This is a genomic window from Bacteroides bouchesdurhonensis, from assembly GCF_900155865.1.
GTDB lineage: Bacteria > Bacteroidota > Bacteroidia > Bacteroidales > Bacteroidaceae > Bacteroides > Bacteroides bouchesdurhonensis.
On the sequence record NZ_LT707006.1, the window covers coordinates 4,406,098 to 4,447,677 of the forward strand.

Annotated in this window: 37 protein-coding genes, 2 tRNA genes and 2 pseudogenes; 25 read left to right on the forward strand and 16 right to left on the reverse strand. The window is 40.1% G+C overall.

Translation table 11 applies throughout. From position 1 onward, the window contains the following. Positions 1-12 precede the first annotated feature (12 nt). The 3 genes from CZ225_RS19295 to guaA form a co-directional block, all read right to left on the reverse strand. Entirely contained in the window at positions 13-333 is a 321-nt protein-coding gene (locus tag CZ225_RS19295; protein ID WP_077155095.1) for a hypothetical protein, read from the reverse strand. Between the two features lie 279 nt (positions 334-612). Beyond that, positions 613-1,653, reverse strand: a complete 1,041-nt coding sequence (locus CZ225_RS19300) for a Gfo/Idh/MocA family protein (protein WP_077155096.1) — start codon at positions 1,651-1,653, stop codon at positions 613-615. Positions 1,654-1,847: 194 nt separating this feature from the next. Continuing rightward, positions 1,848-3,371: a glutamine-hydrolyzing GMP synthase gene (gene guaA / locus CZ225_RS19305; protein ID WP_077155097.1), complete on the reverse strand. Its 1,524-nt coding sequence runs from the start codon at positions 3,369-3,371 to the stop codon at positions 1,848-1,850. A 268-nt stretch (positions 3,372-3,639) separates the two neighbouring features. Here guaA and CZ225_RS19310 point away from each other — a divergent pair, with 268 nt between their 5' ends. Next, the gene (locus tag CZ225_RS19310; RefSeq protein WP_077155098.1) at positions 3,640-3,954 is read left to right on the forward strand and encodes a hypothetical protein; all 315 of its coding nucleotides are present in this window, start codon (positions 3,640-3,642) and stop codon (positions 3,952-3,954) included. A 506-nt stretch (positions 3,955-4,460) separates the two neighbouring features. Then, positions 4,461-5,171 (forward strand): hypothetical protein, encoded by a 711-nt coding sequence (locus tag CZ225_RS19315; protein ID WP_077155099.1) that lies wholly within the window; start codon positions 4,461-4,463, stop codon positions 5,169-5,171. Between the two features lie 114 nt (positions 5,172-5,285). Here CZ225_RS19315 and mscL read toward each other — a convergent pair whose 3' ends face one another. Further along, complete coding sequence (mscL, locus tag CZ225_RS19320; protein WP_077155100.1) at positions 5,286-5,729, reverse strand: large-conductance mechanosensitive channel protein MscL; 444 nt, start codon at positions 5,727-5,729, stop codon at positions 5,286-5,288. 141 nt (positions 5,730-5,870) lie between these two features. Between mscL and gap the strand changes: the two genes are divergently transcribed. The 7 genes from gap (at position 5,871) to CZ225_RS19355 (ending at position 13,100) form a co-directional block, all read left to right on the forward strand. Further along, positions 5,871-6,881 carry a type I glyceraldehyde-3-phosphate dehydrogenase gene (gap, locus tag CZ225_RS19325; RefSeq protein WP_008759940.1) on the forward strand — a complete coding sequence of 337 codons (1,011 nt, stop codon included), beginning with the start codon at positions 5,871-5,873 and terminating at the stop codon, positions 6,879-6,881. A gap of 170 nt (positions 6,882-7,051) precedes the next feature. Next, on the forward strand, positions 7,052-9,109 hold the full coding sequence (locus tag CZ225_RS19330) for a M3 family metallopeptidase (protein ID WP_077155101.1): 2,058 nt from the start codon (positions 7,052-7,054) through the stop codon (positions 9,107-9,109). Between the two features lie 15 nt (positions 9,110-9,124). Next, positions 9,125-9,613: a DUF4847 family protein gene (locus CZ225_RS19335; protein WP_077155102.1), complete on the forward strand. Its 489-nt coding sequence runs from the start codon at positions 9,125-9,127 to the stop codon at positions 9,611-9,613. 19 nt (positions 9,614-9,632) lie between these two features. After that, complete coding sequence (locus tag CZ225_RS19340) at positions 9,633-10,082, forward strand: dCMP deaminase family protein (RefSeq protein WP_077155103.1); 450 nt, start codon at positions 9,633-9,635, stop codon at positions 10,080-10,082. Between the two features lie 31 nt (positions 10,083-10,113). Then, on the forward strand, positions 10,114-11,862 hold the full coding sequence (locus CZ225_RS19345) for a S41 family peptidase (RefSeq protein WP_077155104.1): 1,749 nt from the start codon (positions 10,114-10,116) through the stop codon (positions 11,860-11,862). Then, positions 11,840-12,361 carry a 5-formyltetrahydrofolate cyclo-ligase gene (locus CZ225_RS19350; protein ID WP_234983080.1) on the forward strand — a complete coding sequence of 174 codons (522 nt, stop codon included), beginning with the start codon at positions 11,840-11,842 and terminating at the stop codon, positions 12,359-12,361. Before CZ225_RS19345 ends, CZ225_RS19350 begins: the two co-directional genes overlap by 23 nt. Further along, a complete protein-coding gene (locus CZ225_RS19355; protein ID WP_077155106.1) occupies positions 12,309-13,100 on the forward strand; it encodes a histidinol-phosphatase in 792 nt (263 codons plus the stop codon). The genes CZ225_RS19350 and CZ225_RS19355 overlap by 53 nt, the downstream gene beginning before the upstream one ends. Here the strand turns inward: CZ225_RS19355 and CZ225_RS19360 are convergent. Together CZ225_RS19360 and recF are read right to left on the reverse strand one after the other, a co-directional pair. Further along, positions 13,087-13,374, reverse strand: a complete 288-nt coding sequence (locus CZ225_RS19360; RefSeq protein ID WP_077155107.1) for a DciA family protein — start codon at positions 13,372-13,374, stop codon at positions 13,087-13,089. The genes CZ225_RS19355 and CZ225_RS19360 overlap by 14 nt on opposite strands. Then, positions 13,371-14,480: a DNA replication/repair protein RecF gene (recF, locus tag CZ225_RS19365; RefSeq protein ID WP_077155108.1), complete on the reverse strand. Its 1,110-nt coding sequence runs from the start codon at positions 14,478-14,480 to the stop codon at positions 13,371-13,373. The genes CZ225_RS19360 and recF overlap by 4 nt, the downstream gene beginning before the upstream one ends. 161 nt (positions 14,481-14,641) lie before the next feature. On the opposite strand from recF, the gene CZ225_RS19370 reads away from it, so the two are divergent. From CZ225_RS19370 to CZ225_RS19400, 7 genes are all read left to right on the forward strand, one after another. Then, positions 14,642-15,325 (forward strand): tetratricopeptide repeat protein, encoded by a 684-nt coding sequence (locus tag CZ225_RS19370; protein ID WP_077155109.1) that lies wholly within the window; start codon positions 14,642-14,644, stop codon positions 15,323-15,325. Between the two features lie 129 nt (positions 15,326-15,454). Next, positions 15,455-15,949: a 6,7-dimethyl-8-ribityllumazine synthase gene (gene ribH / locus CZ225_RS19375; RefSeq protein ID WP_077155110.1), complete on the forward strand. Its 495-nt coding sequence runs from the start codon at positions 15,455-15,457 to the stop codon at positions 15,947-15,949. Between the two features lie 49 nt (positions 15,950-15,998). Beyond that, positions 15,999-16,081 (forward strand) — tRNA-Tyr (locus CZ225_RS19380). 8 nt (positions 16,082-16,089) lie between these two features. Further along, positions 16,090-16,162 (forward strand) — tRNA-Gly (locus CZ225_RS19385). Between the two features lie 162 nt (positions 16,163-16,324). Next, a complete protein-coding gene (locus tag CZ225_RS19390) occupies positions 16,325-17,734 on the forward strand; it encodes a Gfo/Idh/MocA family protein (protein WP_077155111.1) in 1,410 nt (469 codons plus the stop codon). Between the two features lie 191 nt (positions 17,735-17,925). Beyond that, complete coding sequence (locus tag CZ225_RS19395) at positions 17,926-18,816, forward strand: YitT family protein (protein WP_077155112.1); 891 nt, start codon at positions 17,926-17,928, stop codon at positions 18,814-18,816. A 51-nt stretch (positions 18,817-18,867) separates the two neighbouring features. Next, a complete protein-coding gene (locus CZ225_RS19400) occupies positions 18,868-19,956 on the forward strand; it encodes a phosphotransferase enzyme family protein (protein ID WP_077155113.1) in 1,089 nt (362 codons plus the stop codon). 33 nt (positions 19,957-19,989) lie between these two features. On the opposite strand, the gene CZ225_RS19405 is transcribed toward CZ225_RS19400, so the two are convergent. The 4 genes and pseudogenes from CZ225_RS19405 to CZ225_RS24970 all read right to left on the reverse strand — a co-directional run. Continuing rightward, positions 19,990-20,640: a DUF3256 family protein gene (locus CZ225_RS19405; RefSeq protein WP_077155114.1), complete on the reverse strand. Its 651-nt coding sequence runs from the start codon at positions 20,638-20,640 to the stop codon at positions 19,990-19,992. Between the two features lie 78 nt (positions 20,641-20,718). Then, on the reverse strand, positions 20,719-21,621 hold the full coding sequence (locus tag CZ225_RS19410; RefSeq protein WP_077155115.1) for a DMT family transporter: 903 nt from the start codon (positions 21,619-21,621) through the stop codon (positions 20,719-20,721). 73 nt (positions 21,622-21,694) lie between these two features. Beyond that, positions 21,695-22,444: a tRNA pseudouridine(38-40) synthase TruA gene (truA, locus tag CZ225_RS19415; RefSeq protein WP_077155897.1), complete on the reverse strand. Its 750-nt coding sequence runs from the start codon at positions 22,442-22,444 to the stop codon at positions 21,695-21,697. Between the two features lie 47 nt (positions 22,445-22,491). Next, positions 22,492-24,347 (reverse strand): annotated as a pseudogene (locus CZ225_RS24970) (response regulator); the annotation flags it as partial. A gap of 174 nt (positions 24,348-24,521) precedes the next feature. Here CZ225_RS24970 and CZ225_RS19425 point away from each other — a divergent pair. Together CZ225_RS19425 and CZ225_RS19430 are read left to right on the forward strand one after the other, a co-directional pair. Then, positions 24,522-25,754: a site-specific integrase gene (locus CZ225_RS19425; protein ID WP_004307706.1), complete on the forward strand. Its 1,233-nt coding sequence runs from the start codon at positions 24,522-24,524 to the stop codon at positions 25,752-25,754. Positions 25,755-25,778: 24 nt separating this feature from the next. Then, the gene (locus tag CZ225_RS19430) at positions 25,779-26,153 is read left to right on the forward strand and encodes a virulence RhuM family protein (protein ID WP_004307705.1); all 375 of its coding nucleotides are present in this window, start codon (positions 25,779-25,781) and stop codon (positions 26,151-26,153) included. Between the two features lie 252 nt (positions 26,154-26,405). Here CZ225_RS19430 and CZ225_RS23505 read toward each other — a convergent pair whose 3' ends face one another. Then, positions 26,406-26,717 (reverse strand): hypothetical protein, encoded by a 312-nt coding sequence (locus CZ225_RS23505; protein WP_128857356.1) that lies wholly within the window; start codon positions 26,715-26,717, stop codon positions 26,406-26,408. 286 nt (positions 26,718-27,003) lie between these two features. Between CZ225_RS23505 and mobV the strand changes: the two genes are divergently transcribed. The 4 genes from mobV to CZ225_RS19460 all read left to right on the forward strand — a co-directional run bounded on the left by mobV (position 27,004) and on the right by CZ225_RS19460 (position 32,443). Beyond that, positions 27,004-28,308, forward strand: a complete 1,305-nt coding sequence (gene mobV / locus CZ225_RS19440) for a MobV family relaxase (protein ID WP_004307704.1) — start codon at positions 27,004-27,006, stop codon at positions 28,306-28,308. Between the two features lie 312 nt (positions 28,309-28,620). Continuing rightward, the gene (locus CZ225_RS19450; protein WP_013611433.1) at positions 28,621-29,118 is read left to right on the forward strand and encodes a hypothetical protein; all 498 of its coding nucleotides are present in this window, start codon (positions 28,621-28,623) and stop codon (positions 29,116-29,118) included. Between the two features lie 31 nt (positions 29,119-29,149). Further along, positions 29,150-29,809: a hypothetical protein gene (locus CZ225_RS19455; RefSeq protein ID WP_004307699.1), complete on the forward strand. Its 660-nt coding sequence runs from the start codon at positions 29,150-29,152 to the stop codon at positions 29,807-29,809. Between the two features lie 15 nt (positions 29,810-29,824). Continuing rightward, a complete protein-coding gene (locus CZ225_RS19460) occupies positions 29,825-32,443 on the forward strand; it encodes a UvrD-helicase domain-containing protein (protein ID WP_004307697.1) in 2,619 nt (872 codons plus the stop codon). A gap of 46 nt (positions 32,444-32,489) precedes the next feature. Here CZ225_RS19460 and CZ225_RS19465 read toward each other — a convergent pair whose 3' ends face one another. Then, entirely contained in the window at positions 32,490-34,943 is a 2,454-nt protein-coding gene (locus CZ225_RS19465) for a ligand-binding sensor domain-containing protein (RefSeq protein WP_159441791.1), read from the reverse strand. Positions 34,944-35,373: 430 nt separating this feature from the next. Further along, positions 35,374-36,009, reverse strand: coding sequence for a DUF5033 domain-containing protein (locus tag CZ225_RS19470; protein ID WP_077155117.1), 636 nt, complete (start codon positions 36,007-36,009; stop codon positions 35,374-35,376). A 496-nt stretch (positions 36,010-36,505) separates the two neighbouring features. On the opposite strand from CZ225_RS19470, the gene CZ225_RS19475 reads away from it, so the two are divergent. The 3 genes and pseudogenes from CZ225_RS19475 to CZ225_RS19485 all read left to right on the forward strand — a co-directional run. After that, the gene (locus CZ225_RS19475; protein ID WP_077155118.1) at positions 36,506-37,075 is read left to right on the forward strand and encodes a DUF3575 domain-containing protein; all 570 of its coding nucleotides are present in this window, start codon (positions 36,506-36,508) and stop codon (positions 37,073-37,075) included. Between the two features lie 13 nt (positions 37,076-37,088). After that, positions 37,089-38,537, forward strand: coding sequence for a DUF3868 domain-containing protein (locus tag CZ225_RS19480; RefSeq protein ID WP_077155119.1), 1,449 nt, complete (start codon positions 37,089-37,091; stop codon positions 38,535-38,537). A gap of 184 nt (positions 38,538-38,721) precedes the next feature. Next, positions 38,722-38,844: pseudogene (locus CZ225_RS19485) on the forward strand (PD-(D/E)XK nuclease family transposase); the annotation flags it as partial. 362 nt (positions 38,845-39,206) lie between these two features. On the opposite strand, the gene tnpC reads toward CZ225_RS19485, so the two are convergent. From tnpC to CZ225_RS19500, 3 genes are all read right to left on the reverse strand, one after another. Then, a complete protein-coding gene (gene tnpC, locus CZ225_RS19490; protein WP_077153017.1) occupies positions 39,207-40,802 on the reverse strand; it encodes an IS66 family transposase in 1,596 nt (531 codons plus the stop codon). Between the two features lie 88 nt (positions 40,803-40,890). Continuing rightward, the gene (gene tnpB / locus CZ225_RS19495) at positions 40,891-41,232 is read right to left on the reverse strand and encodes an IS66 family insertion sequence element accessory protein TnpB (protein WP_234982990.1); all 342 of its coding nucleotides are present in this window, start codon (positions 41,230-41,232) and stop codon (positions 40,891-40,893) included. A gap of 4 nt (positions 41,233-41,236) precedes the next feature. After that, on the reverse strand, positions 41,237-41,580 hold a 344-nt coding region (locus CZ225_RS19500), incomplete at its 5' end, for a hypothetical protein (protein WP_077155120.1).

Sequence of the window (41,580 nt, forward strand, 5' to 3'; positions counted from 1 at the left end):
AATACTTGCTTTTCATTTTGATTCATTTAAATTTTCTACTAATTCAACATAAACATTATATAGGCTATCCGGAATATTTAAATCTGCTGCTTCTTCCGCATTAAGATTTAATATGTACATAGAATCCCGATAAATAACCTGATCCATTAGCATGTTTCCAAAGTCAGACTGCGCTTGATGTTTGGACTCATCTGAAATAGTATTAACATTCCTTATTGTTGTCGTTGGTGTTTCAGCAACAGGTTGTTCTTCTACGATATCTACATCCTTGCAAGAAAATAGCATTAATAAAAGAAATGAAGGAAATAGTTTTAATTTAGTTTCTGTTTTCATAAAGAATTTGATTTTATATGGTTAAACAATATTCTATTTTAGTAACCGGAAACTTAATCTAATCAACACCTTTAGATATATATAGAAAATGGTATCAACTGAAATATAATATGAAAGTAAATAAAAATATCGACTATTACAAATATTTTGGAAAATATTTGTAATAAGAAGACAATAATCAAGTTTTACTATTGATTAAAATTGAAAAAGAAAAAAATGAATAAAGAAAAAATATATCTGTTCAGACACAATTCGGACTGCATTGAATTTAATGAGCAGTCACCCGATATCATATTTCGGTTCTTTGTCTGCCGGGTAAACTACCCCAATTTGTCTGCGTATCTCATCGATGATCTCCAATGAGATCAGTGAATGGTTGTGACTGTTTATTTCAGATTCAAGCTTGCCTTGCTCTATCAAATTTATAAACTCTTCCACTTCATAGAAATATTTATCTTTATCCAATTGAACACCGATCGATTCAGAGGCTATAGCTGTTCCTCTGTCCAATATAGCAGTTTGGCGCGGAAAATATGTAACTTCTTGTATCGTCTGGATTTTATCTAGAAGTAAATTGCCTTCTTCACCTTCAATTTCCGTAGGGAGGAAAGAGTTTACTATCTTTGAGTAAAGCACAGTCGCATTCATGCCCTCATATTGAAAATTGACAGCTCCCTGTCCGTCTACCCCTGTCGAAAGTAGAATACCACTCGCATCAATCTTATGAGGACGCCCGAAGAATGCTACCATTGGATAGATAGTATAAATCCCAATATCCATTACTGCACCATTTGACAATTCAGGCTTGAACGCATTCAAAACAATTCCTTCTTTGAATTTATCATAGCGGGAAGAATACTGGCAATAACATGCTAAATAACGGCGAATAGTTCCTATTTTTTCCAAATACTCTTTTACGATACGAAAATTCGGATTCAAGGTTGCTATCATGGCTTCCATTAAAGCCACACCGTATTTATGCGAGGTCTCAATCATAGCTTTAGCCTCCACCGCATTCGAAGCAAGAGGTTTTTCACATAGCACATGCTTTCCATGACGCATGCACAACATGCTTTGAGAAGCGTGCAAATAGGTTGGAGTCGCTATATATACGGCATCGATCAGCGGACTCCGTGCCATATCCTCCAATGAAGTAAAAGTGTATGGAATATGGTGTTTTGCAGCAAACAAATTCGCTCTTTCTTGTGTGCGTGAGCATACAGCCACTAACTCAAACCGGCTATCTTGCCGGGCACCGGCAATTACCTTATCAGTAATAGTATTTGTACCGATTACTCCAAAACGTATTTTCTTTTCCATAATCTTATTGATTGCCGTTTAAGCCCCGTAACGCTAATCGTATATTTTAGTGATATAAATGAATCTTAAAAAAAATGTGTTGTAGATAAAATATCCGCAACACATTTAGTATGATTTCTGCAACACCCATAAACTACTTTATATCAGATTGTCAATGAGCATTTACGGTAATTGCATAATAAAAACATCCGGATTTATTCCCACTCAATTGTTGCCGGTGGTTTGGAACTGATATCATAGGTAACACGGTTCACACCTTTCACCTTATTAATAATATCATTCGAAACTTTACCAAGGAATTCGTAAGGCAAATGTGCCCAATCAGCAGTCATCGCATCAGTAGAAGTAACAGCACGCAATGCTACCGCTCTTTCGTAAGTACGCTCATCTCCCATAACACCGACAGATTGAACCGGAAGCAGAATCACACCGGCTTGCCATACCTGGTCATACAATCCCCAGTCACGCAATCCCTGAATATAGATATCATCAGCATCTTGCAGAATACGAACTTTTTCAGGAGTGATATCTCCCAAAATACGCACAGCCAAACCCGGTCCGGGGAACGGATGACGAGTAATCAGATGTTCCGGCATACCCAATTCACGACCTACCCGACGAACTTCATCTTTAAACAACAAACGAAGTGGTTCACAAAGCTTCAAGTGCATCTTTTCCGGCAAGCCACCTACATTGTGATGACTTTTAATAACCGTTCCTGTAATAGATAATGATTCGATGCAATCCGGATAGATAGTACCTTGAGCCAGCCATTTCACATCTTTTATTTTGTGGGCTTCTTCATCAAATACATCGATAAAGCCCTTACCTATAATCTTACGCTTCTTTTCGGGTTCTGTCACACCGGCCAGTTCAGCAAAAAACTTTTTGCTAGCATCCACACCGATCACATTCAAGCCTAGACATTCATAGTCATTCATCACATTCTTGAACTCATTCTTACGTAGCATTCCATGATCTACGAAGATACAAGTCAAGTTCTTACCAATCGCACGGTTCAGTAATACGGCAGCAACTGAAGAATCAACTCCGCCACTCAAGCCAAGCACTACTTTATCATCCCCCAACTGCTCCTTCAACTCGACAACTGTGCTTTCAATAAACGAAGCCGGAGACCAATCTTGTTTACAACCGCAAACATCAACAACGAAATTCTTCAAAATCTGAGTACCATCTTCACTATGGAATACTTCCGGGTGGAATTGTACCCCCCATACATTTTCTCCCTCAACCTGATAAGCAGCAATGTCCACCTTATCAGTAGAAGCTATCTTCTTAAAATTATCAGGGATCGCTGTAATCGTATCTCCATGACTCATCCATACCTGCGTATTCTCACGTACTCCTTTAAAAAGGACATTATCTTTGCAGAAAGAAGCCAGATGTGCACGACCATATTCACGTGTACCTGCCGGCTCAACCTTTCCATTATTAGTATAAGCCATAAACTGCGCACCGTAGCAGATACCTAAAATCGGATATTTACCACGGATCTCGCTCAAATCAATTTTGAAAGCATCTTTATCGTATACCGAGAAAGGGCTTCCGGAGAGAATAACTCCTTTGATGGTCGGATCATCATGAGGGAATTTGTTATAAGGAATAATCTCGCAATACGTGTCCAATTCGCGTACACGACGGCCGATGAGCTGTGTCGTTTGCGAACCGAAATCAAGAATTATTATCTTTTCCTGCATATAATTATGGTTGGATTTTAAATAAATGATTTGCAAAAGTAGAAAAAAGTACGCAAACAGACAGAATAATATAAAAAAAAGTATATATCATTAGTTATATTAAGAAACATTGATTATATTTGTAAGGTACAAAAAACCATAGCCTATGTATAAATAAAAGATGTAGGATAAGTAATAGGCATACTCAAGACATTAGCAAACCGTTAATATACCTACAATACTCAGCAAAAACAGCCTGATTAAGCATTACTTCTAATTATTAAGCATCATGAAAGAAATTAATCATATTGAAGAAGCTTATTTCTACAATATTACCTCGATAATAAGTCTTATTATTTGTTGGTTTATCATAGGAGGATGCCAAGAAGAAGAGAACACCAATAGATTTAGTAGCTTTCCTTTTTTATCCTCAGAATCCGATTTCATATCAACATCAATTTCTGAACTATCAGAAAATGATCTAATAGTTATAAATGAAGCATTTCAACGCCTCAGCATTGATTCTAAGGACGGTTTACTTTACATAAACGAAAATTCCGGTTGCCAAATTAACATATCAGAAAAGCTATTCACTTTTTTTTAAAAGAATTGAAAGCACAACGAACGCAAGAATTAAATTATCAAAAAATCAGTTCGTAAAGCCTATAGTCGAATCCAGAAAAAAGGAAAGAAGTGATACCCTTAAAAATGACTGTGTAGCAAGAACTACAATAGCAATAGCTAAAGATTTAGGAGAGTCTCTTCCTCTTTTACAAGTAATAGATTGGATTGAACGTCAATTCGGCAAGGAAGGAGTCCCTGGAAGCGCACTTTCTTTAGTATTAGACCATTTTTTTACGAAACAACGAATAATTGTCCTACCTACCTCATACACATGTGGAGATGCACCAACTAGAATATTTGGTGTTCTAAAATTAGGTTCTAATGCAGGACATGCCATAACTATAATAAATATTAGTAATGGCTTTGCACTTTACCGAGATGATCAAAACAATAATATGAATGCATGTATGATTTCTGAGATCAAAGATGCATATATCATAAGCGGAGTTAATTCAGACATCAATTATAATTTATAACATCAAGATTATGAAAAGACGAAGAAGCATACATTTATTCATTCTTTCTCTCATTGCATTGTCGCTATCTGCACAAAACGAGAAAAATACATTTGACTCATATGCAAAGTTCATATCCAAAAATCTGGATATTACATGGAAAAAGCCCAAAAAATTCATCGACCTGAAGACTTTTACAGTATGGGGACCCGAATCTCAAAATCATAAATCAGCTTTTTTCTATCATACTGTGCTACAATCAAAAGATAGCAATTGCCTTATCATGTATCCGGATATTGTATCTTTAGTAGGCATTAACCTGCATTTAGATGAAACATTAACCCGAAACCAAATGATAAATGATATAAATGCCGCCCTAGGTTTAACTAACAAAGGAGGTATAATCTCTAAAAATCCGGACACCGATATTAAAAAGAGCATAAAAACATTCACCGGTAAAGATGCAAAAAAACTTTTCAATGCAGATACTGTTTTTATTGCACCAATACCAATATCAAATGCTTATCAGGGTAAATACACTTATTGCACGGGAGTTTACATCTACAAAGCAAAAAGACCACCTATGTTTATTAAATGCTTTTTCAACGAGAAGGGGAAAAATAACGAAAGAAAATACCTAGATATACTTTATAAAACAATAAGATATCGTAATGACAATTGGACATTAAACGAATATAACTATCCAAAAGAGTTAAAGGAGTTTTATCCTCAAACTGAATAGACTTTTTCCTACTTTTAGCTCCAAAGTAACTTGGATAGAATACATAAACAAAAAAATTAAGGTCAAACTTACTGAAAACATACAGTAAATTCGACCTTATTTTTTGTTAGTCTTTTATCGTTTCTCTTTCAGCAAATCACGAATTTCCGTCAGCAGCACCTCTTCTTTGGTGGGTTCCGGCGGCACCGGAGGAGCAGCCGGAGTTTCCTCCCGTTTCTTTGCCATCAAGTTGGAAATCAAACGTATAAACAAGAATATAGAGAAAGCGATAATCAGGAAATCAAAAGTTGCCTGTAAAAATTGCCCGTAATCCAAAGTTACAGCAGGAGCAATCTCTTTCCCATCGGCTCCGACTTCCGCTGCTTTCAATACCCATTTCAGGTCCGTAAAGTTCACACCACCAACTAGTAAGCCAATTGGAGGCATGATAATATTAGCCACCAACGACGACACAATTTTCCCAAAAGCACCACCGATAATGATACCGACAGCCATGTCAATCACGTTTCCTTTCATGGCAAACGCTTTAAAGTCTTGCAAAAATTTACTCTTTCCCATCTTTTTCAATATTTAATGTGAATTTAATATGCGAATATAAAAACATTTTTGTAATTTTGCACCGCATTTGAGAATAAAACAAATGCGGAGACCGAGAGATATTAGAACAAATATTATAAAACCCTTAAAAGTTTAAACAAAATGATTAAAGTAGGTATTAATGGATTCGGACGTATCGGACGTTTCGTTTTCCGCGCTGCAATGAAGAGAAACGATATTCAAATCGTAGGTATCAACGACCTTTGCCCGGTTGATTACTTAGCTTATATGTTGAAGTATGATACAATGCATGGTCAATTTGACGGTACTATCGAAGCAGATGTTGAAAACAGCAAACTGATCGTAAACGGTCAAGCAATCCGCATTACTGCAGAAAGAAACCCGGCTGATTTGAAATGGGACGCTGTAGGTGCTGAATACGTTGTTGAATCTACAGGTTTGTTCTTGAGCAAAGACAAAGCTCAGGCTCACATCGAAGCTGGTGCAAAATATGTTGTAATGTCAGCTCCTTCTAAAGATGATACTCCGATGTTTGTTTGCGGTGTAAACGAAAAAACATACGTTAAAGGTACTCAATTCGTATCTAACGCTTCTTGTACTACTAACTGTTTGGCTCCTATCGCTAAAGTATTGAACGACAAGTTCGGTATCCTTGACGGTTTGATGACTACAGTTCACTCTACAACTGCTACTCAGAAAACAGTTGACGGTCCTTCTATGAAAGACTGGAGAGGTGGTCGTGCTGCTTCTGGTAACATTATCCCTTCTTCTACCGGTGCTGCTAAAGCAGTAGGTAAAGTAATTCCTGCTTTGAACGGTAAATTGACTGGTATGTCTATGCGTGTTCCTACTCTGGACGTTTCTGTAGTAGACTTGACAGTTAACTTGGCTAAACCGGCTACTTACGCTGAAATCTGCGCTGCCATGAAAGAAGCTTCTGAAGGCGAATTGAAAGGTATCCTGGGTTACACTGAAGATGCAGTCGTTTCTTCTGACTTCTTGGGTGACACTCGCACTTCTATCTTTGATGCTAAAGCTGGTATCGCTTTGACTGATACTTTCGTTAAAGTTGTATCTTGGTATGACAACGAAATCGGTTACTCTAACAAAGTTCTTGACTTGATCGCTCACATGGCATCAGTAAACGCTTAATTAGAAGCCTGAACATATACGAAACCGCTGCGGGAAACCGTAGCGGTTTTTTTTATTTTCACTTTATATATTGTTAAAAAGCAAGAGATTATCAGTTGAATAACCCACAAAATTAGTAATTTTGTGTTTTTATGGAGAGAATATTAATAACATTGATACTAGTTTACACCATGAACAATATATTGAGTGCTCAAAATCCATTCTTTGAACAATATCAGACCCCGCACGAAACAGTGCCGTTCGATCGTATCCAAACGGAACATTACGAACCTGCTATTCTTGAAGGGATCAATCAGCAAAAGGCGGAAATAGAAGCTATTATCCAGAATCCGGAGAAAGCAACTTTTGCCAACACTGTGGAAGCTTTCGAACAATCCGGAAAGTTGCTGGATAAAGTTACCACTGTTTTCAGTAATATGCTCAGCGCAGAAACGAATGATGAACTGCAAGCGTTGGCACAAAAAATGATGCCGTTACTCAGTGAGCACAGCAATAATATCACGCTAAACGAAAAGCTATTCGACCGCTTGAAAGAAGTCTATAACCAAAAAGAAGACTTGCAACTGACACAGGAACAAAGCCGTTTATTGGATGATATATACGACAGTTTTGTACGCCACGGTGCCAATCTCGAAGGTGAAGCCCGCGAACAATACCGTCAACTAACTAATGAATTGAGTATGCTGACACTTTCTTTCAGCGAAAACAATCTGAAAGAAACCAATCATTACCTAATGTTACTGACGGACAAAGCCGATCTTGCCGGATTACCGGAGATCGTCATGGAAACTGCTGCCGAAACTGCAAAAACTGAAGGAAAGGAAGGATGGGCATTCACTCTTCATGCCCCGAGCTATGTTCCTTTCATGACTTATGCCGACAATCGCGAATTACGTCAAAAACTTTATTTAGCATACAATACCAAATGTACTCACGATAACGAATATAACAATATCGATATCGTAAGAAAGATAGCCAATACCCGTATGAAAATAGCCCAGTTATTGGGATATAATAATTATGCAGATTACACGTTAAAGAAGCGAATGGCAGAAAACAGTAATGCTGTATACAAATTATTGAATCAACTATTGGAAGCTTATACCCCTACTGCGCAACAAGAATACCAGGAGGTACAGGATCTGGCACGTCAGGAACAAGGCGATGACTTTGTTGTAATGCCATGGGATTGGAGTTACTATTCAAACAAACTAAAAAACAAGAAATTCAATCTCAACGAAGAGATGCTCCGTCCCTATTTTGAACTGGAACAGGTAAAAAAGGGAATATTCGGTTTAGCTGAGAGGCTATATGGAATCACTTTTAAAAAGAATCCGGACATCCCGGTTTATCACGAGGAAGTGGAAGCTTACGAAGTATTTGATAAAGATGGAAAATACCTGGCAGTTCTTTATACGGATTTTCATCCACGCGCAGGAAAACGTGCCGGAGCCTGGATGACAAGTTACAAGGAACAATGGATCGACCGGGAAACAGGTGAAAACAGCCGTCCACACGTCTCTGTCGTAATGAATTTTACCAAACCGACAGCAAACAAGCCAGCTTTACTTACTTTTAATGAAGTGGAAACATTTCTGCATGAGTTTGGCCATAGTTTGCATGGTATGTTTGCCAACTCTACTTACCAGAATCTGAGCGGCACCAATGTATATTGGGATTTTGTGGAACTTCCTTCCCAGATTATGGAAAACTTTGCCATTGAAAAAGAGTTTCTCCATACATTTGCCAAGCACTATCAGACAGGTGAGTTAATTCCTGATGAACTGATACAACGCATCGTAAACTCTTCTAATTTTAATGCAGCGTATGCTTGTCTCAGACAAGTCAGTTTCGGATTGCTCGATATGGCATGGTATACCCGCAATACCCCTTTCGAAGGTGATGTCAGAGCGTACGAACAAGAAGCTTGGAAGGAAGCACAGATACTGCCGGTTGTGAACGACGCCTGCATGAGTACTCAGTTCTCACATATTTTTGCCGGAGGGTATTCAGCCGGATACTACAGCTATAAATGGGCGGAAGTCCTGGATGCAGACGCCTTCTCACTATTCAAACAGAAAGGCATATTCAACCGGGAAGTAGCAGACTCGTTCCGCAACAACATTCTTTCTAAGGGGGGTACTGAACATCCGATGGTACTTTATAAACGTTTCCGCGGACAAGCACCAACCATAGATGCCCTATTAAAAAGAAACGGAATCAAATAAATAAAAACAGTAAATATGAAAGTGATATATAAAATAGTATGCCTGTTTATGCTTCTACCTCTGTTTGCTGGTTGTAATGACACGGATGACGTAGCCGCTATCTTTACAGGAAAAACCTGGAAACTGTCCTTTATAGCCAGAGATGGGGAAACTAGAATGTACGAACCATTTTGGGGAATCTCAAAAGAAGAGACTATCAAAAAACTGAGTCAGGCCAATACCTATACAATCAAATTTGAAGGGATAGTAGAAGGGGATGCCATTCAAGGAAAAATAAATGGAACAACAGTCACCAGCAATCTGAGCGGTACCTGGAGTGCCAATGCTAAAAACAACGGATTCAATGCTACTATCAAAGGACAAAGCGACAATGATAAGCTTGCTGAAAACTTTCTGGAAGGAATAAATGCTGCTGCTTCTTATCAAGGGGATGAGAACAATCTATATCTTATTTACAAAAATTCAAAGGGAAAATTCCGCATGTTTTTCCGTGTGGTAAAGTAAGCAGAAAGGAATCGACAAGATGGACACAGAAAAGAAACAATCAGAACTTGACAAACGTTACATACGTATGGCCAGTATATGGGCAGAAAACTCATATTGCCAGCGTCGTAAAGTAGGAGCATTGATCGTAAAAGATAAGATGATTATCTCCGACGGATACAACGGAACACCTTCGGGATTCGAAAATGTATGCGAAGACGAAAATAATCTCACAAAACCGTATGTTCTTCACGCTGAAGCAAATGCCATCACCAAAATAGCCCGTTCCAACAATAGTAGTGACGGGGCTACGATGTATGTAACTGCCTCACCATGTATCGAATGTGCGAAACTCATCATTCAGGCAGGAATCAAACGAGTAGTTTACTCAGAGCACTACCGTCTGGAAGATGGAATAGAACTATTAAAACGAGCAGGAATTGACATTGTCTATACAGAACCGGACGATCATTCCTCACCTAACAAATAATAAAGAAGAACGTTAAAAAAAAGGAATAGACATGAGTACAAAAAACTCTTCACGTTTTACACCTGTCATCATAGCTATCAGCGTGGTTATCGGGATTCTTATCGGTACTTTTTATGCCAAACACTTTGCCGGCAACCGTCTGGGTATTATCAACGGCTCATCCAATAAGTTGAATGCCTTGTTACGGATTGTAGATGACCAATACGTAGATACCGTAAACATGGCTGACCTTGTGGAAAAAGCAATGCCACAAATCCTTGCGGAGCTCGATCCGCATTCAACCTACATTCCTGCTCAAAATCTGGAAGAAGTCAATTCTGAACTTGAAGGAAGTTTTAGTGGAATCGGTATTCAATTTACCATACAGAATGACACGATCCATGTAAATGCTGTGATCCAAGGTGGACCTTCCGAGAAAGTAGGGTTGATGGCAGGTGACCGTATCATCATGGTTGACAATAGTTTATTTGTTGGCAAACAGGTGACCAATGAACGCGCTATACGTACATTGAAAGGTCCGAAAGGTTCTCAAGTAAAATTGGGCGTGAAACGTATGGGTGAGAAAAACTTATTGGATTTCTCCATCACACGTGGGGATATTCCTCAAAATACGGTTGATGCAGCTTATATGCTAAACGATAGTATCGGTTATGTGAAAGTCAGCAAATTCGGACGTACTACCCATGTTGAATTACTCAATGCACTGGCTCAACTGAACCACAAAAACAGCAAAGGTCTGATTATTGACCTTCGTGGCAATACTGGAGGATATATGGAAGCTGCCATCCGCATGGTGAATGAATTCTTACCCGAAGGCAAACTGATTGTATATACTCAGGGTAGAAAATATCCTCGTGCAGAAGAATTTGCCAATGGCACAGGAAGTTGCCAGAAAATACCTCTGATCGTTTTAACTGACGAAGGTTCTGCATCTGCCAGTGAAATTTTCACCGGAGCTATACAGGACAATGATCGCGGAACAGTTGTAGGACGTCGTTCATTCGGAAAGGGTCTTGTACAACAACCGATTGACTTTAGTGACGGCTCTGCCATCCGCTTAACTATTGCACGATATTATACGCCATCCGGAAGATGTATTCAACGTCCTTATGAAAGCGGCAAAGACCGGAACTATGAATTAGATATCTACAACCGTTACGAACATGGCGAATTCTTCTCTCGTGATAGTATCAAGCAAAATGAAAATGAGCTCTATTACACCAGTTTAGGACGTCCAGTATATGGTGGTGGAGGTATCATGCCGGATATATTCGTACCTCAAGATACAACAGGAGTTACGACTTATCTGTCTACGGTTATCAGCCGAGGACTGACTAATCAGTTCACTTTCCAATATACAGACAATAATCGTCAGAAACTCAGTCAATACGAGACTGAAGAAGAATTATTGGATTACTTGCGCCGCCAAGGTTTGATAGAACAGTTTATCCATTATGCAGAAAGCAAAGGAGTAAAGAGAAGAAATATCTTAATCCAGAAATCACATAAGTTACTCGAAAGAAATATCTATGGTAACATTATCTATAATATGTTAGGTCTGGAATCCTATATCAAATACTTCAATCAGACAGATGCTACTGTCAATAAAGGAATAGAGATTCTTCAAAAAGGGGAAGCTTTTCCTAAAGCTCCCGAAACAACGGAAGAAGAAGCAATAGAGGATAAAAACGATGGAAAAGAAAAAAGAACTGCGAATGCATATATCATCCATGAAAATCCAACTGAGATCTTCAGATATGCAGAAGCAATATTCAGCTAAAATACTTGCCGCTCTTGAAGCTCATCCGGCTTTCAGAGCGGCAAACACCGTATTGCTCTATCATTCACTGAAGGATGAGGTAGATACACATGACTTTATCCGAAAATGGAGTAATAAAAAACAGATATTGCTACCAGTAGTCGTGGGTAATGAGTTGGAACTGCGGTTATATACCGGACCTGAAGACATGCAAATCAGTAATTACGGCATAGAAGAACCAATGGGTGAAGCATACACAGACTATGAATCTATAGACTTTATTGTCGTTCCCGGCGTAGCCTTTGATCAGAAAGGGAATCGGTTAGGACGAGGAAAAGGTTATTATGACCGTCTTTTGCCACATATTCCGTCAGCTTACAAAGCCGGCATCTGTTTTCCATTTCAACTAGTTGAAGAAGTGCCGGCAGAGCCACATGACATCCGAATGGATATTATTATAACTATCAATGAGAACAAACTACCATACTCACACCACCCGCTGCCATCATGCGACAGGTAGTGATGAAGACTTTGTTTTAAGTGCCATCAAAGGTGGTTACGAGGAACTTGGTTTTTCTGATCACACCCCTTGGAAGTACCATACAAATTATGTATCCGATATTCGCATGCTTCCCGAAGAATTACCGGAATACATTGATAGTCTCCGCTCGTTGCGAGAGAAATATAAGAACCAGATTAGTATCAAAATCGGATTGGAATGTGAATACTTTCCTAACTACCTGCATTGGTTAAAAGGTATAATCAAGGAATACCAATTAGACTATATCATCTTTGGAAATCATCATTTCCATACAGACGAGAAATTCCCCTATTTTGGTCGACATACCGATACGGTAGAGATGCTCGAGCTTTATGAAGAAAGTGCCATTGAAGGAATGGAAAGCGGTTTATTTGCCTACCTGGCTCATCCAGATCTTTTCATGCGTTCTTATTCCGAATTCGACCATCACTGCAAATTAGTCAGTAGACACATTTGCCGGGTGGCTAAACGAATAAATCTGCCGTTGGAATATAACATTGGCTACGAAGATTACAATGAGGCAAACGGCATCACAAATATCCCTCATCCTGAATTCTGGAAAATAGCAGCGCATGAAGGCTGCACTGCCATTGTAGGAGTAGACGCCCATCATTATCGATATTTAGAAACTCCTGTTTACTACGACCGAGCCCGTCAAACACTTCAATATCTGGGAATGAAAGTGATTGACAACATTCCTTTTCTTAACGAAAAATAATGTTGGTAATCACTGTTGCTCCGACTTTCTTATTCAGAGTGCGTATCAATACTTCACGCCCCATCAATAACTCTTGGCGAAGAGCAGCAGAAGTCAAATGTACATATAACGTTTGATTACGAATATAAAGATTGCTGGTATAGCTTGCCGCAGGTCCTAACACCTGAGGCCAAGCATCCATCAATCGTTGTTCATTCAACGGTGACTCAAGGCTCTCCTGACGAAGATATTGTTGAATCAATTTCCCTATTTGTTCCGCATTATTCCTTTTCATGATTCCATCTCCATTTCACGAATAGCTCCTTGCTCTACACAGAACATTTTATAATCACTGCCTACCTTATATAAAATACAGTCCAAATGCTCTCTGTTAGTATCCGTAATAAAGATCTGACCGAAATTATCTCCTCCTACCAGTTTCACAATCTGTTCTACACGAGAAGCATCCAACTTATCAAAGATATCATCCAATAATAAAAGAGGTATAGTCCTCCCCGTACGCTTCAAGAAATCAAACTGTGCCAGTTTCAGAGCAACCAGATACGTCTTATTCTGTCCCTGCGATCCTTCTTTCTTAATAGGGAACTCACCCAGAAGCATATTTAATTCATCTTTATGAATGCCACGCAATGAAAATCCCATAATCTTATCCCGTTCCCGACTCTGCTTCAGCACTTCGAGCAATGAGGCATCCCTTGCATGAGATTCATAAGACAGTCCCACCTGCTCCTTATCCTGAGATATAAAAGAATAAAAGGACTGGAAAATAGGAATAAACTCCCGGATAAAAGCTTCACGTTTACGAAATACGATATCACCGGCCTGTGCCATCATTTCTTCCCACACTAGAAAGAGTTCCTCCTCTACCGGAAACTCACTTTTCAACAAGGTATTACGCTGCACCAACGCTTTATTATATCTAATTAAAGCGTCCAAATACTCTTTATCATATTGAGAAATCACAACATCCATAAAACGGCGGCGTTCGTCACTTCCTCCTGAGATTAATTCCGAGTCAGCAGGTGAAACCATCACCAATGGAAGAAAACCAATATGATCGGAGAAACGACTATATTCTTTTTTATTACGCTTGAACTGTTTCTTCGAACGACGTTTCATTCCGCAATAAATTTCTTCCGGTGTTCCATCCTCCACTTCATAAAAACCCTGAATCACAAAAAAATCCTGTCCGTGACGAATATTCTGAGAATCAACCGGATTGCCCGAACTTTTACAGAAAGACAAGAAGTAGACAGCATCCAGCAAATTCGTCTTCCCCATCCCATTCTGCCCGAAGAAACAATTCAGTTTAGCAGAAAAATCCAACTCTACTTGTTCCAGGTTCTTATAATTTAATATGGATATCCGTTTCAGTATCATTGTACACACATTAATTTGTTCACAAAAGTAGCAAGATTTTCGTGGTTTTCGAGTGTTATATAAAAAAAGATGCTTCTAAATTTCGTTAGTAGATATAAAAAAACTAATTTTGCGAGTCGAATTATCGAACAAGGAATAATAACAAAAAGAATCATATAAAAATGGCAGAACAAAAGAATCAGAACGAACATCTGAACGTAGAAGATGCACTGACACAATCGGAAGCATTTCTCATTAAGTACAAAAATGCAATCATCGGTGGTGTTGCAGCTATAGTCATCATCGTAGCAGGGATTATCATGTACAAGCACCTCTATGCAGAACCACGTGAAGAGAAAGCTCAGGCAGCACTTTTCAAAGGACAGGAATACTTTGAACAAGATGCATTTGAACAAGCTTTAAACGGTGACAGCATCGGTTTTACAGGCTTCCTGAAAGTAGCAGATGAATACAGCGGAACAAAAGCTGCCAATCTGGCCAAAGCTTATGCAGGTATTTGTTACGCACAACTCGGTAAATACGAAGATGCAGTTAAAATGTTGGATAGCTTCAGCAGTGATGACCAAATGGTAGCTCCTGCTATTTTGGGTGCAACAGGAAACTGTTATGCACAACTCGGACAGTTGGATAAGGCTGCTTCTACGTTGTTATCGGCAGCAGCCAAAGCTGACAATAACACATTGAGCCCTATTTTCCTGATGCAAGCAGGCGAGATCTTGGTGAAACAAGGAAAATTCGATGATGCTGTAGAGGCTTATACGAAAATCAAAGATAAATATTTCCAGTCATACCAGGCTATCGATATCGACAAGTATATCGAACAGGCTAAATTAATGAAAAAATAATATACCTTATTATATAGAGAAACTTGAGCACGGATTACACGGATTAAGCGGGTTATATTCAGAACCGTGATATCCGTATAATCCGTGTTCTTTTTAAATCATTTATTAACCCCCTTTAATATACACATTATGGCAACTGCATATCATAACCTGTCCGAATACGATTTTAATTCTGTTCCTAATGCTGAAAACATGAAATTCGGGATTGTTGTATCAGAATGGAATTTCAATATTACCGGTGCTCTATTAAACGGTGCAATCAATACACTGAAAAAACATGGAGCCAAAGAAGAGAACATTTTGGTTAAAACTGTTCCGGGAAGTTTTGAACTGACTTTTGGTGCTAACCAAATAATGGAAAATTGTGAGATTGATGCAATCATTGCAATTGGTTGCGTTATTAAAGGAGATACTCCACATTTTGACTATGTTTGTATGGGAGCAACTCAAGGGATTACCGAATTAAACGCAACTGGCGATATACCAGTGATTTACGGATTAATTACTACCAATACAATGGAACAAGCAGAGGATAGAGCCGGTGGTAAACTAGGTAACAAAGGAGACGAATGTGCAATTACTGCAATAAAAATGATCGATTTTGTTTGGAGTTTAAATAAATAGTCGTATCTTTGCACCGCAATTGAGAAACAAACCTCCTCAAAAGCAAAAAGGGCAAATACCAGAGTGGCCAAATGGGGCAGACTGTAAATCTGCTGTCTTTCGACTTCGGTGGTTCGAATCCATCTTTGCCCACTAAAATTGCGGAAGTAGCTCAGTTGATAGAGCATTAGCCTTCCAAGCTGAGGGTCGCGGGTTTGAGCCCCGTCTTCCGCTCTAAAGAGAATCTGAATTTCAGATTCTCTTTTTATTTCCCCCCTTTTCTCTTCCTTTTATTTGAAATATTCCGAAATAAAAGCAATTAATTTATGATTAATTACTATTTTTGGCTTTTGAAAGAAAACACACTAATTAACCCTTTAACCCCCTAAAAAAATCATGAAAGAACTGCTAATTTCATTGGCAATCGGTTTTACCTTATTAACCTGTCAAACCAGTTGCTGCACACAAAAAGAAAAAGAAGCATTCAAACCTCTTCAAGTAGAAACGCCCGAACGTCCTTCCGGACAAGAAGATGTCATTCAGTTAGTAACCCCCAAACTGGAGACAGTCCGCGTTGGTTTCATTGGTTTAGGCATGAGAGGTCCCGGAGCAGTAGAACGTTTTGCCTACATTCCCGGAACTAAAATAGTTGCTCTTTGTGACATCCGTCCTGAATGCGTAGAAAAATCACAAAACATCTTGAAGAAAGCCGGTCTGCCAGAAGCTGCTTCCTATACTGGCACAGAAGATGCTTGGAAACAATTGTGTGAACGCGATGATATTGATCTTGTGTATATTGCCACAGATTGGAAGCATCATGCTGAAATGGGTGTATATGCTATGGAACATGGTAAGCATGTAGCTATCGAAGTTCCAGCCGCTATGACATTGGATGAAATATGGAAGCTCATCAATACATCTGAAAAGACCCGCAAACACTGTATGCAATTAGAGAATTGTGTATACGATTTCTTCGAAATGACAACTTTGAATATGGCACAACAAGGAGTATTCGGTGAGGTTCTCCATGTGGAAGGTTCATACATCCATAATCTGGAGGATTTCTGGCCATACTACTGGAATAATTGGCGTATGGACTACAACCGTTTACATCGTGGAGATGTTTATGCTACTCATGGCATAGGTCCTGCTTGCCAAGTTCTCAATATCCATCGCGGAGACCGTATGAAAACTTTAGTTGCTATGGACACAAAGGCTGTAAATGGTCCGGCATTTATTAAAAAACAAACTGGAGAAGATGTGAAAGACTTCCAGAACGGTGACCAGACTACGACTATTATTCGTACAGAAAATGAACGTACTATGCTTATCCAACATAATGTAATGACACCACGCCCTTATAGTCGTATGTATCAGGTAGTCGGAACCGATGGATATGCCAGCAAATATCCGATTGAGGAATACTGTCTGAGACCTTCACAGGTGAAAGCCGACGAGATACCCAACCATGAAAATCTAAATGCACACGGTTCTGTTCCGGCAGATGTTAAACAGGCATTGATGGCCAAGTATAGAAGTCCTATTCTGGATCAAGAACTGGAAGAGACTGCCAAAAAAGTAGGTGGTCACGGTGGTATGGACTATATCATGGATTATCGCTTGATATACTGCCTACGTAACGGTTTGCCATTGGATATGGATGTATATGACCTCGCGGAATGGTGCTGTATGGCCGAACTTACCAGACTTTCTATCGAAAACAATTCTGCTCCTGTAGAAATCCCCGATTTTACTCGGGGTGGATGGAACAAAGTAAAAGGTTTCCAATACGCCTTTGCTAAATAAATAGTGATATACTTGAAAGCAAAGTCAGAAATGTACACTTTGCATTTTTAGACGCGGATGACGAAGATACTACGGATTTATTTTAATTAAATCCGTAGTATTCGTTGAATTCGCGTCCGGCAAATTATACAATGACAGACAATCAACCTTCTGAATAAGATATTCACTCGATAATTACACATTATCTTTATATGAAAACAGTAGTTTTAAAACCCTCTAGACAGACTATCCTTCGGGAAGCAAAAGACTACGTAATGATTGCTATCGGCATGATTCTCTACGGTATCGGATGGACTGTTTTTCTCCTTCCCAATGATATTACTACCGGAGGAGTGCCAGGTATTGCATCTATCGTATATTGGGCTACAGGATTTCCCGTACAATATACCTATTTCAGCATTAACTTCTTCCTGCTGCTATTGGCTCTAAAACTATTGGGATTGAAATTCTGTATTAAAACAATTTTTGGAGTTTTTACCCTGACTTTCTTTCTATCTGTAATTCAGAAAGTATCATCAGGTATCACTCTTCTTCACGACCAACCTTTTATGGCATGCGTTATCGGTGCATCATTCTGCGGAAGCGGTATCGGAATTGCTTTTTCAGCCAATGGCAGTACCGGCGGTACGGATATCATTGCAGCTATCATCAATAAATACAGGGATATCACTTTGGGAAGAGTCATGTTAATCTGTGATCTTATCATCATCTCTTCCAGCTATTTTGTCTTGAAGGATTGGGAAAAAGTAGTATATGGATTCGTGACACTCTATATCTGTAGTTTTGTTCTCGACCAAGTGGTGAATAGCGCACGCCAATCGGTTCAATTCTTTATCATATCCAGTAAATATAAAGAAATAGGACGACATATTAACGAATATCCCCATCGTGGAGTAACGATTATCAATGCCACAGGCTTTTATACCGGCAAAGAAGTAAAAATGATGTTTGTATTGGCAAAGAAACGCGAATCAACCATCATTTTCCGACTCATAAAGGATATTGACCCAAATGCTTTTGTTTCACAAAGTGCAGTCATTGGGGTATACGGAGAAGGCTTCGACCATATTAAAGTAAAATGAAAAATCAAGATTTAGAATAACCTTAGTACAAATTATTTAAATAAAAGACTCATGAAAGACCTATCAAACATTGTATCAAAGTTCAAAATCCAAGGTACAGTAGAAAATATCAAACCTTTGGGAACAGGACTTATCAACGATACTTACAAGGTAAATACAAAAGAGGCAGATGCACCCGATTATGTTCTTCAACGAATCAATCATGCTATCTTTCAGAATGTAGAGATGCTTCAATCCAATATAGCTGCTGTCACTAGACATATTCGCAAGAAACTAACGGAAGCAGGCGAATCAGACATAGAACGTAAAGTCCTGAACTTCTTGGAGACAGAAGAGGGGAAAACTTTCTGGTTCGATGGTGACAGTTATTGGCGTGTTATGGTATTCATACCACGTGCCCAGACATTTGAAACGGTCAATCCGGAATATTCCTGTTATGCCGGACAGGCGTTTGGCAACTTTCAGGCAATGTTAGCTGACATCCCGGAAACGTTAGGTGAAACGATTCCGGATTTCCACAACATGGAATTCCGTCTTCAACAACTTCGTGAGGCTGTTGCTACCAATGCTGCCGGACGAGTAACGGAAATGCAATATTATCTGGACGAAATAGAAAAACGAGCTGATGAAATGTGCAAAGCTGAACGTTTGTATCGTGAAGGCAAGCTCCCCAAACGTGTGTGTCACTGCGATACAAAAGTGAATAATATGATGTTCGATGAAGATGGAAAAGTATTATGTGTAATCGATCTGGATACGGTAATGCCTAGTTTTATCTTCTCCGACTACGGTGACTTCCTACGTACAGGTGCTAACACTGGCGATGAAGACGACAAGGATCTTGACCGGGTAAACTTCGACATGGATATCTTTAAGGCATTTACCAAAGGCTATTTGGAAGGTGCTAAATCATTCCTCACTCCTATTGAAATCGAGAACTTACCTTATGCAGCAGCATTATTCCCATATATGCAATGCGTACGTTTCCTTGCCGACTATATCAATGGAGACACTTATTATAAGATCAAATATCCCGACCATAATCTGATCCGCACTAAAGCACAATTCAAATTACTTCTGAGCGTAGAAGCACACACTCCGGAAATGATACAATTTATCGAAGAGTGTCTGAGCAAATAGTGAATGGAAAATGAATAATGGGAATGAACGATGTTATTTTGAAAATTTACCGTTCTTCCATTGATAAACAATAGGACGGCGGAGAAATGGTTTCAGTTTTTCCGCTGTTTCTTTTGACATATAGTCCTGAGTAGTTAAAGCAAGAGTCAGTTCAGTATTATCTTTGTTAAGATCAGCTTTTACCAACAAGATATCAGCTGTGCGGCGTGCTTCGTCATAATCGTATATTTCCATAGAATCAGGAGCAACAAAAAAATCATCCATCACCGGAAGAGTAATAAACTGAGATGCCGGGAGAGGTTCCCAAGCTGTTGTATAAAAACTTATATTACTATCACAAGCGGGTGCGCAAGCTGTAGTAACTACACAAACCACATTCGTTGAATCATTCAATGCCAACAATTTCATCTGCCAGGTAGTTTGTGGAGACATTTGCATACGGATATAGTCTTTGCTCAAAGCAGTCATTTCCGATTTTTTACCAAATCGGTTCTCAACCTCTGCTTTCATTTTACTTTCCAGAAAATCAATGCAATCTTCCCGATTCACCTTCGTCAAGATAAGATTTAGTGAGTCGGGCATATTTATGAACAATGTTTTGGCTTCCTGAGCCTGCAAGGAGGTGAGTGAGAATACTCCTAGAATAAAAAAAGTGATGTTAGAAACCAATTTATTTACTTTCATATTATTTCAAAATTACTTTATATAAAATCATAAATTACAAAAGAGTTATCCCTCTATAACCTTATAATTTTAAACATTTCACGATTTCGATCCCAAATATAAAAAAATCATTCCAATTAACACTAGTATAAGGTCAATCGCCTTGCTTTTTAAATTCTTTTCACGGAAGAAGAGGGCTCCGAAAGTAAAAGAAACAATGACACTTCCCCGACGCACCATAGAAACAATAGAGATCATGGAGTCATCATAACTCAATGCATAGAAATAAACAAAATCTGCAGCCGAAAGAAAGATAGAAATTAAAATAATAGTCCACTGCCAACGAAACGGAGTTGTAGATTTACGTTTAGGCCACCAAAGCAACAATAAGATAGGACACATGATAAACACTTGATAGACATTATACCAGGACTGTACCAGCATCGGATTCAATTGTTTCATCAGATATTTATCATAAAGTCCACTGATAGCTCCCATGATGGCAGCAAGAACAATAAAAAAGATCCATTTGTTGTGCTTAAAGTCAATTCCTTCTTTCTTTCCTGAACGGCTTAACATAAAAAAGGAGACCACAGCTAGCAATACACCTATCCACTGATAGAGATTCAACCGTTCACCAAATATTAACATTGCTCCGACCAGTACCATCACCGGACGGGTAGCATTGATCGGTCCCACGATCGTAATAGGCAAATGCTTCATTCCAAAATACCCGAATATCCAGGAAGACAATACGATAAACGACTTAATGATGATGTATTTATGTTGCTCCCATCCGGCTAGAGGAACATTAAATATGGTTCCTCCCAATAAATTCGGTTCATACGCAGATATAAGAATAAAAGGCAGAAATATAAGACTGGAAAAAAGCGTATTTAGAAACAACACCGGTAATACTGCATTATCTTTCAATGATTGCTTCTTGAATACATCATAAAAACCCAGCAAAGTAGCCGAGAGAAAAGCCAATAATAACCACATATTTTAATGAAGTATGAAAAATTACATATAGGTTAGTTAAATTCCTTTTATTATTTAGTCCGTTATTTACATACTAAAGAAAGATCTCTCTCGGATATTCTACATTTACCAAAAACAAAGCATGTCCGGGAGCCGATGATCCGGCTTGGCAGCGATCTTTCTGTTCAATGATTCGCCGAAAACCCTCTAAAGACAGTTTTCCACGACCGACTTCAAGTAATGTACCGACAATGGCACGCACCATATTCCTCAGAAACCGATCGGCACGAATGGTAAACACCCAAGTATTATCTTCCTCCCGTGTCCATTCGGCATGAGTAATATGACAGATATTAGTCTTTACATCCGTATGAAGTTTGCTGAAACTTGTAAAATCACTATATTCAAAAAGCAAAAGTGCAGCTTCATTCATACGTTTATAATCCAACGAGTTATAGATTCTGCAACGGTATTGCCGATTGAAGGGATATTTAGCTGTTGTTACGTAGTATTTGTATGTCCGAGCCATTGCATCAAAGCGTGCGTGTGCATTTGGCTTTACAAGACAAACTTTATAGATAGAAATGTCAGGCGGTAATAACCGATTCAATTTGTCCGTAACGGAAGTGATATCAAGCAATTCTTCGTAATCAAAATGTGCCACCATCAGAGAAGCATGTACTCCTGCATCCGTGCGACCGGCACCTATTACCTCAATATCACGTCGCAAGAAAGTAGATAACGCCTTCATCAGGCATTCCTGCACACTAATACCATTAGGTTGAATCTGCCAACCATGATAGTTGGTTCCATCATAAGCCAAATAAATAAAATACCTTTGCACGTTGATTCCTATTTTTAGGGTTTTCGCATACAAAAGTAGTCATTTTTTCATTCATAAGTAGAAGGAGTGGTACCAAAAGCATCCACAAAATGCTTTCTAAAAGTTGGAATATCATTATATCCCACCATTTCAGCAACTTCCTGCACTCCATATTTCTTCGTTTTCAATAAAACTGCCGCCCGGCGCATACGTACTCCACGAATAAGTTCAATAATCGTATAATCCGTACTTTGTTTCACTTTACGATACAAAGTAGGCTGACTCATATTCATTTCTGCAGCGAGTTTCTTCACGCTGAAATCTGCTTCACAGATATTCTCTTCAACAATTTTAATCACAGAACTGATAAAGGGATCTTCTACTTCCACATCATCCTTTGCGGTAGCCACTTCATTCTTTTCCGTTACGCTATCCGTACCCGGCAAAGTAAATAATCTGGTATACGTCTGCTTCAAAGCAATCCGCCCATTTATAAGGTTATGTATCTTTGCCTTCAATATACCGGGAGTAAACGGTTTCAAAATATAATCATCTGCCCCCATCTCCAAGCCATGAATAATATCTTCATCTTCCACCTTCGCAGTCAGCATAATAAAAGGAATATTGCATGTTTCCAATCCCTCTTTCACTTCCCGACAACATTCAAATCCATCTTTCACCGGCATCATCACATCACAAATGATTAAATCCGGGAGCTCCTTTGTAGCAATATCCACCCCTTCCTGACCATTTGTTGCCATCAGCAAGTGTATTCCTTACCCAATAATACTTTCAGATAAAGACGGATATCTTTATGATCTTCCACAATCAGCAATGTCTTCTTAGGTCCTGCTACGGAAGCAACCTTTGTTTCTTCAAGCATAGGTATCTCAGTAGGCACCACAGCTTTCTGTTCCAAGATATCATTTGTTACCACATCTACCAACGGCTGTTCCTGCAGCGATTCCGGCATGTCACTTTTCGACATATCCGGATTAATAAAGACAACATTCGGATCATTTTCAAAGACCGTCTTTCCTAATGGCAAACTCACAACAACCTTCGTTCCTTTTCCTTCTATACTTTCTAATGAGATTATACCATGATGCATTTCCACAATATGCTGCATGAAAGTAAATCCTAGCTGTACCGAAGGTATATCATTATCTTGTACCTTATCATTCATCAATTGTTCAGTAGTCTTGACCAATTCTTTTCCATCATCTTCGACTATCACCGTAACATAACGCATCTGCCTTTCCATTGTCTCGCAAATAGTCAGTGACACAGTTCCGGTATAATTTATATGCGTAAAGGCATTTGACAACAAATTATGCAAAATTGTTTCAAACTTCTTTTTATCCACATAACATTCCAAATCCTTCTTAATTCGTTTTTCAAACTGAAAAGTAATCGGATGCGCTTTTAATAACTCCCTGTAGTCAAACAAATTGCTATCAATCAGCTTTTCTATCTGATAAGATGCAACTTCCAGTTTTTCATTCTGGTTTCCTTGTTCGTAAATGGCCAACAGCTGGTTGCAGACATCGAGCATTCGAAGTGAATTTCTGTAAGCCATTTGCGCACGGGAAGCAAAATGCGGAATAAGAGACTGTTCTTCCAGCAAATCTTTCAACGGTGCAATTATCAAAGAGAGAGGAGTCCGCAATTCCTGGACAAACAATGTCAGCAACCGATTCCTCATGGCATCTATTTCCAATTTCTGTTCATGTTTCATCTTTTCCAAATTCAAATTTTCTTTCAATATCATTTCCCGGTCACGATGTACTTGCCTACGAATATCTCTGACTCTGAAACGATGAAATATAAAATAAACACATGGCGAGAAGACAAATTTGAGCGAAGCGTAGCGAATGGCACTGAAACAGTGTTCGTTACGCTTCGTTTTTGTGTGGTAAGGAAGCAACTGAAAGCCACTTTGAAGCCAAATGCGGCAGGAGTTCAGTTACCACCCCATTACTACCGTAACGGATGAAAGTTTTCGGTTAAACGCTTCTATTTCTGCGATTTGCGCAGGTTTGCATATCTGTTGGTAACTCACTGTAACTTAATTTTGTAACCAAAAAAAGTGTGAGTTATGCGAAGTACATTCAAAGTCTTATTCTACGTGAAGAAAGGCAGCGCAAAGCCCAACGGCAACCTGCCCCTGATGTGCCGTCTTACAGTAGACGGCGAGATTAAACAGTTCAGCTGCAAGCTGGACGTTCCCCCACGCTTGTGGGACGTGAAAAACAGCCGTGCCTCGGGCAAGAGCGTCGAGGCGCAGCGAATCAACCGTACCGTCGATAAAATCCGTGTGGACGTGAACCGCCGCTATCAGGAGCTTATGCAGACGGACGGGTATGTAACCGCCGCCAAGCTCAAAGACACCTATCTCGGTATCGGTGTCAAGCAGGAGACCTTGTTGAAGCTGTTTGAGCAGCACAACGCCGAGTTCGCCAAGAAAGTGGGGCACAGCAGGGCGCAGGGAACATACCAACGTTATGCGACCGTCTGCAAGCACATTCGGGAGTTCCTGCCTCATACCTACAAGCGTGAGGATATTCCTCTCAAGGAATTGAACCTCTCTTTCATCAACGATTTCGAGTATTTCCTACGCACGGAGAAGAAATGCCGTACCAATACCGTGTGGGGCTACATGATTGTGCTGAAACATATCATCTCGATAGCGAGGAATGACGGGCGGTTGCCGTTCAACCCCTTTGCCGGGTATATCAACTCTCCCGAAAGCGTGGATAGGGGCTACCTTACCCAAGCGGAGATACAGACGCTTATAGATACACCGATGAAGAACGGGCAGCATGAACTCGTAAGGGACTTGTTCGTCTTTTCGGTGTTCACGGGGCTGGCGTACTCCGATGTGAGGAACCTCACCGCCGACTGCCTGCAAACCTTCTTCGACGGTAATCTATGGATTATTACCCGGCGGAAGAAGACGAACACGGAATCGAACATCCGTCTGTTGGACGTTCCGCAAAGGATAATAGAGAAATACAAGGGAATGACACGGGACGGTCATGTTTTCCCCATGCCGAGCAATACCACCTGCAACAAGATACTAAAAGAGATAGGCAGGCAGTGCGGTTTCAAGGTGCGCTTGACCTATCATGTTGCGAGGCATACGAACGCCACGACCGTGCTTTTATCCAACGGTGTACCCATTGAAACCGTGAGCCGACTGTTGGGGCACACGAACATCAAGACCACGCAGATATACGCCAAAATCACCGCCCAAAAGATAAGCCGGGACATGGAAGCCTTGTCGCACAAGTTGGAGGATATGGAGAAGAACATCTGCCGTGCCATTTAATAACGACCTTAAAAGCGAATACCGATGAAAGAAAAAAGAAATACCATCACGATGGACGAACACGGCAATATCATCATGCCGACCGATACAGCCAATGTGTGGATGTCCGAGCCGGAACTTGTCGGGCTGTTCGGGGTAATTGCCCCGACAGTCCGTGCAGGAATCAGAGCTGTTTACAAAAGCGGAGTTCTGAAAGAGTACGACACGAAGCGTTGTCTGCGTTTGGAGAACGGTTACGGGCTGGACGTTTACAGTTTTGAAATGCTTGTCGCACTCGCATTCCGTATCGTCTCATGCGGTGCGGAGAGGCTGCGCAATGCCTTGTTAAAGAGGATGTACCGGCAAAAAGAGAAAATATGTCTGTTCCTGCCATCATTCGGGGGTGCGTATTGCTGTTAGTACGTACCCATACACGAAACATGTGCGACTGTTTCCGTCGGAAGATACACCGTTATTCTGATGAAATGATGAATACATATAGTAAATATATGATTATAAGATATATATGTGTTCATCAAATTCTCATCAACGGATATTTGTCGATGAACGGAAAGTATGCCTTACCGTGTCGTTTCTCTTTTGGCGAGTATTCTGATGAGAAGTTGATGAGCATACATACCGCTAATATACAGATGTTTATATGCCGTTTCATCAAATTATCGGATTTTCATCCGTCATCAACCCGGCTGGGAAATGGGATAGGGAGAGTTCCCATTTGCTGCAACTGGAGCAGCCATTTCCGTTTTCAGAGGCAAAGGTAGCATGGGGCTTTACGTCGGCTTCAAGGTCAGGCGGCTGCGCCGTCATGGGAACAATCTCCACCCTCATGCTTCGGGTAGTATTCTTCCCATGAACCTTGCATCCGACAGCCCCACGCAAAAGAGCCTCCGTAAACGGAAACGACCGCCCCGGCAACCGACGACGAAAGGAAAAAACAACAAGGGGAGTTTGTGACGGCTGCAATGCTGACGGACTACCGACACTCTGTTCACATTGTCATGTATGCAAAGTTGGTAAACAAGGCGGGCAAAGCAAAGCAGGCAGGGACGGACGGCGCACGGGTATTTACAGACAGGAAATACCGTAGCTTATTAGGGAATTTTCCGAGCCGCATTGCAGGCAACGCTGAAAATTCCCCAATAAGGCAAGGGGAAAGCCCCTCTGCACACCCCATCGGGAACGGCTTTTTGCCGTCCCCGAAGATACGAAGAATCATTGTTTCATAAGCTAAAAAAGAAAGGAATTTTATATGGGATTTGTAGTCTTACACATGGAAAAGGCGCACGGTTCCGACAGCGGAACGACCGCCCACATCGAGCGTTCAATCATACCGAGGAACGCCGACCCCACACGCACACACCTCAATCGGAAACTCATCGAGTATCCCGACGGTGTGAAAGACCGTTCGGCGGCTATCCAAAGGAGGCTGGAAGAAGCCGGGCTGACACGCAAAGTCGGCAGCAACCAAGTCAGGGCAATCCGCATCAACGTGTCGGCAACGCCCGAGGACATGGAGCGCATCCAACGGGAGGGACGGCTGGACGAGTGGTGCGCTGACAACTTGAAATACTTCGCCGACACGTTCGGAAAAGAGAACATCGTGGCGGCTCACCTGCACATGGACGAGAAAACGCCACACATGCACGTCACGCTCGTCCCGATAGTCAAGGGGGAGCGCAAGCGCAGGAAACGGGAGGAGCAGGCGAAGAAACGCTACCGCAAGAAACCTGCCGACAGCGTGAGGCTGTGTGCAGATGACATCATGAGCCGTCTGAAACTGAAATCCTATCAGGACAGCTATGCCGCAGCGATGGTAAAATACGGGCTGCAAAGGGGAATTGACGGTTCGGAAGCGAGGCACGTTTCCACGCAGCAGTACTACCGTGACATAAAGCGTCAGACAGAGGAACTGAAAGCGGAGGTGATGGATTTGCAGGAGCGGAAAGATACGGCACGAGAGGAACTTGCACGGGCGAAAAAGGAGATACAGACCGAGCGGTTGAAAGGGGCGGCGACGACCGCAGCCGCCAACATCGCCGAGAGTGTCGGCTCTCTTTTCGGGAGTAACAAGGTCAAGACACTGGAGAGGGAGAACACAGCTCTACAAAACCGCATCATTGAACTTGAAGAAGAAGCCCGACAACGGGAACGACAACAAGCCAAACAGATGCAGGAAATGAAAAGCACATACGACCAACAGAATAGTAAGCTGTCCGAGTTCGTGAACTTTGTCAAATGCTATTTCCCATACGTGGAGAAGTTGATGCCGACAATAAAGTTCCTGCGTGACACTCTGCACTTTGGCGATATCGTCATTAGAAAACTATGCACGTTCAAGGATGTTTCCATTAAAGGTGAACTATATTCCCGTGAGTTTAACCGGCATTTCAAAACAGACAATGCAGTTTGTTCTCTCAAACAGAACACGGAGGGAAAATTTGAACTCAACATAGACGGTATTTCGCACGTCAGTTGGTTCAGACGCAAGAAAGACGAGTTTATGGAAGCGTTGGGAATGCCTACAAAGAAACAAAATAGGAGTATTAAGCTGTAAATCATAACAAATCCGTGATAGTTGAAGTTACATCACGGATTTTTTTGTACTTTTGTACCGTGATTGAGGCAACTCTTTCCAAGACATAAGAAAAAAGAAGAAGCGTTATGCTTATCTTGTACTTGAAAACGTAGGAAATTTTCAAATTGGATACAAGGATAGCATAGTGGTTCTCACGCTATAGCGTGGGCTGCTATTGTTACATCCGTATCCAAGGTTTCCTACGACCTTCAAGTAAGAGTGTGGCATACAGTTCCACGCTTCGTGATTTAACCCATCCTTTGTGGAAGCTGGAGGATAAATGTGTAGTGTATGAACGCAATTAAAAATTGGCTATTAGTTATTTGCACCATTCTATTAGCAAATGGGTGTGCACCACTTCGAACACCTGTAATAGTAAGGAATGCTCCTATTGAAATGTATAAATACGCATACATTTCTCCGACAAAGGAATTGACATCAAGCACAGGAGGTACATATGGAGGTCAATATGGTATCTATGGCTCTTCGACAACCAAAAGTGTTAATCCGAGTGATGTGATAGCAGGAATATTGATAAAACAGGGGTATATTATATTGCCTGAACTCAAATCCGAATTAGCGAATGAAACCTTAATCGTCAATTATGGCGAGAGTGGTAGGCGTAACAGAGGTTTAGGCTATACAATAGAAGTAACCATACAATTTAGTTCTGCAAAAACCAATGAAATGATATGTTCTTGCACAGCAGAGGGACAAGGAGAAACAGAAGCTGATGATATTCGCCAAGCTATCAGACGAGCATTGTCAAGTTTATTCCCTGAAAAATAAAATCAATTAATAACCAATAATACAATAGATTATGAAGAAGTTTATAGCATTGTTTGCATTGATGGTTATTACGTTGGCATCATATGCTCAAGTTTATAAAATGTATAATACGCGAAACTATCATAACCAGCTTCGTTTAAATACGATGACAGGTGAAGTACAGCAAATTCAGGATGATGGTCAGTCTTGGATTGTTTGCAGTGCAAGAGAAATATCAGGGGATAAGGAAAGTAGGTTTCGTCTTTATGAAACACAAAATATGTGGACTTTCATAATGCTTGATACATATACAGGTAAAAATTGGCAAGTTCAATTTAGTGTAAAAGGTGAAGATTATATGTTTGCTGCCCCAATCAATATCTTCTCTCTTGCATATCCAGAAACAACTTCAAATTGGACTAATAGGTTTCAGATGTTTGCCACCCAAAACATGTGGACTTTCATACTGTTAGATTCGTATAATGGACGACTATGGCAAGTCCAATATAGTACACAAGATTTAGATAATCTATTTTGCATACCTATAAACAAGTACGAATTAGTATCTGATAACGAAAATTGTATATTCTCTATTCAACCATTGACAAGCATGTATCAATACTATCTCATAAATGATAGAACAGGTGACATATGGAAATTCCAATGGAGTACCAAGGGGGATGATTATAGGTGGATTGAAAAATTTAAATAGTTATCATCCTCTGATATGCAGTTGGTTTTACTTATAGTTGTGGTTTCTCTTGTTGCTATTTCTGTTATTGCAATAGTCACAATACGAATACGCCTAAAAAACAAGTCCAAGGAACTTTCAGAAAAGTTAAACCACATATCTTCTTATAGTAATAAATCCAATTATGAGCAAGCAAAAGAGAGATTGTCGGCATTAAATAACGAAACATTTATTGATATTCCGACCGACCTTAATAATGTTTTTTCATGTAAGATAATCTCTGCAACGCAAGAAAAGGATTTCACAAATCATTATATACCATATTTTCAAGAGGCGCATTCATTAGTCAAGAGACTTGAAGCCTTCAATATCACTCCATCTGTAGCAATCTCAAACCTAATTCGTGACTTTGGAAATATCAATAAGATTGTCGAGCAACATAATGATGCGGTTATAAATTCTTTACTTAATACACATAAAGAATTTTTCGACCATTGTTTGAAATATCCATTGGATAAGCAGCAAAGACGCTCAATCGTTTCAGAAGAAGATAATTGCTTGGTTGTTAGTAGCGCAGGTAGTGGAAAGACCTCTTCTATTGTTGGAAAAGTCAAGTATCTAACAGAAATAAAAGGCATTGTACCTCATAGAATCTTACTCATTAGTTACACGAACAAAGCAGCAGCCGAACTTACGGAAAGAATGGCTACTGATGGCTTGAAAGGTTATACATTTCACAAATTAGCCATTGATATTATCGGAAAAGCGACAGGTACAAAGCCATCTATTTGCGATAATACAGATTCTTTGTTTATAGATATTTATCACACTCTATTAGAGAATAAGGCTTTTAAGAATAGCGTAGTAGAATATTTCATTGATTACCAATCTAATGAAGCGGATTGGGAACAGCGCAAGAATGAAAGGCGAGAAAAGTTGTCGGAACAAAAAAACGTGCAGCTAAAAGCGATGTTTCCCGATATGGATGGTCGGGCTATATATGTGAGAAGTGAACAGGAGCAAAAGATATGCTTTGTCTTATCATCACTTGGAGTAAAATTCAGATATGAAGAGCCATACGAACATCAATTAGCAGATGAAATGCATTCTCAATATCGCCCCGATTTCTCAATATATTTTGAGCAAGCAGGAGTAATCAAACGCATCTATTTGGAACATTTTGGAGTTGATGAACATAGTCTTGTGCCCGCTTGGTTTGCAAAAGACAAAAATATAACATACGAAGAAGCCAATCAAAAATATAATGATGGTATAACTTGGAAGAAAGCAGCTCATGAGAAATTTGGCACTCAACTTTTAGTAACATCAAGTGCAGATTTCCATTACTCTGATATAAGGGGGAAACTCCGAAAATTATTAGATGACGCAGGTGTACCAATTCAAGAGAAAACAGATGAAGAATTATATGATTTGGTTTTACCAAAAGGTAGTAAGCAAGAAAAGGCATTTATACGACTTGCTGTTACTTTCGTGACATTAGTAAAATCAAGTTGTAAATCAGTTAAAGAAGTTCTGAAACAAGCAAAGAATGCAGATGATGAGCGAAGTGTTTTTATTATCAAGAATATATTTCAACCTGTATATGAGCGCTATATAAGTGCATTAAGCGATAGTAATCAAATTGATTTTACCGATGCGATTCTTCAAGCCACGGAAATATGTCGTACTTCGCACCTTGTCGAGTATGACTATATCATTGTGGACGAGTTTCAAGATATATCAGTTGACCGCTACAATTTCTTGAAAGTATTACGAGACGGAAATCCACCTGCAAAGTTGTATTGCGTGGGTGATGATTGGCAATCCATATATCGTTTTTCGGGAAGTGATATGGCTCTTTTTAATCAATTCCCCGAATACTTTGGAGCAACGGAGATAAACAAAATTGAAACTACGTACAGATTTGGAGAACCTTTGGTTTCGTTGTCCTCTCACTTCATACAGCGCAATAAAGCCCAAATACAAAAAGATATACACTCGTTCAGTTCTGAAATGAAAACAGAGTTGGAGTTCTATTCTTACGATAGGCGAGATTATTGCAATACGATAGGACAACTTGTGGCATCTATTCCATCAGATAAATCTATATTTTTGTTGGGGCGTTATTCATTTGATGATTATTACCTTTCTTTTATGTATCAATCCATTAAAGAGGGTAATAGGTTCTTTTACGTAATAGGAGAACGAAAAATCGAGTTTTTGACCGTACATAAATCAAAAGGTCTTGAAGCCGATTATGTAATACTTTTGCAATGTAATAAAGATACGTATGGCTTCCCTTCTCTTGTGAGTGATGACCCTGTGCTTAAATATGTACTCACTAAAAGTGACCAATTTCCATATGGAGAAGAGCGTAGATTGTTTTATGTGGCAATAACAAGGGCAAAGATGAAAACCCTTGTGCTATATGACAAGCGTTTCCCTTCTGTATTTGTAGATGAGTTCTTACATCCCGAAAGGGTTTCAGAAGAAAACTACGTAAAGCACCCTAATGCCAATAAAAGATGGACAAGAGGAGCAGACCAATTTTTATTGAAATTGCATGATGAGGGTAAAAGTGTGAAATATATAGCAGCCAAAATGGGCAGAAGCCAAACTTCAATCGTAATGAGATTAAACAAACTTACCCAATAGTCGGTATTTTATTTATTCTTCAATATTGCATGTATTGGATATTTCCTTACCTTTGCATCAGAAACGAGTTATTTGACAGCATAGCACCGCAAAACGCTGAAAATCGCACGGTTGCCAATTCGTTACTATTATTTCTCAAATGCTCCGTTAAATGTTTATTTCTCAAATGGTTGTGCCAAACCGTTGAAAATCTAAAATAAACTAAAGTAACAACCAGCAATCCATAGATCACATATGCCCATATCGTATAATACCACTTAGACTTCACCACAATGGGAATTTCAATTGTTCCACTTTCTTTTGCATCGGGAAAAATCAACTTTGCCTCTAATATATACTTTCCCGCAGGAAGCCTATTGTATCCCAATCCATTAGATAAAGGTTTCACATGCCAGTCTTTATCTTCCGGTAGTAAACGATAAGCTATCTTCCGTTGCATAGTTTCAAAACACAAATCAGAAAAGTACAAACGGAAATCATTATTATCCGAATTAAACACCAATTCTTTCTGCACTTCCGGGGAAGATGAAAGAATCATTTGTCCGTTCCTCGTCTCCCCTGCCATAATGGATTCTCCATTTACCTCTATATCAGTCAGTAGCAACTTCTGCCCACCAATATTACTTTTCACCACCTCCGGATCAAAATAGATCAATCCTTTGGAGTCCGCCCACAACAACTGACCGTCATGCAACCGACATACAGCTATACATCCCCCTGTAGACAGATAATTATAAAAAGAATCACCTCCGTTCCTGATCGTAATGATTCCCACATTATTCCCACCCCATGTATTACCCACTTGATCATCTACCATACAACTCACATGCCCGCAAGTCAAGCCATTTCCCAGTGTATATATAGACTCAAACTTCTCCTTATCCCTACCATCAATACGAACAATCACATTCAGATATACTGCATATATTTGATTATAATTATTTACATACACAGTTCGTACAGCAGACTCTTCCAGCCTATTCTCCCGTTCATAATTTCCTATCAACAAAAGCTGTTCACCTTTCCATTCCAATCTTTTCAATCCCCTATTGGTCCCTAGCCAGATATTTCCTTCCTTATCTTCTGCAATCGACAATACTCCATCTATTTTCTCATTCACCGGTTCTATCTTTCTGCAAACATGAGTCATAGGATCTACTTGCATCAATCCACGCGAAGTAGCCAACCACAAACGTTTACGCGAGTCCATACAAAACTGATAAATGGCAGCATCCAGCTTTTCCCCTTCTTCAGTCTGAAGATAAAAAGAATCTTTTGTATCCGTAGCAGGATCTATTCGCACGACTTCCCCATGATTATTTCCCAGCCAGATACATTCATTCTTATCTTTATAAATATGATAATGCCCGAGAAGATCAGACGACTTTGCCCATGGTTCAAAAAGAGTATTTATAGAGAACTCCGGAGTCGTACTCTTCATTATTTTACCGTTATTCAGTATCAGCCATACATACCCTTTAGCATCCTCTACCATTCCATGCACCTGCGATTTAAACTCCTGTTTCACCCGGCTGTACATATTGTTACTGATGTCGAACTTTACAATTCCACCGCTAGAGCCACTTATCCACAAGTTATTTTGGTCATTATCCCAGCATACACTCATCATTCTGGTATCTATACGAAGACCAAAACGCCCCTCATTTTGTACCACCGCTTCCAAAGAATAAGGACTTTCACTAAGATTCTCATTAGCAAATTCCAATCTGAACAATCCTTCTAAAGTAGTCAAATAATAAACCTTCTTATTCTTATATGTTAAATCCGTTATATACGAAGTAGAATAATCAACTTTATCAGTTCCTCCAATTGAAATCATTCGTTCTTTTCCATTTTTCAGATCACAACATACCAAGTCACTCCATGAGTTGCAGATCCATAAATAACCATTCATCAGAAATAAACAGTTCACTACCTTTCCTTGCTGTATCAATAAGGTTTTCCCAGTTGCAAGATCATATCGTACCACCCTATTACCGTCAATAACAAAATAAAGATTTGTCTTATCGTCCGCACATAAATGAGTTATATTACCTTTCACCAACGTTTCCGCCTTCAGGGAACAAGATACAATCTCTTTTTCATCTTTTTTTGCACGTTGGGAAATCGAAGAAAATAATCCTTGAGTAGTAGCCAAATACATGGTATCGCCATTCCAACAAAAATCCCGAATACTACGAATATTAAAAGGCTTATCAAAATGAAGCGGTAAATAAATCTCCTTTCTTTTATCAAAACAAGCCATTCCACCTTGATAGAGTTGGAGATACAACAAACTATCGGGAGATTCTTTAAGAGACTTTACAACCTGATTTAAAGGTATTGAGATTGAATCCAGACTAGCAACCAACGGATAATTACGGAAACGAAACCCATCATAGCGAGTAATTCCTTCATCCGTTGCCAACCATAAGAAACCTTCTTTACTAGAAGAAATATCGTATACAGTACGGTCACTTATTCCGTTTTTAATAATCACAGGTTCCGGAGTCCAATGATTATCCTGTGGAAATGCCCTGCAAATTTCAAACAGGACCAATATTGTAAAAATTACCCCCCTCATCACTTGCTCAATGTTCGTTTATGTGCAATTATTTGTTAAAGGTAAGAATATCTAATTACAACCAAAGCATATAGATGTTTTTTTTAGGAATAATTCACAATAAAAACAACTCTGTCAATCCTATCCAAGAATCAACAGAGTTATTCAAAACACATCCCCTGCAATATAAGCTTACATTACACATCTTTTAGCATAACACTTCCGCTTCAGCACCTTACCTTACCCCATTGTTTTTGTTTGTTGTTTGGTTCCTCTTTCAGACTCTTTTGAGAATAACGGGCATCCCAGAGTCAATAATATCTTTTATACCTATTGTTTTTGTTGTTTTTGTTTTTATCGAACAGGATCAGTTCGCTGCTTTTGAGAGTGTAAAATTATAAGTACCTTGGGCGGCATCAAAATCATAGCTACCTTTGAAAGTAACCGGCACTTTTACCAAACAGTTACCTTCGTCATTTACGCGGAAATAGATGTAAGAAGTAGAAGTAAACACTGTACCACCTTCAGGAGTTGCAGAGATTGAAGCACCGTATCCCTTCCAGGTGAACAAGTCAGTCACACAGTCGTAAGAAGTGCCCACATAATATACTGAGTTTTTATCGACATTGAATTTCAATGATACACAAAGCGCGAAGTTTTCCAAAATAACTCCCGATCTTGTGCGAGCCTTATACTCAGCAGTCATCATTACTGTTTTCTTATCATTACCAGTTCCGTAAAATCCTTCCACATCTTCTACTTTACAGTCATAAGAAGTTTCACTGTTTTTGCGAAGAGCCTCTAATACGCCACGCATTTCTTCAGCCGTAACAGAAGGGATGTTATCAGATTGTGTTTCAAGAGAAGCAGCCTCGATTCCATATAAAGATTTCATGGATTCAAAAGATGAAGAATTATCTTCAAAACCATCACTTTCAGCATTTGAACATGCAGTAAAAGCTAACACAAATACACAAGCTAAAAAGAATTTAATTGACTTCATAATATTTCCTCCTAAATTTTAATTCATTTTGATAATTTATTCATGAATTGCTTTTCAATTCATTGGTTACTTCATTGTTTGTTTGTTCATGTTCCTCAGGAGGGAATCTTAAAATAATTAGTTATTTAATTCGGTTTCTTAGAACCTTGTTTTTGTTTGTCTGATACAAACGTAAGGCATTTAATTCATATAAAAAAGCATTTTCAAAGGAAAAATGAATGATTTACCACTCTTTAATGAATGAAATACAACCCATTCAAGTATTTGATCAGAATATACAAGTATCAATCACCCATCATATGTGAATTAATCGCATACGATGATTAAAATAACAACTATCAAACATATGAATGATATACCACCTAGAATGAAAGATATACCATACAGCTTATTAATTTCCACTGAAAGGAGGGAAAAGAAAGAAGAATCTGCCCTTTAACGGATATTTTGAATATCCCTACTTTTGTATCGATCAACAAACAAAACCCATCATACGATGAAAAAGAAAAGAATCATAATCTTAAGTATTGCTTTGTTTGCCTCCACCTTATTATATAGTCAGGTTGTTGGCGTAAAAACAAATGTTGTAATGGACGCGTTGAAAATCATCAATCTTGGTGCCGAAGTGGGTCTGAGTAAAAAGCTAACCCTGGATTTGTATGCCAATTACAATCCTTGGAGCTATAAAGACCAGAAGATGATGAAAATGCTTGCTTTCCAACCGGAACTCCGTTATTGGTTCTGTGATAAATTCAATGGTCACTTCGTTGGGGTCCATCTTCACGGAGGCGTTTATCAGGCTGCCGCCATTGATATGCCTTGGGGCATTTGGCCGGAATTGCAAGACCACCGTTTCAAAGGTCATTTCTACGGTGCAGGCGTGTCCTACGGTTACCAATGGATTTTGAGTAAACACTGGAATCTGGAAGGGAATATCGGTTTCGGTTATGCACGTGTCAAGTATGAACAATTTGAATGTAAGACTTGTGGTGAAAAGAAAGGCGAAGGACACAAGAATTACGTGGGTCCTACCAAAGCTGCTATTAGTTTAATTTATTTATTCTAAAAACAAAACAAATATGAAAAAGATTCTATATATCCTTTTCTGCCTGCTGCCTATACTAGGCGGAAAAGCGCAGACAATCTATAAAGATCAGATACGCATTGAAAAAGAATCGGCTACACGTAGTGACGACAACCGCCTGACAGTAAGCATGGACATCGTTCTGCAACCGAACCTGAAAATGAGTTCCAACAATGCCACCACCCTGACTCCATTTCTCGAAAGTAATGGGCACACAAAGGAACTACCTTCCATAGTTATCTATGGTCGCAAACGACAACTCATCAACGAACGAAATCATCAGACTCCAGCATCTGTTTACACGATTGTTCGCCGTCAAGGAAAAACGGAACAAACCTTGAACTATTTAGTGCAAGTCCCTTATGAGGGCTGGATGCGTCAGGCAAATATGAAGCTGAATATTGATGTATGCGGTTGTTGTGACATAATAGAAGAAAACAGCGGTGAAAAAATCGCTCAATTAAACATTGCCCCTCTGAAACTTCAACCGGTAGTAGCGTATATCACACCTCAAGAAGAAGCAGTGAAGCATCGCGCAGTGGAAGGCAAAGCATTTCTGGATTTCCCGGTTAATAAATTTATCATCTATCCGGAATATCGCAGGAATGCGGATGAGCTCGCCAAAGTGCGTGCCACCATCGACACAGTACGCAATGACAATAACATCAAACTTACCGGTATCAGCATCCACGGATATGCTTCTCCCGAAGGAAGTTACTCACACAACACGTATTTAGCAAAGAATCGTACCCAAGCACTTGTGGATTATGTGACCAGTTATTACAACTTTGACCACAAACTCATCACTTCGGATTCAACCCCGGAAGACTGGGAAGGTTTCCGCAAGTTTGTTGTAGCTTCTACAATGGATAAGAAAGATGAGATAATACGCTTGATGGATGATACAAGCATGGATGCAGATATGAAGGAACACAGCATAGCAAGACTAGTCGGTCCGCAAGCTTATCAATATCTCCTACAAGAATGCTATCCGGCATTACGTCATTCAGACTATGTAGTAAGCTACACAGTACGCGGTTTCGACTTGGAAGAATCAAAGGAGATTATCGACAAACATCCTCAGCAATTAAGCCTGAAAGAGCTTTATCTCATTGCCCAGAGTTACAAAACAGGAAGCGAAGAATTCAATCATGCTTTCCAAGTGGCTGCCTTAATGTTCCCGAACGATCCTACTGCTAACCTGAATGCTGCCGCAGTGGAGATTCAGAAAGGTGGAGATCTTACTGTTGCCAAAAAATATTTGGCAAAGGCTGACCCAAAGGCAGCTGAGACACTTAATAATTTAGGTATCGTTGCGATGATGGAAGAAGATTTGGAAACAGCGGAAAAATATTTCAATGCCGCAAAAGCAGCAGGACTTAAAGAACAAGCCAATGCTAATCTGAAAGAACTGTCAAAGAAACGCAGCTATCCTACAAAATAAACCCGATACGATATAATAAAAAAGTCCCCAGCCCATATAAACATAAGATGGGAATAAATAAGCGCACTACTTGTGAAGGCAGTGCGCTTTTATTCATCAAAATCAAATTATTCAGCCACTGATGTTTGTGAATAAATGATTTGTGCTATCTTTGTAACACAAACAACTTCAACGACGATTAGAAATGGGAAGGTTCATTAATCCATTTACCGATTATGGATTTAAAAAAATATTCGGTCAAGAGATATCAAAAGATTTATTGATAGACTTTTTAAATGATTTATTAAAAGGAGAGCGAGTTATTACGTAAGCGTCTGAACAAATCCATCTTTTTCTAAGCCTTTAGGCTTCCTACTTTTGTATCCTAATAAATCAGTTCATAATTATGATACAAAAGAAGAAGTACATGACGCGTGAGGAATTTATCAGGATTCTTCGCCGTCAGAAGGCCAGCAATTTGAGTATAACAGATTTTTGTCACAATGTAAGCGGTTGAACAACTCCATCTTGCGTATTTGATTTTAGTGTAGTTTGTTTACGCACTACCTTAATGGTGGTCAGATATGATTATTACTGCTCATGTTTGGTTGTCGTATCTCAGAAGTGAGATTGTCGTGGATTGTCCATGGATTTTCCGTGGACTTTCCATGGACTGTCTATGGATTTGTCTCATGCTAATGTCCACTTGTCCGGAAGCAACTCCCGGAGATTCCTGCTCGATTTGGGTTCGAGGTAATATGGCAGTTTTGTGATGACATGGTTCAACCATTCGCGCGGATTGACTCCACACTCCTTGCAGGAGCTGAGCAACGAACAGATGACAGCTGTATTTTTAGCCGCCTCCTGATTCCCACAGAACAGCATGTTTTTTCTGGTCAGAACGATAGGTCTCAGTGCGTTTTCCGCCCCGTTGTTGTCAATAAAGATTCTTCCATCATACAGATAGTGTCTCATTCTTGGCATGAGAGGATAAGTATAGGCTATGGCCTTTCCCATAAGACTGCGTTTAAGTACTTTGGGGTATGTGTTCTGAAGCCAGAGCTCAAAGGCGTCAAGCAGTGGTCCGGCCAGACGCTGCCGCAGTGCCGCACGTTCCTCATAGGAGAGTTGCCGCTCATCAGCCATATGCTCCACATTATACAGGTCTTGTATAAATTTAAGTCCCTGCATGGCATATTCCCGGTTTTCTTCCTTTCCTGACTCCAGATGCCTGCGTATGTGTGCGAGACAAGCACACAGATGCACATCCTCCTTCTCTTCAAAAATGTCATAAGCGGAGTAACCGTCACATTGAAGGTATCCCTTGAACGGCTTCAGGAGTTCGACCGCCACTTTCTGCGCACGTGAACCGTCGTCATAATGGAAGAAGAGCAGGCGCGGCATAGCCGCTCGGACCATCCAGATGTACTCCTTCGCCGCCTTGTGCCTGTCATGGTCTATAACCGGAAGCGTGGTCTCGTCAACCTGTATATAATCGGAGGAGAGTACTACCTTCTTGAGTTCCAGATAAAGCGGTTCCAGAAGTTCGCAGACGGGTTTGAACCAACCTCCCAATGTCTTTCGTGACAGCTTCACCCCCAGATGTTCCAGCTGTTTCACTTGTCGGTAGAACGGGACATGGTATTCGTATTTCTGTAAGAGGACCTCAGCGAGCATGGAAGCCCCGGGCATGCCTTTATATATGGGCATCAGTGGCATGGGAGCGGTTATAACAGTTTTCCTGCCGTTCTCAATGGCTTCCGTGTCATCCTTGAGGGCATACGTGGGACGTACCGTGTCTTTCACATAGAGATATCCCGGCTTCATCTCAAGAGTTCTGGTGTGTTCCTCGTCTATCTTGACGTATTTATCGGGATCAAGGCCTTCGGGTTCGATGACGACGGTAACCACAGGCAGGTCATCCATCACCACCCGGTTACGGCGGGATGTTTTTCCGGCGATCTGGACTTTCGGGACGGTAATCTGCGCCGCCGCCCTGTTGCGGGCTTCTTCGATTTCCGCCTCGACCTGTTCCAGATCGCCGTATTCAAAAGGGAGCATGGGGTCCCCCTTAATGGGTTTACATTTCTCACTCATCTTTCCGAACACTTTCCTTTTCAGCCATGCCAGTGAAGCGTTCAGATCAACTATCGTACTCCGGAGTTCCTCGATTGTTTGGGCTTGCGAGACAATCGTCTCATTCTGCTTGCGGTTGGTCGCCGCCATCACAGAAAGTTGCTCCTTCAAGGACTGTATCATTTGCACTAATGTGTCTTCCCTTGTCATTTCCTGATTTATTTGTGATATAAAGATAAGGAAAAAAATCGGGATAGGCAAGTTTGCAAAAGGTTTATTTTCAGTGTCTTTTAAGGCATCACCACCTCTTTCTCAGATCCCGCAGACGCCTCTGACGTTTTTTCTTGTCCTCACTTATTCCTTCGACCATCATCACCAGATCGCTCCACGTCATGGGATAGGATTTTGTGTCGGGATCATAATCAGGCAGTTTAAAAGTACCCTCTTCAAGAAGCTTCTCATACAGAACCAAGCCGCCGGTTTCCGCGTGAAGCAATTTGAGACGGTTTTTCGCACGATTCACGAACAGATAGACATCGCCGCTTCTTACATCACCACCCATCTTGTCATGGACAAGACCGCTGAGACTGAAAATCCTTTTGCGCATGTCTGTATAGCCGCCGCACAGGAAGTAGCGCATGTTATCATTTAGGCAGAACATTGGCATTGTATATTTTAGAGATAAAACTCAGGGCAGCCTTGCAACCGGACTGACCTTTAAATTTCAATTTCATCCCGTTGGGAAGTTCAAGGGAGATCTCTGAGTTATCTACAACCTTGCACGGTTGTCTCATCGGCCGGTAAGGTTCCGTAGCGGGAGGAGACATAGGGGCGGAATGGGAAGCCGGTAAAGCCTGTCGGTCCTCTATGATAATGGGACTGAAACCTACCATATCCTCCATGGGGGAACAGGCAAGCTCTTCATCTGTGATTTTGAAACGCAACTTCCATTCGTAAAACTTGTAGCGATGGAAACCCCCATTGTGAC

What these genes read in the sequence shown, in the direction of transcription:
- CZ225_RS19295 (WP_077155095.1), bottom strand. Translation starts at nt 333, where the DNA reads ATGAAAACAGAAACTAAATTAAAACTATTTCCTTCATTTCTTTTATTA.
- CZ225_RS19300 (WP_077155096.1), bottom strand. Translation starts at nt 1,653, where the DNA reads ATGGAAAAGAAAATACGTTTTGGAGTAATCGGTACAAATACTATTACT.
- guaA (WP_077155097.1), bottom strand. Translation starts at nt 3,371, where the DNA reads ATGCAGGAAAAGATAATAATTCTTGATTTCGGTTCGCAAACGACACAG.
- CZ225_RS19310 (WP_077155098.1), top strand. Translation starts at nt 3,640, where the DNA reads ATGAAAGAAATTAATCATATTGAAGAAGCTTATTTCTACAATATTACC.
- CZ225_RS19315 (WP_077155099.1), top strand. Translation starts at nt 4,461, where the DNA reads ATGAAAAGACGAAGAAGCATACATTTATTCATTCTTTCTCTCATTGCA.
- mscL (WP_077155100.1), bottom strand. Translation starts at nt 5,729, where the DNA reads ATGGGAAAGAGTAAATTTTTGCAAGACTTTAAAGCGTTTGCCATGAAA.
- gap (WP_008759940.1), top strand. Translation starts at nt 5,871, where the DNA reads ATGATTAAAGTAGGTATTAATGGATTCGGACGTATCGGACGTTTCGTT.
- CZ225_RS19330 (WP_077155101.1), top strand. Translation starts at nt 7,052, where the DNA reads ATGAACAATATATTGAGTGCTCAAAATCCATTCTTTGAACAATATCAG.
- CZ225_RS19335 (WP_077155102.1), top strand. Translation starts at nt 9,125, where the DNA reads ATGAAAGTGATATATAAAATAGTATGCCTGTTTATGCTTCTACCTCTG.
- CZ225_RS19340 (WP_077155103.1), top strand. Translation starts at nt 9,633, where the DNA reads ATGGACACAGAAAAGAAACAATCAGAACTTGACAAACGTTACATACGT.
- CZ225_RS19345 (WP_077155104.1), top strand. Translation starts at nt 10,114, where the DNA reads ATGAGTACAAAAAACTCTTCACGTTTTACACCTGTCATCATAGCTATC.
- CZ225_RS19350 (WP_234983080.1), top strand. Translation starts at nt 11,840, where the DNA reads ATGCAGAAGCAATATTCAGCTAAAATACTTGCCGCTCTTGAAGCTCAT.
- CZ225_RS19355 (WP_077155106.1), top strand. Translation starts at nt 12,309, where the DNA reads ATGAGAACAAACTACCATACTCACACCACCCGCTGCCATCATGCGACA.
- CZ225_RS19360 (WP_077155107.1), bottom strand. Translation starts at nt 13,374, where the DNA reads ATGAAAAGGAATAATGCGGAACAAATAGGGAAATTGATTCAACAATAT.
- recF (WP_077155108.1), bottom strand. Translation starts at nt 14,480, where the DNA reads ATGATACTGAAACGGATATCCATATTAAATTATAAGAACCTGGAACAA.
- CZ225_RS19370 (WP_077155109.1), top strand. Translation starts at nt 14,642, where the DNA reads ATGGCAGAACAAAAGAATCAGAACGAACATCTGAACGTAGAAGATGCA.
- ribH (WP_077155110.1), top strand. Translation starts at nt 15,455, where the DNA reads ATGGCAACTGCATATCATAACCTGTCCGAATACGATTTTAATTCTGTT.
- CZ225_RS19390 (WP_077155111.1), top strand. Translation starts at nt 16,325, where the DNA reads ATGAAAGAACTGCTAATTTCATTGGCAATCGGTTTTACCTTATTAACC.
- CZ225_RS19395 (WP_077155112.1), top strand. Translation starts at nt 17,926, where the DNA reads ATGAAAACAGTAGTTTTAAAACCCTCTAGACAGACTATCCTTCGGGAA.
- CZ225_RS19400 (WP_077155113.1), top strand. Translation starts at nt 18,868, where the DNA reads ATGAAAGACCTATCAAACATTGTATCAAAGTTCAAAATCCAAGGTACA.
- CZ225_RS19405 (WP_077155114.1), bottom strand. Translation starts at nt 20,640, where the DNA reads ATGAAAGTAAATAAATTGGTTTCTAACATCACTTTTTTTATTCTAGGA.
- CZ225_RS19410 (WP_077155115.1), bottom strand. Translation starts at nt 21,621, where the DNA reads ATGTGGTTATTATTGGCTTTTCTCTCGGCTACTTTGCTGGGTTTTTAT.
- CZ225_RS19425 (WP_004307706.1), top strand. Translation starts at nt 24,522, where the DNA reads ATGCGAAGTACATTCAAAGTCTTATTCTACGTGAAGAAAGGCAGCGCA.
- CZ225_RS19430 (WP_004307705.1), top strand. Translation starts at nt 25,779, where the DNA reads ATGAAAGAAAAAAGAAATACCATCACGATGGACGAACACGGCAATATC.
- mobV (WP_004307704.1), top strand. Translation starts at nt 27,004, where the DNA reads ATGGGATTTGTAGTCTTACACATGGAAAAGGCGCACGGTTCCGACAGC.
- CZ225_RS19450 (WP_013611433.1), top strand. Translation starts at nt 28,621, where the DNA reads ATGAACGCAATTAAAAATTGGCTATTAGTTATTTGCACCATTCTATTA.
- CZ225_RS19455 (WP_004307699.1), top strand. Translation starts at nt 29,150, where the DNA reads ATGAAGAAGTTTATAGCATTGTTTGCATTGATGGTTATTACGTTGGCA.
- CZ225_RS19460 (WP_004307697.1), top strand. Translation starts at nt 29,825, where the DNA reads ATGCAGTTGGTTTTACTTATAGTTGTGGTTTCTCTTGTTGCTATTTCT.
- CZ225_RS19470 (WP_077155117.1), bottom strand. Translation starts at nt 36,009, where the DNA reads ATGAAGTCAATTAAATTCTTTTTAGCTTGTGTATTTGTGTTAGCTTTT.
- CZ225_RS19475 (WP_077155118.1), top strand. Translation starts at nt 36,506, where the DNA reads ATGAAAAAGAAAAGAATCATAATCTTAAGTATTGCTTTGTTTGCCTCC.
- CZ225_RS19480 (WP_077155119.1), top strand. Translation starts at nt 37,089, where the DNA reads ATGAAAAAGATTCTATATATCCTTTTCTGCCTGCTGCCTATACTAGGC.
- tnpC (WP_077153017.1), bottom strand. Translation starts at nt 40,802, where the DNA reads ATGACAAGGGAAGACACATTAGTGCAAATGATACAGTCCTTGAAGGAG.
- tnpB (WP_234982990.1), bottom strand. Translation starts at nt 41,232, where the DNA reads ATGCGCTACTTCCTGTGCGGCGGCTATACAGACATGCGCAAAAGGATT.